This window comes from Pseudomonas fluorescens (genome assembly GCF_000968015.1).
In the GTDB taxonomy this organism is placed as follows: Bacteria; Pseudomonadota; Gammaproteobacteria; order Pseudomonadales; family Pseudomonadaceae; genus Aquipseudomonas; species Aquipseudomonas fluorescens_W.
The window spans coordinates 57,672-115,342 of record NZ_LACH01000039.1 but is presented as its reverse complement, the minus strand read 5'-3'; the positions used below and the strand labels follow the sequence as shown (position 1 = coordinate 115,342).

The 57,671-nt window shown below is 52.2% G+C and carries 53 protein-coding genes and 2 pseudogenes (2 of these 55 cut by a window edge); 38 read left to right on the top strand and 17 right to left on the bottom strand.

The genetic code is table 11. The features are described 5' to 3' along the window. From VD17_RS18295 to gfa, 5 genes are all read right to left on the bottom strand, one after another. Positions 1 to 554: the 5' portion of a bacteriophage N4 adsorption protein A gene (locus VD17_RS18295; RefSeq protein WP_046054996.1), read on the bottom strand. It extends 1,990 nt beyond the left edge of the window; only the first 554 of its 2,544 coding nucleotides appear in the window; it begins with the start codon at positions 552 to 554; its stop codon lies off the left edge, out of view. After that, positions 551 to 2,665, bottom strand: coding sequence for a glycosyl transferase family protein (locus tag VD17_RS18290; RefSeq protein WP_046054995.1), 2,115 nt, complete (start codon positions 2,663 to 2,665; stop codon positions 551 to 553). The genes VD17_RS18295 and VD17_RS18290 overlap by 4 nt, the downstream gene beginning before the upstream one ends. A 12-nt stretch (positions 2,666 to 2,677) precedes the next feature. Next, a complete protein-coding gene (locus VD17_RS18285; RefSeq protein WP_046054994.1) occupies positions 2,678 to 4,891 on the bottom strand; it encodes a membrane protein in 2,214 nt (737 codons plus the stop codon). Between the two features lie 41 nt (positions 4,892 to 4,932). After that, positions 4,933 to 6,171 (bottom strand): non-hydrolyzing UDP-N-acetylglucosamine 2-epimerase, encoded by a 1,239-nt coding sequence (wecB, locus tag VD17_RS18280; protein ID WP_080932032.1) that lies wholly within the window; start codon positions 6,169 to 6,171, stop codon positions 4,933 to 4,935. Positions 6,172 to 6,850: 679 nt separating this feature from the next. Next, complete coding sequence (gene gfa / locus VD17_RS18275; protein ID WP_046054992.1) at positions 6,851 to 7,429, bottom strand: S-(hydroxymethyl)glutathione synthase; 579 nt, start codon at positions 7,427 to 7,429, stop codon at positions 6,851 to 6,853. A gap of 304 nt (positions 7,430 to 7,733) precedes the next feature. On the opposite strand from gfa, the gene VD17_RS18270 reads away from it, so the two are divergent. The 6 genes from VD17_RS18270 to VD17_RS18245 all read left to right on the top strand — a co-directional run bounded on the left by VD17_RS18270 (position 7,734) and on the right by VD17_RS18245 (position 14,923). After that, positions 7,734 to 8,372 carry a dTMP kinase gene (locus VD17_RS18270; RefSeq protein ID WP_046054991.1) on the top strand — a complete coding sequence of 213 codons (639 nt, stop codon included), beginning with the start codon at positions 7,734 to 7,736 and terminating at the stop codon, positions 8,370 to 8,372. Between the two features lie 1,338 nt (positions 8,373 to 9,710). After that, a complete protein-coding gene (locus VD17_RS31260) occupies positions 9,711 to 11,492 on the top strand; it encodes a Mu transposase C-terminal domain-containing protein (RefSeq protein ID WP_052962715.1) in 1,782 nt (593 codons plus the stop codon). 180 nt (positions 11,493 to 11,672) lie between these two features. Next, on the top strand, positions 11,673 to 12,578 hold the full coding sequence (locus VD17_RS18260) for a TniB family NTP-binding protein (protein ID WP_259674574.1): 906 nt from the start codon (positions 11,673 to 11,675) through the stop codon (positions 12,576 to 12,578). After that, positions 12,575 to 13,384, top strand: a complete 810-nt coding sequence (locus VD17_RS18255; protein WP_046054990.1) for a hypothetical protein — start codon at positions 12,575 to 12,577, stop codon at positions 13,382 to 13,384. Before VD17_RS18260 ends, VD17_RS18255 begins: the two co-directional genes overlap by 4 nt. 4 nt (positions 13,385 to 13,388) lie before the next feature. Beyond that, complete coding sequence (locus VD17_RS32255; protein WP_185753182.1) at positions 13,389 to 14,450, top strand: hypothetical protein; 1,062 nt, start codon at positions 13,389 to 13,391, stop codon at positions 14,448 to 14,450. Then, entirely contained in the window at positions 14,450 to 14,923 is a 474-nt protein-coding gene (locus tag VD17_RS18245) for a hypothetical protein (RefSeq protein WP_046054988.1), read from the top strand. Before VD17_RS32255 ends, VD17_RS18245 begins: the two co-directional genes overlap by 1 nt. 345 nt (positions 14,924 to 15,268) lie before the next feature. On the opposite strand, the gene VD17_RS18240 is transcribed toward VD17_RS18245, so the two are convergent. Further along, positions 15,269 to 15,523: a type B 50S ribosomal protein L31 gene (locus VD17_RS18240; RefSeq protein WP_046054987.1), complete on the bottom strand. Its 255-nt coding sequence runs from the start codon at positions 15,521 to 15,523 to the stop codon at positions 15,269 to 15,271. A 304-nt stretch (positions 15,524 to 15,827) separates the two neighbouring features. Here VD17_RS18240 and VD17_RS18235 point away from each other — a divergent pair, with 304 nt between their 5' ends. Continuing rightward, positions 15,828 to 16,400 carry a hypothetical protein gene (locus tag VD17_RS18235; protein ID WP_052962714.1) on the top strand — a complete coding sequence of 191 codons (573 nt, stop codon included), beginning with the start codon at positions 15,828 to 15,830 and terminating at the stop codon, positions 16,398 to 16,400. A 332-nt stretch (positions 16,401 to 16,732) separates the two neighbouring features. Here the strand turns inward: VD17_RS18235 and VD17_RS18230 are convergent, their stop codons facing one another. Continuing rightward, positions 16,733 to 17,200 carry a hypothetical protein gene (locus VD17_RS18230; RefSeq protein WP_046054986.1) on the bottom strand — a complete coding sequence of 156 codons (468 nt, stop codon included), beginning with the start codon at positions 17,198 to 17,200 and terminating at the stop codon, positions 16,733 to 16,735. A 188-nt stretch (positions 17,201 to 17,388) separates the two neighbouring features. Between VD17_RS18230 and VD17_RS18225 the strand changes: the two genes are divergently transcribed. The 8 genes from VD17_RS18225 (at position 17,389) to VD17_RS31255 (ending at position 26,187) form a co-directional block, all read left to right on the top strand. Continuing rightward, positions 17,389 to 19,545 (top strand): AAA family ATPase, encoded by a 2,157-nt coding sequence (locus VD17_RS18225; RefSeq protein WP_046054985.1) that lies wholly within the window; start codon positions 17,389 to 17,391, stop codon positions 19,543 to 19,545. Between the two features lie 1,119 nt (positions 19,546 to 20,664). Next, positions 20,665 to 21,102, top strand: a complete 438-nt coding sequence (locus VD17_RS18220) for a hypothetical protein (RefSeq protein WP_046054984.1) — start codon at positions 20,665 to 20,667, stop codon at positions 21,100 to 21,102. A 259-nt stretch (positions 21,103 to 21,361) separates the two neighbouring features. Then, positions 21,362 to 21,820, top strand: a complete 459-nt coding sequence (locus VD17_RS18215) for a hypothetical protein (protein WP_046054983.1) — start codon at positions 21,362 to 21,364, stop codon at positions 21,818 to 21,820. Positions 21,821 to 22,291: 471 nt separating this feature from the next. Then, on the top strand, positions 22,292 to 23,104 hold the full coding sequence (gene yghU, locus VD17_RS18205) for a glutathione-dependent disulfide-bond oxidoreductase (protein WP_046054981.1): 813 nt from the start codon (positions 22,292 to 22,294) through the stop codon (positions 23,102 to 23,104). Positions 23,105 to 23,350: 246 nt separating this feature from the next. After that, positions 23,351 to 23,944 carry a hypothetical protein gene (locus VD17_RS18200; protein ID WP_185753181.1) on the top strand — a complete coding sequence of 198 codons (594 nt, stop codon included), beginning with the start codon at positions 23,351 to 23,353 and terminating at the stop codon, positions 23,942 to 23,944. Positions 23,945 to 24,126: 182 nt separating this feature from the next. Further along, the gene (locus VD17_RS18195; RefSeq protein WP_046054979.1) at positions 24,127 to 24,948 is read left to right on the top strand and encodes a GIY-YIG nuclease family protein; all 822 of its coding nucleotides are present in this window, start codon (positions 24,127 to 24,129) and stop codon (positions 24,946 to 24,948) included. A gap of 100 nt (positions 24,949 to 25,048) precedes the next feature. After that, complete coding sequence (locus VD17_RS18190; protein WP_046054978.1) at positions 25,049 to 25,600, top strand: hypothetical protein; 552 nt, start codon at positions 25,049 to 25,051, stop codon at positions 25,598 to 25,600. Next, positions 25,564 to 26,187, top strand: a complete 624-nt coding sequence (locus tag VD17_RS31255; protein ID WP_052962713.1) for a pentapeptide repeat-containing protein — start codon at positions 25,564 to 25,566, stop codon at positions 26,185 to 26,187. Before VD17_RS18190 ends, VD17_RS31255 begins: the two co-directional genes overlap by 37 nt. A 233-nt stretch (positions 26,188 to 26,420) precedes the next feature. Here the strand turns inward: VD17_RS31255 and VD17_RS18180 are convergent, their stop codons facing one another. Both VD17_RS18180 and VD17_RS18175 read right to left on the bottom strand, forming a co-directional pair. After that, the gene (locus VD17_RS18180; RefSeq protein WP_046054977.1) at positions 26,421 to 26,645 is read right to left on the bottom strand and encodes a hypothetical protein; all 225 of its coding nucleotides are present in this window, start codon (positions 26,643 to 26,645) and stop codon (positions 26,421 to 26,423) included. Between the two features lie 96 nt (positions 26,646 to 26,741). After that, positions 26,742 to 27,197 carry a helix-turn-helix domain-containing protein gene (locus VD17_RS18175; protein ID WP_046054976.1) on the bottom strand — a complete coding sequence of 152 codons (456 nt, stop codon included), beginning with the start codon at positions 27,195 to 27,197 and terminating at the stop codon, positions 26,742 to 26,744. Between the two features lie 307 nt (positions 27,198 to 27,504). Between VD17_RS18175 and VD17_RS18170 the strand changes: the two genes are divergently transcribed. From VD17_RS18170 to VD17_RS18145, 6 genes are all read left to right on the top strand, one after another. Continuing rightward, entirely contained in the window at positions 27,505 to 27,813 is a 309-nt protein-coding gene (locus tag VD17_RS18170; protein ID WP_046054975.1) for a hypothetical protein, read from the top strand. Positions 27,814 to 27,877: 64 nt separating this feature from the next. Continuing rightward, positions 27,878 to 28,375 (top strand): DUF6957 family protein, encoded by a 498-nt coding sequence (locus tag VD17_RS18165; RefSeq protein ID WP_259674573.1) that lies wholly within the window; start codon positions 27,878 to 27,880, stop codon positions 28,373 to 28,375. Positions 28,376 to 28,553: 178 nt separating this feature from the next. Then, positions 28,554 to 29,876, top strand: a complete 1,323-nt coding sequence (locus tag VD17_RS18160; RefSeq protein ID WP_046054974.1) for a type II toxin-antitoxin system HipA family toxin — start codon at positions 28,554 to 28,556, stop codon at positions 29,874 to 29,876. A 174-nt stretch (positions 29,877 to 30,050) separates the two neighbouring features. Continuing rightward, entirely contained in the window at positions 30,051 to 30,779 is a 729-nt protein-coding gene (locus VD17_RS18155; protein WP_046054973.1) for a metallophosphoesterase, read from the top strand. A 42-nt stretch (positions 30,780 to 30,821) separates the two neighbouring features. After that, positions 30,822 to 31,061, top strand: coding sequence for a type II toxin-antitoxin system PrlF family antitoxin (locus tag VD17_RS32960; protein WP_052962712.1), 240 nt, complete (start codon positions 30,822 to 30,824; stop codon positions 31,059 to 31,061). Between the two features lie 80 nt (positions 31,062 to 31,141). Beyond that, entirely contained in the window at positions 31,142 to 31,816 is a 675-nt protein-coding gene (locus VD17_RS18145) for a hypothetical protein (protein WP_052962711.1), read from the top strand. Between the two features lie 183 nt (positions 31,817 to 31,999). On the opposite strand, the gene VD17_RS18140 is transcribed toward VD17_RS18145, so the two are convergent. Then, a complete protein-coding gene (locus tag VD17_RS18140; RefSeq protein WP_046054972.1) occupies positions 32,000 to 32,905 on the bottom strand; it encodes a hypothetical protein in 906 nt (301 codons plus the stop codon). Between the two features lie 743 nt (positions 32,906 to 33,648). On the opposite strand from VD17_RS18140, the gene VD17_RS18135 reads away from it, so the two are divergent. Together VD17_RS18135 and VD17_RS18130 are read left to right on the top strand one after the other, a co-directional pair. Further along, a complete protein-coding gene (locus tag VD17_RS18135; RefSeq protein WP_046054971.1) occupies positions 33,649 to 34,089 on the top strand; it encodes a DUF4145 domain-containing protein in 441 nt (146 codons plus the stop codon). 454 nt (positions 34,090 to 34,543) lie between these two features. Next, positions 34,544 to 35,833 carry a hypothetical protein gene (locus VD17_RS18130; protein ID WP_046054970.1) on the top strand — a complete coding sequence of 430 codons (1,290 nt, stop codon included), beginning with the start codon at positions 34,544 to 34,546 and terminating at the stop codon, positions 35,831 to 35,833. A 57-nt stretch (positions 35,834 to 35,890) separates the two neighbouring features. Here VD17_RS18130 and VD17_RS18125 read toward each other — a convergent pair whose 3' ends face one another. Next, positions 35,891 to 36,112, bottom strand: a complete 222-nt coding sequence (locus VD17_RS18125) for a hypothetical protein (RefSeq protein ID WP_259674575.1) — start codon at positions 36,110 to 36,112, stop codon at positions 35,891 to 35,893. Between VD17_RS18125 and VD17_RS32660 the strand changes: the two are divergent. After that, positions 36,106 to 36,264, top strand: a pseudogene (locus tag VD17_RS32660) (LysR family transcriptional regulator); the annotation flags it as partial. The gene VD17_RS18125 and the pseudogene VD17_RS32660 sit on opposite strands and share 7 nt — an antisense overlap. A gap of 38 nt (positions 36,265 to 36,302) precedes the next feature. On the opposite strand, the gene VD17_RS32250 reads toward VD17_RS32660, so the two are convergent. Beyond that, positions 36,303 to 36,461 (bottom strand): hypothetical protein, encoded by a 159-nt coding sequence (locus VD17_RS32250; protein ID WP_185753180.1) that lies wholly within the window; start codon positions 36,459 to 36,461, stop codon positions 36,303 to 36,305. A 347-nt stretch (positions 36,462 to 36,808) separates the two neighbouring features. Further along, the gene (locus VD17_RS18120) at positions 36,809 to 37,624 is read right to left on the bottom strand and encodes a WYL domain-containing protein (protein WP_080932030.1); all 816 of its coding nucleotides are present in this window, start codon (positions 37,622 to 37,624) and stop codon (positions 36,809 to 36,811) included. A gap of 189 nt (positions 37,625 to 37,813) precedes the next feature. Between VD17_RS18120 and VD17_RS32245 the strand changes: the two genes are divergently transcribed. The 9 genes from VD17_RS32245 to parS all read left to right on the top strand — a co-directional run bounded on the left by VD17_RS32245 (position 37,814) and on the right by parS (position 48,070). After that, complete coding sequence (locus tag VD17_RS32245) at positions 37,814 to 39,289, top strand: hypothetical protein (RefSeq protein ID WP_185753179.1); 1,476 nt, start codon at positions 37,814 to 37,816, stop codon at positions 39,287 to 39,289. Between the two features lie 9 nt (positions 39,290 to 39,298). Continuing rightward, positions 39,299 to 40,009 (top strand): hypothetical protein, encoded by a 711-nt coding sequence (locus tag VD17_RS18110; RefSeq protein ID WP_046054969.1) that lies wholly within the window; start codon positions 39,299 to 39,301, stop codon positions 40,007 to 40,009. A gap of 9 nt (positions 40,010 to 40,018) precedes the next feature. After that, positions 40,019 to 44,353, top strand: coding sequence for a hypothetical protein (locus tag VD17_RS32655; RefSeq protein WP_259674572.1), 4,335 nt, complete (start codon positions 40,019 to 40,021; stop codon positions 44,351 to 44,353). Continuing rightward, on the top strand, positions 44,353 to 45,399 hold the full coding sequence (locus tag VD17_RS18100) for a Wadjet anti-phage system protein JetD domain-containing protein (RefSeq protein WP_046054968.1): 1,047 nt from the start codon (positions 44,353 to 44,355) through the stop codon (positions 45,397 to 45,399). The genes VD17_RS32655 and VD17_RS18100 overlap by 1 nt, the downstream gene beginning before the upstream one ends. A 183-nt stretch (positions 45,400 to 45,582) precedes the next feature. Beyond that, positions 45,583 to 46,095, top strand: coding sequence for a hypothetical protein (locus VD17_RS18095; RefSeq protein WP_046054967.1), 513 nt, complete (start codon positions 45,583 to 45,585; stop codon positions 46,093 to 46,095). A gap of 94 nt (positions 46,096 to 46,189) precedes the next feature. Next, positions 46,190 to 46,513, top strand: a complete 324-nt coding sequence (locus tag VD17_RS18090; RefSeq protein ID WP_046054966.1) for a hypothetical protein — start codon at positions 46,190 to 46,192, stop codon at positions 46,511 to 46,513. A 147-nt stretch (positions 46,514 to 46,660) separates the two neighbouring features. Beyond that, positions 46,661 to 47,071, top strand: a complete 411-nt coding sequence (locus VD17_RS32240; protein ID WP_185753178.1) for a hypothetical protein — start codon at positions 46,661 to 46,663, stop codon at positions 47,069 to 47,071. Continuing rightward, positions 47,058 to 47,402, top strand: coding sequence for a hypothetical protein (locus VD17_RS31245; protein ID WP_052962709.1), 345 nt, complete (start codon positions 47,058 to 47,060; stop codon positions 47,400 to 47,402). The genes VD17_RS32240 and VD17_RS31245 overlap by 14 nt, the downstream gene beginning before the upstream one ends. 218 nt (positions 47,403 to 47,620) lie before the next feature. Further along, positions 47,621 to 48,070, top strand: coding sequence for a type II RES/Xre toxin-antitoxin system antitoxin (gene parS / locus VD17_RS18080; RefSeq protein ID WP_046054965.1), 450 nt, complete (start codon positions 47,621 to 47,623; stop codon positions 48,068 to 48,070). A 203-nt stretch (positions 48,071 to 48,273) separates the two neighbouring features. Here the strand turns inward: parS and VD17_RS18075 are convergent, their stop codons facing one another. Then, the gene (locus tag VD17_RS18075; protein WP_221174440.1) at positions 48,274 to 48,837 is read right to left on the bottom strand and encodes a TetR/AcrR family transcriptional regulator; all 564 of its coding nucleotides are present in this window, start codon (positions 48,835 to 48,837) and stop codon (positions 48,274 to 48,276) included. 488 nt (positions 48,838 to 49,325) lie between these two features. Here VD17_RS18075 and VD17_RS32650 point away from each other — a divergent pair. The 4 genes and pseudogenes from VD17_RS32650 to VD17_RS18055 all read left to right on the top strand — a co-directional run bounded on the left by VD17_RS32650 (position 49,326) and on the right by VD17_RS18055 (position 52,866). Beyond that, positions 49,326 to 50,107, top strand: a pseudogene (locus VD17_RS32650) (SDR family oxidoreductase). 131 nt (positions 50,108 to 50,238) lie between these two features. After that, positions 50,239 to 50,898: a hypothetical protein gene (locus tag VD17_RS18065; protein WP_185753177.1), complete on the top strand. Its 660-nt coding sequence runs from the start codon at positions 50,239 to 50,241 to the stop codon at positions 50,896 to 50,898. A 338-nt stretch (positions 50,899 to 51,236) separates the two neighbouring features. Further along, on the top strand, positions 51,237 to 52,397 hold the full coding sequence (locus VD17_RS18060; RefSeq protein ID WP_046054962.1) for a hypothetical protein: 1,161 nt from the start codon (positions 51,237 to 51,239) through the stop codon (positions 52,395 to 52,397). Positions 52,398 to 52,518: 121 nt separating this feature from the next. After that, complete coding sequence (locus tag VD17_RS18055; RefSeq protein ID WP_046054961.1) at positions 52,519 to 52,866, top strand: hypothetical protein; 348 nt, start codon at positions 52,519 to 52,521, stop codon at positions 52,864 to 52,866. A gap of 243 nt (positions 52,867 to 53,109) precedes the next feature. Here VD17_RS18055 and VD17_RS18050 read toward each other — a convergent pair whose 3' ends face one another. The 3 genes from VD17_RS18050 to VD17_RS18040 form a co-directional block, all read right to left on the bottom strand. Then, positions 53,110 to 53,883, bottom strand: a complete 774-nt coding sequence (locus VD17_RS18050; protein ID WP_046054960.1) for a hypothetical protein — start codon at positions 53,881 to 53,883, stop codon at positions 53,110 to 53,112. After that, positions 53,880 to 54,776, bottom strand: a complete 897-nt coding sequence (locus VD17_RS18045) for a TIR domain-containing protein (RefSeq protein WP_052962707.1) — start codon at positions 54,774 to 54,776, stop codon at positions 53,880 to 53,882. Before VD17_RS18045 ends, VD17_RS18050 begins: the two co-directional genes overlap by 4 nt. Positions 54,777 to 55,099: 323 nt before the next feature. Continuing rightward, positions 55,100 to 55,780, bottom strand: coding sequence for a nitroreductase family protein (locus VD17_RS18040; protein ID WP_080932027.1), 681 nt, complete (start codon positions 55,778 to 55,780; stop codon positions 55,100 to 55,102). 267 nt (positions 55,781 to 56,047) lie between these two features. Between VD17_RS18040 and VD17_RS18035 the strand changes: the two genes are divergently transcribed. After that, positions 56,048 to 57,671, top strand: partial view of an ATP-binding protein gene (locus VD17_RS18035; RefSeq protein ID WP_185753176.1) — the 5' end (the start) only. The gene runs 2,726 nt beyond the window's last position; 1,624 of the gene's 4,350 nt are visible here — the first part of the coding sequence; the start codon lies at positions 56,048 to 56,050; its stop codon lies beyond the right edge, outside the window.

Genomic DNA, 57,671 nt, shown 5'->3' with positions numbered 1-57,671 from the left:
TCAACCGCCAGCGGGGCGGCCAATTGACGACGAATCGCTTCGCGACGCATCAGCAAGGTATCGTCGTCCGGGAACACGGCAAGCGCCTGGGTGGTGGCTTGATCCGCTTCCTGCAAGTGCTGTTGGCGCTGCAAGGACTCGATCAGCAGCAATCGATAATCCATGCGTTTGGGTGCCTGAGCGATGGCTTTGCGTGACGCCTGGGCAGCCGTGCCAAAGTCATCGCGATCGTAGGCCTTGAACGCCTGGGCCGCGGCGCCGAAGCCTGGGGCCTGACGCGACTGCGGGTAGCGTTTGGGATGATCACGCAGTTCCTTGTCGCGCTGAGCCAGCACAATCAAGGTGTTCAAGCGGGTGATGTCAGCCCGCTGACGCAAGGCTTCGCGGGCCTTGGCGATGGCCAGGTCATAATCTTTGCGCTCGTAGGCGCTGTAGGCCTCGTTGGCGGTGACATAGGCCGGGCCGGTCAACGGCAGCGGCAACGTCTCGGCATGAGCCAGCCCGGGCAACAGGCTTAGCCCCGTGGCCATGAGCGTGAGGAAGGGGCGGTTCATGCCGGAAGCTCCGCAGGGTAGTGGCTGTGCTGACGCGCCACGGCCTTTTCGATGGTGGAGCGGGGCAGCACGCTGCTGTCGACCAGATAGTCGCCGATGCGTCCGTGACGCTGCGGGCGGTACTGCAACATGGCGCGGTTGAACTCGTCGCGATTCAGCAGGCCCATTTCGATCAGCAAATCACCCAACAGTGGCGCACGGGCATCCGGTACGGCTTGGCCATCGCGCACGTTCAATTGACGCAACTGCGCGACGATTTCGCTTTCCCGGGCAATCAGCTGCACCGGTTCACTGCCCAGTACCTCGCTGACCTGTTGCAGACCATCGGCCGGCAACGGGCTGGCCACGGCAAGTTGTGCTCGGCCGTCGGCATTCAAGCCAATCGGCACCACGCGCCAGCGCAGAGCAAATTCATCGTCCAGGGTAAGGGTCGACGCCTGCGCCTTGTTGACCACATCGAACACCCGCGGCAGATCGTTCTGGAAGGCGATGGCTTCCGCCAGTGTCTCGTCGTCCAGCCAGCCATTGCTGAGCAAGATCCGCCCCAAGGGCATGTGTCGGGTTTTCTGTTCGTCGAGGGCGCTTTGCAGGTCGGTTTCGTTGATCGCCTGCCAGGACAGCAACACACTGCCCAGCTTGCGTGGTGCGAAGGCAACCAGGTCGGTGGACGGGAAGTCGTGCATGGTCTTATCCCACACCAGTTTGCGGTTCATGACCTTGCCGACGATGAACATGCGCCAGGCGCGTGATGCGGCCATGAAGTTGACAAAGTTGCCCACTACCATGCGCGGAAGTGACAGCAAACCATGCTGCCAGCCGTACAGCACGGTGGTGAAATAGCAGCGGTGCGCGATACGCCAGGCCAGCGCGATACCGTTGGCCAGCAGCAGGTATTTGATGAAGCCGTTGGTTTCAAACGGCGTCGGGAAACTCACATCCCACAGGCCACTCTGGCGAAGGACGATCAGGCCCAACAGCTGCGCCAGAATCACATAGGCAATGATGCTGACAAACGCCGTCACCACGCCCTTGCGGTCGCGAAACAGCAGATAACGGTTGGCCAGAGAACCGCTCCAGCCCATTTGCTCCCAGCCTTGCAGGCCGATGCCCAGCGTCCAGCGAGCTTTCTGGCGGAATGCGGTACGGAAGGTATCGGGAAAGAATTCGCGCACGCACAACGGCATCTTCAAGGTCGATTCGTAAGGCTTGCGGAACCAGGATTTGCGCAACACGCGAAACTGCACCGGGAAGCACACGAAGATCGCGTTCATGCCGACCTTGGCCAGGCGTGCGCCTACGTCGTAGTCCTCGGTGAGGCTGTCCGTGTTGAACGGCTGGTTCTCGGTTTCCCCGGCCAGCACGCGCAACGCACGGTGCGAGAAGCACGTGCCGACGCCGGCAGACGGCACGGTGTCGGTCATGCTTTCACGCACCACCAAATCCTTGCCATGCCATTCGGCGAATTCGTCCATGTAGGTGCCGGCCACCCATTCGTACCAGTTGCGCTCCAGCGAAACCACGGGCAACTGGATCATGTCCTTGCGCGGCAGCAAGTAGTTGAACAGGCGCAATTCCATCGGGTGCAGAACGTCTTCGCTGTCGTGCAATACGACACCGGCGAAGGTCATGCCGTGGGTTTTCTCGTGCAGGAAGATCGCCTGGATCACCCAGTTCAGGCAGTCGGCCTTGCAGGTCGGCCCGGCGTGCGGGACTTCCACGCGATGCAGCTGCTTATAGCGCCGACGCATGCGTTCCACTTCATCGATGGTGCGCTGGTCATTGATGTAGGTGCCGACGAAGACGACATAGTTCTGGTAATCCAGGGTCGACACCATGTTCTCGATCATCGGTGCGATGACGTCATATTCCAGCCAGGCCGGGACCATGATCGCCAACGGCTGCTCATCCCTGGCCATCAGTTGCTCGGCGGTCAGCGGCCGGTATTTGCGATCCACGGTGAACTTGCGAAACAGGCGGCGAGACCAGTACCACAGGTCAATGAACAAATCGTCCAGGCTGGAGATCAGGATCAGCACCGCGATCACGATGGTCGAGATTTCCAGGAAGCTGTAGTAGTGGGCCAGCCAATAGGGCCAATAAAGCGACGTCATCGAAAGGTTCCGTTACTGGCGATTGCGACGGGCGTTACGGCCGGCCAGCAACAGGATGAGGACCAACAGGATGCCACCCGGAATCAGCCACAACAGCGACGGCTTGCGCCAGGCGTCGAGGCCCTTGGGTGCTTCGTTGTCGATCAATTGGCTGCCGCTTGGGTCCTGGGTGTCGAAGGTGGTCAGTGCACCGTTGTCACCGAGGATGGCCACGTCGCCGCGGGTCAGCAGAATCTGCTTGGCGAAACGTGGGGCGTCATTGCCCAAGGTGCGATAGACCAGACCGTGCTGGCCGCTGGCATCCACCACTTGCAACGAGGCCAGGTGGTTGAGGGGATGCACGTCCAGCAACATCTGATCCTTGTGATTGATGCGCAGGCGACCCTGTTCATCAACCTGCACCGATTCTTTGCTGTCCTTGATCGGCAGCTCGAAGGCGAGGAAGGCTTTGTCCGGTGTGACCGAGGCTTTCGGGTCGGCACTGACCTTCAGTTGCGCCCGCAGCGGCGAAACACCGGCGCCGTCAGCCACCGAAATCACCTGCGGCAAACTGCTCGCCGGATGCTCGAGGTAGGCCTGTGGCACGAGGATTTGCGTGTCCATGGCAAAGCGCGCGGCCATGCCGGAGAAGTCATCACCCAGGGCAGTTTTATCCAGCACGATGTGGCTGGTCGGCAGCACCGAGACCGGGAACGCCTGTGGCGTTTCCAGGCAACGATCGCTGACCGGCTGACGTTGGAACGACACGCGCAAAACGTTCTTCGAACCCAGGGCGTAACGCGGGATACGAGCTTCGATGCGTTGCTGTTCACCGTTGGCCACGAGCTGTTGCGCGCCAATCAGGTAATCGTTGAGAAACAGCGAGGCCACCGGCGCGGTGTCCGATGCGCCGGGTGCGGCAGACACATCGACTACCGCTTTCACTGGCAGGCGCCCGTCGTAGGCCACGCTGCCCAGAGGGAACGAAGTGCTCCAGTCGGACTTGGCCAGCACGTCGATGGCGCCGGGGTTACCGCCCAGGCGCGACAAGGCCACACGACCGTCGGCGCTCAATGGCATTTGTGCTTCGCTGATCGTCAATTGGCGGCTGCGTGCCAGTGCGTTCCAGGCCGTGCTGAACAGGGCCAGCGCCTTACCGGTTGCTTGCGGCGCGATCATCAGCACCGGGCGGGTGCCCAGCAATGCCAGGCGCACGTTGTCAGTACCGGTGGCGGCCAGACCTGCATTGATATGCCGCTCACGCCATTGTGCGAAGGCGCTGGCGGCTGTGGCATCGAGGCCTTGAATCTGGCTCAACAGCGCGTCCAGCGATTCGTTGACGGCTTTAAGCAGTTGCGGGTCGTTGATGGCCAGATCCGCCTGGACGTTCGCTGTCTGCCCCAACATCAGCAATGCGCCGATTTCCGCCGGGTTGGCGAGAACGTGCGGACCTTTGCCGTTGAGGCTGGCGAACGCTGGAATGCCTTGCAGTTCGGCCGGGATGCGCAGGCCGTTCAGGTCAACGCTGTCTTGTACGGCAGGGAAGGGCAGGATCTGGCTGTGTTTGCCAATCCGCTCCAGTGCCACACCAAGACGCCAGGCCGCATCGTAGCTGTCGGCGGACAAGGTGCCCGGCGCGACCATGATTCCCGGTTTGCCAGGCAGCGCCGTCCAGGCAGCGCCGACGTCCTGCAACTGGCTGGCGTCGTAGCTGTAAGTGAGGCGGGTGTCCGGTTCGATTCGCAAGACGTTGCCGATGGCGCGTTCGTCTTCGCACAACACACGGGACACGATCGACGACCAGGCAATGCCCAGGCGCAGCGAGCCGCTGTCCCGCGCTTTCTTGTCCACGCCCAGCGTGGCGCTGGCGTCACCCTTTGGTTCGCTGAGTCCCTGAGCGCTCACCGGATAGCCGTCGAGCGACAGCAGCAAGGTGTTGCGTCCACCTTCACCATTGAGGTAGCTGGCGTCGAAATTCAGCGTCGCATCCGTCAGCGGCACGCCCGCCGGCACGGGAAGATACAGCTCGCGCCGGGCGTCGGTGGAGCCGAGGATGATCGGTGCATCGATCCCCAGATCGCTCAAGCGGATCTCACGCTCTTGTCGCGTGTCGGCGTTGAGTCGGTTGATCGCCTGGGTGAGCGGGCTGTCCGCGGCCAGAGCAAAAGTCGGCATGAGCGCGAGCAGGCTCACACCACAGGCAAGGGCGCTAAGCGTGCCCGTATGGATGGCAACGGAAGACTTCATTCAGGTAGATCTCGAGCTGATAAGGGGAGGAGCGGTTTGGTTTATAGAGAGGTGAAAGCCGGGAGACTTTTTTCGGGTACAGGTAGCCCTGACAGGTAGTGCTGGAACTTGGGCAATCGCCCCCCCGTCACGACGAAATCATCGACCGGACGGCCCATCAGGGCATCGACGATGCGCGCACTGGCCTTGCCATCGCCGTAAGGGTTGGCAGTTTGGGAGCATCGGCGCCACAGCAGGTCGTCATCGAACAGTGCGTTGACGCCAGCGATGATCGAGTCCGGCGAGGTGCCGACCAGACGCACGGTGCCCGCTGCGACAGCTTCGGGGCGTTCAGTCACATCGCGCATCACCAGCACCGGTTTGCCCAGCGACGGCGCTTCTTCCTGCACGCCACCAGAGTCGGTGAGGATCACATGCGCACGTTGCATCAGGCGCACGAAGGCCAGGTAGTCCAGCGGCTTGATCAGGTGCACGTTGGGCAGATCGCCCAGCTGCTCGGTGACCGGGCCCATGACATTGGGATTCAAGTGCACCGGATAGACGATCTGGATATCTGTGCGCCGCGCCAGATGGCTCAAGGCCTTGCAGATATCCAGGAAGCCTTCGCCAAAGTTTTCCCGGCGATGCCCGGTCACCAGCAGAACCTTGCGGCCGGTTTGCAAGAACGAGAACTGTTGGTCCAGGCTTGCCCGCAGGTCAGCGTCTTGCTCAATGCGCCGCGCCGTCATCTGCAAAGCGTCAATCACCGTGTTGCCGGTCACGAAGGTGCGACCTTGAAGGCGTTCGCCGAGCAGGTTTTGGCGCGATTCTTGGGTCGGCGCAAACAGCATGTCTGCACTGAGGTCGATGCAGCGGCGGTTCATTTCTTCTGGCCACGGGCTGTAGATATCGCCGGTTCGCAGCCCGGCTTCGACATGACCGACCGGGATGCGTCGATGGAACGCAGCCATCGAGGCAACCATGGCTGACGTGGTGTCGCCGTGTACCAGCACCCGGTCCGGGCGGGTCATTTCCAGCACGGGGTCAATCGCCCCGTAAAGCGCTGCGGTCAACGAGTTGAGCGATTGGTGCGGCGTCATCACATCAAGGGTGTAATCGGCCTTGAGGTCGAACAGATCCAGCACCTGTTTAAGCATGCTTTGATGTTGGCCAGTGATGCATATCTGCGAATGAATGCCAGGTTCCGCAGCGAGGGCTTTGACCAAAGGCGCCATCTTGATGGCTTCTGGACGGGTACCGAAGATCGAAAGGATTTTAATCCTTGAATGATGGCGAGCGATGATGTCTTCCTTGCGCAGTTTTAGTGCGCAGCACAACAACGGCCCAGGTTTTATTGATACCTGAACACGTCATCGTTATTTGAATTTAGTAAGACCGGGGTAATCAGCGTGAGTCTAATGTTCACTTCATACGAGGTGGCACATCGCCTAAGAACCCGGAACCGGCCGGATTATTAGCATTGATGGTAAATGTTTTAAAGCGTTATACGTGCAATTTATTTTAATAATTAAAGTTTGAAACTTTTGTGGTTGCGGTCGGTCTTTTTTAGGTTTTGATGATTTTCAAAAGTTTTAGACAGGTTATTTTTACACCGACAACTCATTGTTTTTTAACGAAATTATTTATTTCATATCCATTCGTCAGCTTGAATGAATTATTCAATCATTATAACGGTCGTGAACTATGCGTTTACGGCCTGGCTTTCTAGCGTGAGGGTTATGATAGTCACTGAACTGACGCCTGTATATTGTCATGACGAAATAAGTGTTTATTTCGAAGTAATAAATGAACTTTCCCTCCGCCTTCATTTATTGATAAGCCCTCCGCCTATATTGGTTAGGCTGGTGACTGGAAGAAGGGGATCTTTGAGTCATCCATAACAGTGAAGCAACACTCCATGTACCACCGTTAGAAATGGCGCCGCCGCGGTCCGACGAAGACACCGCGGCGGCCGATCGATCAGGCGGCGGGGAGCAAGCCTTTCTGTTTGGCGACATGAGTCGCCAGTGCGTCCATCAAGTCCGGGGACAGGCAGTCGTAGGGCTCCAGGCCGATCTCGCGCAGGCGCTCACGAATGGCCTTCATTTGCGCTGGCGGTGTGCCGGTTTCGATGATCGAGGACACGAACGCCGCGAAGCCCGGCGCAGCCCATCCGCTCTGGGGAGAAAGTTCTGTGTGGACGAAGTCCAGACCATAAAATGCATGGTTCTTGTTCTCGATGCGCCCGAAGAGATGGGCGTGGCATTGCTTGCAGGCGTGCCGCTGGATGGTGGCGGTTTCGTCGACAATTTCCAGTTTTTCGCCGTGGGCAATGACGCTGACCTTATCCCGAGGTACTACGGCAATCACGGCGAATGTCGCGTGTTGCGGTTTCCAGCATTTGCTGCAGCCGCACGCGTGGTTATGAAGGGTTTGTGCGTCGATCTTGACCTCGACCTTGTCGGTCGCACACAGGCATTGCAGGGTGCCGCCTGTGAAATTCGCGGCGGCGGGTTGGATACCGTTGTCCAGTGCGGGGTGAAGTTTCAAGGTGCTCACGTTGGCTTCTCCATTTCAGGGTGTTAGACGAACGTGCCTGGGGGCGAGCTGTTGCCTCCGGGTAGGCCTGAGAAAATCATAGTTCAAAGGCGCACTAAAAACTGAGTAGACGCAGAGCTATCAAGTACCGATGTTCATAAGCGGCTGTAACCCTGGATTTTGGGACCCGTTAGCCAAAAACCGGGTTAGAGTGTTCATCAATGTCTGTTCATAAGGACCCTCCACTCGATTTGCGTAGTCGCGCCCAGCGGCTCCAGCGAATGAACAGGGCAAAAAAAACCGTATATCAACCGTTATGTGAAGAATGAATCGTTCGCTGTTTGTTTCTCTAGATGGGCCCAAGGGAGCCGGCAAAACCACACTGTTGGAGGCTATTACGAAAGTACTGAGGGCGGACAACAAAAAGGTGATCCGACTTTGCGAGAGAAAAAGCGATCCCTACAGGGGTGAAACAATGACCCTCGTGAACAAACTCGTCAGAAATCCCACGCGGGATTTGGAGATGCGGATTTGTGAACGCTTTGCTGATAGCCGGACCTGGATTTCCCGGCACGTGCTGGCTAAACAGCCACCAGACAGCATCATCCTGATCGATCGCTGGTATCCGTCTGATGCCGCGTTTCGCCGGATAGTCCCGTTTGCAGAGATACTACAGTTGAACATTGATCGAAACGTGCGAGTGCCAGACCTGCATGTCGGGGTTGTCACCGCGCCTGATATTTCATGGGCGAGGGCATCGGCACGACAGCGTGGGCTGGGCAGTACTGTGATCCATAAGCTGGAAGAACATGTCGCTTGTACCAAGGCGTTCGAGCAAGCGATTGCAGATCACGGCTGGGTTTTATGCCGTAATGAAGGAACGATCGAAGACGCAACAATGCAGGTAGTTTCTGAGATTTATAGAGTCCTTCGATGCGCCGTAGGTGCTCCAATCGCGAAATGACCGGACATTCCTAAGTGTATGATTTTGTTGATTAAACATATTTGTTGTGATCAATCAGCGGACTTTTTCCGGGAATTTCCGCTGAAGAAAGCAAATGTTACGGGAATGTCCGTAGATTAATTTTCGTGTTTTCGGGAATGTCCGCTGATTAATTCAGAGGGTTCATTGGCTAAGCTAAGGGCCAATAAACCCTTTACTGCAGGATGGATAAGCGCTCCACCCTCGGCCAACTGGCTAGATCGCGAGGATAGCCAGATGATCCTGGCGGTGAACATTAAGGCCCTCGGCATGGTGGTAACTACTGCCTGTACCTCGCGGCAATGTACCGAGCGCTAATGAAAGAAAGAGCCGCACTACAGTACAGCTGGCAGACATGATTCAACCTGGCAGGATCGGCTGGTGAGCGGCTGAAGGCCTGCACGAAAGGCTAATACGCGATCCGACGGGCAAACCAGTCCGGATCGATATTCTCGTGATGGTAAATACCCAAGACGACCCGGTGCATCCTCCCGGTGGGGTCGAAGCAATCCATCAGTCCCTTCGGTGAGGTCATCCACCCTCATCGCAAAAAAACGAAGGCGGGCTTCCTTGAAACGAGGGAGCAACGACAGCCTAACTCGTCCTACTGGATTCATGCAGAGTGAGTTGAACGTGCAGCCGTACTGAGCGAAGAGTGGGCTAGGAAACATCGTCTTTTCGGCGGCAAAGCCGTCGCCTGCTCTTTGACTCCAAATCAAGCTTTCAGCAGGTAAACAGCCTCAGTTCGGTGGCAAGCCAGAGAGGGTGTCTGAGATGAGGATGGATAACTTCATCAGATGCGCATCAATATAACTATAATTCGACTCATTATAACCATTGCAACCATCAATATATATTATCCAAGCATCTTGCTCGGCAAGTTCGATTTCAAAATGAAATTTCAAGTTTTTTGATCGAAAATATTGATTGTTTCAAGTCAAGTTTGCATTGAATGCTTCGATTGGACAAATCGGAAGTTGCAATCGTAAGCGATTAAGCCAAAAATTGAAGCGTGAATAAAATTAAAAATATAGTGTTCTCGAATTTCTAGAGGCCGCGATCTAGACGGCTTTCCATTTAAAATTAATCTAATTTCAAATCAAATTTACTATTTATTTCTCCGGCTCTTAGTGCTCTTGGCCGGCCAGTTGCGAACTTCGTTCAGATGAGATTAACTGATTTTGCTTCGACGCAATCGAAGCCTGTAACTACCGCTCTTTAAAAAACTAATGCAATAGATCGAAGGCCATCATCGCGGCGTCAGTGTGCGCAATAAACGCACTGCGCCAGAAGGACTTCATTCTGTATGGGCAATGATCAATGAAAAAAGTAACCAAGGAATGCATCTCACGAGCCAAGACTGCATTGAGCTCAAAGAGTACCGCTAGCGAAGTAGGGCGACACAAGTTGGCCGCAACACGGTATGCCATTTTAAGGGACTACAAAGATGGTCATCTGAAAGCCGACAAAGCAATGAGCATGCTTGGTTTACAGAAAACAGTGTTTTACGAGCTGGTTAAACGCATGGAAGGCGCTACCAGCTACCGGACAATCGTAACGGATAGCCCGGGACGCAAAGACGGTCTCATGGTGACAAATTCAGAGGTGCTAAAGCTCATCGAAGAGATGTTTCTTGAGCACTATCCGGATTCGAAGAAGATCTCAGTCGTTTGGAAAGCGTGTCAGGCACAAGCAGACAACAGAAGGATGCTGCGACCCAGCTATCACACGGTCAAACGTTGGATTAATTCCAAAGGCGAGCGGTTGCTTCACGCCATGACACACTCCAGTGACCAGACCAAGCAAAAGTATGAGGCAAGGGCAGGGTACAAGGTCACTACAAGGCCTCTGGAATGGGTGCAGTTCGACCATACCGTCGTTGATCTACTCGTCGTGGATGAAAACGATCGTAACGTCATCATCGGGCGACCTTGGATCAGCCTCGCTGTGGATCTACACACCCGTGTGGTTCTGGGGTTTTACCTGTCGTTCCTGCCGCCAAGTGCCGTCTCGGTGGCCATGCTGATGGAAAGCTGCGTTTTGCCCAAGGACCCGTTTCTCGCGAAACTTGGACTCCCTGGGTATTTGCTGCCGATGCATGGCTTACCCGAGGTGATTCACACCGACAACGCAAAGGAGTTCATCTCCGATGTCTTTGTGCTGAACGCCAAGGATTTTGGTATCGATGTACAGCACAGGGACATCCCCCAAAAGCACCAAGGGGGTCACATTGAAAGTCTGATTGGCAAGTTGATGCTCAACACGGTTCACGGGCTACCTGGCAGTACGGGATCGAACACTGTCCAGCGCAAGCATCTGAGAAGCGCGAAGCGTGCAGGCATTACGTTGACAGGCCTGCGGGAAATCCTTTGCTATCACTTCCATGCCTATCACGACTCCAAGCATTCTGCCCTGGGCAAATCACCCGAGGAGGCATGGAACGAGCATTACGCGAAATACCCGGGACCTAAGATGCTCGATGCGGCGCAGCACGAAGACTTCAAGTACCGGTTTTATCCCGAGATCCATGATAAGCAGATCGTTCCTGAGGGCATTGAGCTGTTTCGCAGGTTTTACTTCGATTCAGCGATCAAGAATAGAGTCCGAGAAAAAGTGCTGGTTAAGTACGATCCGTACGATCTCAGTTTTATTTTTGTAAACCTGGATGGTACTTGGAAGAAAATTCCGTGTAAGAGGAACAACTTTAATAAAAGCGCTGATTTTGAAACGTACCGTTGGCAACGCCAACAAAAAGGGGCTCGAGACGGCACGATGGGCAAGGCAGGGGCGCAGTCATTCAGTGAAGCGCACAAGGTTAAAAAGGCCGAGGTGAAATTAACCACTCAGGAGAAACGCAAAAGGAAAGCGGAAAAGGGTAAGGAGGACTACAAAGAACAAGCGTCTACTCATAAAAAAGCTCCCATTCACAAAGACATCAATACGTCCTTGAAACCAGGAGCGACCACAACGACAAAATCAAACCCGAAAGGCCAGAAAAAAGAGGCGTCCAACGTGTACAACATTAGTAAATTGTTTCAATCCGAAACCATTGTTGATTTCGATGATGCTCCAGTGGTCATCTATGACAGTAACACCCGTTAGTCGCATTATTCGCCTTTCATCCATCAAGCGATGGGGCGGCATCCTCTCATTCGATCTGTTGCATGAATCTAATTAGCATTCGATACACGCGGTACATCACGCATTTGTATATATGTTTGCATGGATTGCAAACCCTGTTCATCTGAACAGATTCTTAACGTTAAAACATGAGGCATTTTTATGTCAAAGTACCCGCACGTCCACATTTCGGCATTACAACACTTCGACAAGTCTAATGAAGATAGGCTTTTGGCGTGTGCCAATGATTTTTGGGTCCATCATCCGAATGCACAAAAGATCCTCTTGAGGGTGCAGATGGCAATGAAAACAAGGAACAAGATTAATGCGCCAAGTATGTTGATCATTGCGCCTCCAGGAGGAGGCAAATCGGCGCTGATCGATAAAATGAAAATGGATAATCAAACTTCCGAAAACAAGATGATATTCGTCACCATGCACCAAAGCCCAAATGGGTACTCGCTTCGCGATCTCATCCTGAGTGAGATGGGGCTTGGCGTCGGGCGAAGGGCCCGACAAGGCGACAACATCACCCCTGAGATGCAGTACAAAATTCGTACTGAGAACATCAGAGGTATTGTGATCGACGAAGTCCATGATGCGCTGACACTGACTGAAGTCCAGCAGCGAATCAACTTGTCGCTTCTGAAAAATCTTTCGGGCTCGACCTACGGCTTATCAGTTTTTGCCTTTGGGATTCCGGATGCTGCAAAGGTGCTTCGCCGCGATCTTCAATTGGAGCGGCGTTATCCGGTGGTGTCGCTGTCCGGCTGGGACAACGGCCCCGAGTTTCGCAGTTTTGTGGCGACTTATATCCATCATTTGCCGTTGAAGAAACCGACGAATTTCAAAGATCAAGTGCTGTTTTTGAAGATCATGGAAAAGGGTGATGGCCTCATGGACAATGTCGTCAAGATTATCCAGGCCTCCGCTATGGCCAGCATCCTGGATGGCTCGGAACACATCAATCATCGCCATCTCGACAACATCGAAGAGATCATGGCCAATTTCAACTACGCGCTTTCGATCTCTGATCCTGAAGCCGCAGACGAGGCTGGCGCAGCGTGAATCTGGATGCACGTCGCGATATCGCTCGCAGCGTACTGGAAGGCCGTCATGGCTTCCAGTTTCGCTGGGACTCATGGAACCAAGCGCATGACGCGCTTGATTCCATCTCTAAATCAACAGCAAGCGCTGTCGTCATGGTGCGAGGACCGGCCGGCGCAGGCATCACCAGCTTGTTGGACGCGTTTGTCGCCAATCATTCAACGACGGTGATTGTTGTTCGGCACGACATATTCTTAAGCCGTGTGAGTCTGGTAGATCGAGTTCAACAGATGGTTTTCCCTACCAGCGAGTTTGGATGGCTTAAACAGGTTCCGAAGAGTCTGGTTGAATTCGTAAAACTGACCAACCGCAGGACAATTGTGATTGATGACGCAGAAATCATCATTAACGAAAGGGATTCAGTGGGAAATATAATTGACGACATGCTCAAATTCGCTATGAGTGCCGCAGGGATGCAGGTGATATTTTCAACACGCCGCGTTCCATTACAAAACGAATTCTGCAAAATCAAAACGGTTCAAACATCAGATATTTCACTAAGTGGCGCGCTGACGGGTCAAAACTGGTCTGATCTGAAGGCTCAGTTTTGTCACTGGTCCAACTCTCGATACGGTTTGAATATTCGAGTGCAGGACCGGGATCAATTTGCGACAACGGCGGACGAGCTTGAAATTGACCGAGCTATGTCATTGCTCGAAGTGCTCTATTGCACAGAGCTTCTTCACGATCAACTGCCAACTGCGATGTCAGGGGCGAGGGCAACGGAAGATCTGAAATGGGAGGTGCAGCGTGTCTTGTTCGGGTGAATCGATGCAAGATGGTGAAGCAGCGATCCTGCTCCAAGGTTTGCGACGTCTGGAACAGTTGGGGATCAGCAAGCCCGTTGTTGGAGAATGCCTGTCGTCCTGGAGTTATCGGATTAATCTACAAATCAATGGGCCCATTTTCGATCATCCAAAGTATGTTTCGGATGCTCGCGGAATTGTACAAAGTGACGCCCCTGATTCATCCGGGATCAGATTCGTTGACCCCGACGGGGTGGCATCCAACGATTGGGTAGACAACTGCGTCCAAACCCTAGACATTCCTCGCCAATGGTTCGAATGTCAGTTTCCTTTTTTTGAGCGTCCCTACACGCCTTTGCGGTATCGACGAGCCTTCTGTTACCAATGCCTTGCGCAGAGCATGCAAGCGACGGGATTGCCTGCATGGAAGTCAGACTGGCGGCATCTTGCGCAACCCATGTGTAGCGTGCATGCCGTTCCTCTTCTGGACGCTCCTGTTTCGTTTGCCTTGACACTTGATCACCCAGCGCGTGCATTTACTTGGTACTGGGATTCGTTGCATGCCAAAGAGCACCATGAGCGTATTTGTAACGCTTGGCCGCTTCGAAACGCATTCGCTTTCGATGTGCAACGTCGCATTGATGCTCTTCGTGAAAAGGCAACAGATCATGTGGAGCGAGCTCAGATTGAAGGATTCATACTGTCTCTAATGCGAGCGGTCATGATGCCTTGCTTGCACTATGCTTTTCCTAAAGTTGTGTTTTCAGATTGGGGCGGACCTAACGTCTATCGCCGTGATGCTTTCTATCTCAATTTTTACCAAGAGATTTATCGCGCATCGTCTATTGCAAGAGTAAGCGCGCTTTATCTGTGTGGACTGCTTTTGGGGTGGATCACAGAAGAAGAGGGGAACTCGACCAACTCAGAAGGTTATTTTACGCCAGCTCGAGCATGGGTTATCTGGGAACTAATGGAGGAGCATTTTAACCTGTTGACGTTGCTCGGCGACGAGCTTCGTCATTACGAAAGTATAAGTCTTAACATTTCACTGCTTGCCGACATTCCTCGCTGCTGGAGGCCAACATAATGAAGTATGTGTTTGCGTGGTACTGGCGCCCGGCATTTCGTGTCCATTTACCCGGCGAATATGCGAGCTATGCCATGATCGTGTGTTTGCAAGTGAACGGAGTCACCGGTGAAATATTGTCCTACTCGATTACCTTCGGAGATCAGATCACAAATGTCCATCGGATACCGTTCGTGAAACATGACAGTGGCGAGCTATTCGCCAAGACCAATGCGTTACGGATGGACTACAAGAAACATCTTTTGAAGCTTGAAACTGACTCCCTCAGAAATTCGTTAGGCCCTGTTCGTTTCAGCAGGACGGATTTTAATGGGGATTTTGAAAGGAGATGGTTGCGAATGTTCTATGATTGGCAGCGACATGAACTGGAGCAGGTGGCTGATCCCTATAACATCATGCTGGGTACGCTGAAGCAGATGTTGGAATGCGCTATTCGTCGAATAAATAGTGAGACGCTAGCCCAGGCCCTTTAGGGCTTTTCATCAATGCCAAATGAGCATTGAACATTCCTGCTGCATGGTGAAGAACAACCACCGCTAAGTGTGTTTTCGGCTAACGGAATCAACCGAAAGTCGGGCGACTCTGGCGGCTCACTTTGTATCAGCGCCATCAACGACCTTGAGCCAGGCGATTGGCTGCTTCAATGTCTTTAAAATTGGTTTCAAGGATCCTGCACAACTGAACATCCCAGCAGGATCCCAGCGTGGAATCCGCTATTGGCCTCAAGCGCTGTCGACGGTCAAAAAAAACAGCCCCTTGAATCAAAGGGCTGCTAGAGATTGCTGATTGGCGGTTGATGAAAGTCATCCATAAGGGCCCTAGCGTGCGCTAAAGCCTGCGAAGCGTTTGTTGAAGCCAGCAATTCGCCCCTCGTTGGTCGCTTTGCGTTGCTGATGCGTATACACGGGATGCGAAGCACTCGACACATCCAACGCGACATAGGGGTAGGTGTTGCCATCGCTGTGCTTTTGCGTGCTGCTGGTGTGTGCGGTAGAGCTGATGAGAAAAAATGCATCCGCAGCGGTGTCGTGGAACAGCACTGGACGATAGTTCGGATGGGTAGCTGCTTTCATGGTGTTCTCCGTTCTCAAGTGACAATGACAGTTTGACGAAGATATCGGCACTGCCCTGGAGAGCGTTCGCCGACTGCTTGATAGCAATCATCGTGCAATTTGGACCGCAAGTAGAATCGTTTTAGATGATAATACCAATCTTAGCGACCGATGTTGTTTTCCTTCACATCGCTCGCCAGCATGCGATGCTAACGCGCGTTGCGTTATGAGATTTCAAGGCGTCGCCTGTACGGGTATGCATCCTATAGTGCAAAGCTTTTTTCCCATTCCTGGGATCAACCATGACGAACTCAAGGAGCAAGCTATGTCAATCGGCGATGGCCAAAACCTGCAACCTGATGGACTGGAAGAATTCTCTGACGAGATGATACTGCTGGGCCTGGCGATGCTGGGCGCACAAAAGTTTGAATTCGCTTTGTATGGCATGGCATCACATCTGAAGGCGCACGATCGTAGATTCAAAGACCTGACAGCTGAAGAGTTTCTACGGGGCGATGGCACAAAAACTAAACAGACTTTGGGGGCTATTGCTCAGACCTACGGGGCTCAGTTTCAGTTTGATGGTGATGAATTGATGCGATTCGTGATTGATCGGAACCTGATTGCTCACGATTACTGGCGGCTGACTCGAGCTAAGATCAACGGTGGCAGAACACTACCTAATCCCAAGGAATTTCTTCTCAACTTTATTAAACGCTGCGACACGTGGACTCGCCTGTGCCAAGGCTGGATTACCCTAGCCAAGACCGCTGCAGCAGAGCTTTCAGGTCGACTCGACGAAATCAATGAGACTCCCGAGTCAATACAGAAGATGTTGGAGTACCTCATTCATGTTCTGGAGCGTCCAGCCGCTGAAAAGCCAGCAGAGGAAAGCTGACTCTCGCACCGCCCAGGAGATGTATCGACAGCTTAAGCGTTAACCTAGGTACTGAGCTCCGAGATGGCCGCGTCTTTCTTATGCGCCGGGGGCCCAAGCCCGCGGCGACACCTGCCTTCACTTCCTCAATCCTGCGGGCCAATTCGATGCAAAAAAAGCCGCGAATGGTCATGACGGCGACATGTCACAAATCATCCTCGGTGTCCATATTGCTGGCTTGCGGTTGCTCAGAAGTGGCTTTGCAGCGTTCGTAGTTAACCGTGACTGAGATACGACGCATGGATGCGATGCGTTGCGTTGCTTCAAATAACTGGGGCAATGAGGAAATCAGGTTAGAACTCGATCGAGATTTTGACCTGGCTAGTTTCAACTCCATACGTCCATGCCAACCGAGTAGCAGCGTCCTTGGCCGTCAATGACTCGAATGGCTTCTCTACGTTTGACGTAAGGAGATTTCCAACCTGGAACAGCGCCTCAACGTCCAGCAGTTCAATCTTAGCGTGCTGAAGCCATTTGTCTCGAATGATTTTCGAGACCTCAAGCCAGCCTTCCGATAGAGAAGCGATACGACCTAACGAGGCAGTTATGGTCTTTGGATAATCGCCAGATGTGATGACGAAACGGCTGATTTGTGCGACCCAGTGAGGAATCCCACGGTCATTTACGATCAATACGTATTCGCCAAGCATCAGGTCTTCAATAGACGATTCACCCTCCACAATAGTCAAACTGATTTCTCGTTTCGACCGTAGCTCGATGGATCGTGCGTGGGTGTAATTAACCGTTATTATTTTTTTCATTTTGCCCCCTGAATTAATAAAGCCGCTAGGAGTATCTGCTGTGCTTGTGCAGTGCGGCATTCACAAAGCCCCAGCATAAACGCTCCGGCGATTCGTGATGGCACATTCTCATCACCGGCGCTGTTCAAACAGGAAAACGCGAATTAACATGATGCCTTGTAACTAATCCGCCTCGCAGGGACAGCACAATGATCAAGAATATTGTTCTGCGCAACGTTTCAAGCTACGACCCCAACGTAGACACGTCCATTGGCCCGCTGACTCGAGTCAACATCTTCTACGGACAGAATGGAACGGGCAAAACCACCATCAGCAATTTTCTGCAAAATCCGAGCTCATCGGATCACACGTCGTGCCGTATCGACCCTGTCGACGCCGAACGGGAAATACTGGTCTACAACCACACATTCATGGAGCAAAACTTTCACGCTAGTGTCCAGCCGGGTGTTTTCACCTTGAATGAAGGCAACATTGAGGCGGAAGCTGCGTTGAAGGCAGCAGAGGACGCGATCAAAGTCCTTAGCGAGGAGCAGCAGACGGAAATTGCTGACGGGAAGGAATTGAAAACGGCGCAGGAAGCGCTTTCCGCTGCGCTTAAAGACCAGATGTGGCTGCAAAAAAAGCCGTATGACAGTGGCCCGCTGAGCTACTGCCTTGGCGGAATCAATACCAAGGATCGGTTACACGATAAACTCGTGCCGCTGAAGTTCAAGTCGACGGCCGATACTGCTGAATCATTGGCAGCAGAAGCCTCTGAGCTGCAGTCCGCCAGTGATACGGAGCTTGAGGGCATTGCTTCTTTCGCATTCCCTGCAGGCGACATAGAAACGAAGCCTATTTTCCAAGAGACCATTGCGGGCTCTGGCGACTCTTATCTGTCGGCTCTGATTCAGGAATTGGGCAACTCGGACTGGATCAAGCAATCCTTCAAGTTTGTCGACAAAAATGACGAGCATTGCCCATTCTGCCAGCAAGCACTGCCGAATGACTTCTACGCGCAGCTTGAAAAGGTATTCGATAAGACGTACGAGCTTCGCATCGCGGAGCTGGCAGCGCTGGAAACCCGCTATAAAAGCGGTGTTGATCAGCTGCTTCTTCAGCTTGATAAACCTCAATACCAGGGCAAGTCGTTTATCGCGCACGTGGTCACTTTGAAATCTGCACTGCTGCAGAATATTCAGCGTATTGAAGCCAAAATGGCTAGCCCTTCGGCCCCCGTCAGCCTCACGGTGACCGTCACATTGATCGCCGATCTAAACGCTGCCGTCCAGGTCGAGCAGGACAAAATCGATGCCATAAACCTGAAGATCAGGGACAAGAAAACTCACCTTGAGCAGATCAAGGAGCGTTTTTGGAATGTTTTGCGTGGCAGCTGCGATGCCATGATCATTAAAGCTACCAAGGAGCATCGTGAATACGATGACAAATTGGCCGCGAAGCGAGATGCAGTAAGGCTGATACTGGGCAAAATCAAGACGCATCAGGAAACGATCGTCGAAAGCCGAGCCAAAATCACGAATATCGACCAGGCAATTGGGAGTATCAACCGATGGCTCGGCGTGCTGGGTCTGAAGGGCTTTGAGCTACTGAGGGAGGAGGGTGAGGTTCCACAGTATCGACTACACCGACCTGACCAAAAAGATGACGTGTTCAAGACACTGAGCGAAGGTGAGAAAACGCTGATTTCGTTTTTGTATTTTTTGGAGGTTTGCAACGGCGACCTGGATGACAAAACCAGCAAGCTCAAAAGCAATCGGATTATCGTGATCGATGACCCAATCTCCAGCCTGTCCCACAACTACATCTACGACATTGCCTCGCTGATCAGACGACAGGTCTTGACCCCCAAAACGAGATTCAAACAAGTCATCATTCTCACGCATAACCTGTTTTTCTTTCACGAAATGATCAAGCTGATGCCGGCAGCCAAGAATGAGGAACCGCCTTTCGCATTGTTCAGGATCACCAAGTCGCAGTTCAGCTCGGTCACCACCATGCTGGAGAAGGAAGTGCAGAACGACTATCAATCGTTCTGGCAGGCCATCAAGGACGCTTTGGCCGGGCGCACATCCACCAACGTGATCCCGAACATGATGAGAAATATCCTGGAGTATTATTTCTCGTTTGTGCACCGTCAGGATTCACTTGGAGCGGCACTCGCAGACCTGGCCGATGAGAATCCGGAGTTCCGAGCGCTGTACCGGTATATCAGTCGCCAATCCCATTCGGATGCTGTCAACCTGACCGATTTCGGTGAAATTGATCCCGCACAATACGTTGCGCGCTTCAGGGACGTGTTTGTGAAAACGAATTTCGAGTCGCATTTCGACAAAATGATGAGTTGACTGGCAACCTACGAAGCCCGGAAGCGCATGCTCTCCGGGCTTTTTTTCGTGTTCGGATTTCTTGATTCAAGGCGGTTTTTCAATTCTTTTTTGGGTCGCAACCGGCGGTGAAGGATAACCCTGGAAAAGCTCGACAACCCTTGGTAGCATTGCCGCCGCAGCTACCACCGAAGCACTCTCCCTCTCGCCCGCGCTCATTGGCTCGCTTTGCTCATGAAGTGCAAAGGCTGTCAGCGGCCCGCTGAGATCAGATGGAGAAAATGCCATGAAAGATGGAAAAGTTGTTCTGGTTCGCCAGTATGACCGTTTCCGGCTTGGGCAATGGGAGACCGTGTGCCAGCACACGCGCTCCCTACCGCGCCGGTAAATGATGTGCCGATGTGGTAGCTGCACTTTCACCTATCTTCGTTTCAAATGCCGCCGCATTGTTTGGCGAGCCCCCCCTCCGAATCTCGTCAAAAGACGTTATCAACGTTTCCAGCTCACGAACAATTATCCCTAGAAGCAAAGTCCCGATTTGCAGGACAGGTACCGTTTACTCCGGGTAACGACGCGTCTTCAGCGCGCAAGAATCGTGGTTCAGAGCGCAGATAATGCCGAGCTGTCATGATCGCCTTGTGAGGCCAACACGGTGTGTCGTATCACCGTTGCTTTTCACTGACGTAGTGGCGAGGGGGAATACCATAAGCGCTCTGGAATGCTTCTTGACGAGAGTTACTTGTCATTTTTGCTTGAGCTTCGGAAAAAGTGAAGACTTACCCTCATTGAAAAGAGGCAGTTTGGAAAACGACTCCCGCATTGTCTTTCTGATTGACACCCACTCGATAGCGGACTTCACAGCCACGATGTTGTTTCAACGACTGCTCTAATCTAAATGATTTGGCACACTGTGGAACATATGAGTCACAATATTGCTTGCGCTCAGGGTGATAACGAGGGTGTGTCGCTAGCTTAGCACTTAAATTACATCAATGACTGTAACAATGATTTTAGGTCATTATTGTTTAGGTACACGATCTTTTATACGTCAAAACAGAACAGCGTCAATCGCAAATAGTTTGCATTGCTTGGATGGCGAGTATTATATTGATATAACAATTACAATAAAAAGAGACGCCTATGAACACCTTTACTATGGATGCCATTGTTACGTCCACGCCTAATGGAACGAAGCTTGAAGTTTCACACTCACCACACAAAAAAGAGTCGGCGGACGTTTCAGCATTTCAAGTCATCGGCTTGTTATACCGCATGTCGGACGCGCTTGTTGAGCAGCAACCACAACTCGCTCAGGTCGTCACTGATTACTTCACGTCTCGTCTGCGCCTTTTCGGCTTTCTAGAAGAAACTGTCCAAATACTGCTGAACGCGGACACCTGGAATCTCAGGATACGTTGTGCATGGTACATCTTGGACAACGCTCACAAGACCAAAGCCCAAGAGCTTGACTACGAAATTTACCAGAATTATTGGCCTACCGATAAATTCTGTAATCCCGAGTGGCAAGAGAAAGTTGAAAGGTGGATTCTCGGCGATGACATCGATGAAGATTTTTAATCTTACCCAGCATTGACCTGCTGAAAGCCAGACCGACAGAGCTGGAGCAATCTATAGCCTGTCGGTCGCAAACAGATAAAATCACATAAATTGCTGAGAGGCGTACGCCGACGCCTTCAGCGTGGTTATTGCGCGAAATCGAAGAAGTAAGGTCGTATTCCTACCTTTAAAGGCATTGCTGTCAAGCGCAAATAGTTTGCATCAAATGATCTGCAGTCATTAAATTGACTCCAATAATAAAAACAATTGAGGATTCACTTTGAAAGACTTCAGTATCAACGTCAACGTAACGCCTTCTCTTAGAGGGCCAACGCTTAAGGTTGCACATGTTACGCAGAAGAAAGAATCTGCCAATATTTGCATATTCCAAGGTGTCGGGCTGCTGTATCAACTGGTTGACGAACTTGTATATCAACAGCCGCAATATGGCCAGGTTGCCGCTGTTTTTTTCATCTCCCGTCTGCCCATGCTCGGCTTTCAAGAAGAAACCGGTCAGATATTATTGAGTGCGCACAACTGGGGCACCAGGATGCGCTCCGCATGGTATCTCTTGAATAAAAACCATCAGACCATCGCCCAAGAACTTGACTATAAAAGCTATCAAAACTTCTGGACAACCCTTGAGTTCTGCAAGCCTGGATGGTCAGCCGAGGTTGAAAAATGGATGCTCGACGATGATTCAACTGAAGTCCACGTGGAATTTATGAGAGCCAACTGAAGGTCAAGCAGGTCGAAGACTGGATCGAGTTGAAGACTCAGTTTCATGGCGCTGGCTCACGAACCGATTACAGCCATCTGCCAATAGGCCGGGCATGGCACTGTGTTCCTCTAATGTCTTGGAAAACGTGGAGGAGAGCAATACGGCGGTTGTCCTCCTGTCATTTGGCTATTCGGGCATCGCCGTCGCGAAGGGCGGGTTCATTGTGATCAGAACCTGCCACCTGCTCATTAGCAATGCCGCTTTTGAGGGAATGGGATCAACAATCCGATATTGACGATCATCCTCCTGCAAGGTGGTCAAGGTGGGTACCTGACCAATGAGTCGGCTGCAAGGTTGATTAGATTGGTTTTGTCATCTATAAAATCTCCTGTGTTTGATTACCTCTCGGCTTGTCCCGGGCGATCTCAGCCCGATCCGTGTTGCGCACCGGATAGACGCTAGCTGCGTATCCATGAATAGGAGTAGGCGATGAACGAGTCCAATCCATACGTCCCACCAGCAGTTTGGGTATGGGATCAGCCCAATGGCGGCACCTTCGCAAACATCAACAAGCCGACAGCGGGCGCTACGCACGAGAAACCGCTGCCCCGTGGTAAGCATCCACTTCAGCTCTACTCTATGGGGACAGGAAACGGGCGCAAGATAACGATCATGCTTGAAGAGCTCCTGGCAGCTGGCGAGCATGATGCCGAGTACGACGCCTGGATGATCGACATCTTCGCAGGCGATCAGTTTGGCTCTGGATTCGTTGAGTTGAACCCGAACTCCAAGATTGCTGCCATGATCGACTACAGCGGTGCGCAGCCCATCAAGCTCTTCGAAGCGGGCGCCATTCTGTTGCACCTGGCGGAAAAATTCGGTCGATTTATTCCACAGGATCCGGTTGGGCGCGCTCAGTGCCTGTCTTGGCTTTTCTGGCAGGTTGGCAGCACACCCTATCTCCCGGGAGGCCTGGCTCATTTCTACAAATACGCCCCGGTAAAAATTGAATATGCGATCAACCGCTATGCGATGGAGGTGAAACGGCAGCTCGATGTGTTGAATCAACGCCTTGAGGGGCGAACCTTCATCCTTGGCGAAGACTACTCGATTGCGGACATTGCCATTTTTCCTTGGTACGGCGGGGTGTTTCTCGATTGGGGTTATGGCCACGCTGAATTCCTAAACAACTCCGAGTACCCCAATGTCGAGCGCTGGGCCAAAGCGATTGAGCAACGCCCTGCGGTGCAGCGTGGCATCCGAGTCAACCGCACAAGCGATGATGTGCCTGGGCTCATTTGAGAACGTCACTCCAAGGAAGACCTGGACTAAATGCTGCGAGCCGATAGGTCAAAAGCGAAGCTATTTAAGGCTCTGAAAGCGCGCTTCGATGTGCGAATATCACATTGAACGTTACACGTCAGGCGCCGCTGATACAGGGCGCTTCCAGGGGCCTTGGCAGGAAGACCTCAATGGTGCAAGGAACAGCAATGATATTGGAGTCACCTATCTGGGTTGAAGGACAGGCCACTGAGGTGCTGGGTGAGCTTGGAGCCGAATCAATCGCGGTTTATCGTTTCCTCAGTGACCGTTTTGCTGTTGAAGATCCCGCGCAAGACAGGCTGTTTCAAATTCGTATATAGGTCATTTTATCGGTTGGACAGTGCAGGCCTGAGCGCTGAATTCAAGGAGCGTTATTTTGAGCTCATGAGCATCGCGAAATCGGCCGGCACCGTCGATCTATGTGAGATCGCAAGAGAGCTGGGAGACTTTCCAAATTTCAAAGGTCAGTCCTCTCTCCAGTTTTCATTTGCCACCAAAATGGCGGCGACCGTCTGCCCCCACAAACCGATCTACGATACTGAGGTTGCCTCGATCTTCGGCTTCCAAAGGCCGCCTCCCTACAAACCTTTTGAGGTCCGATTAGAGATGTATCTTCTCTTCTATTCAGGTCTGCAGAAGCTCTATGATCAGATCATAGAGGAGGGCACATTCAAGCAAGTCAGAGTTCAGTTCCGATCAAAATTTCGAGACACTGAGGGATACGTTTCCGACCATAAGGCCCTCGATTTTATATTTTGGGCAGCAGGACGCTACAAACGGCGGCAAGCAGAGGTCTTCCATGACCTTGCAGTGGAATGAGCGCGCTACCCGCTGTTGTCACGAATGCTGGATTCACCCCACGAAGTTGTTCATTCAATCAACTCCGCCTCCATCTGGTTCTCTCGGAGCACCTCGGCACTTAGTGCACATTTGGATTAGGTGAGACAGCGACGCCGTATGCTCGCGCGCACGTTCTTTCCAAGCTGCATAAGAGAGCAAAAATGCTGCTATTCGATCTACTCAAAATGTGGGAGCCCACGTTCACTCCCACAACCGCGAAGGTCCATCTCGCGAGGCACAACGGCGAGGAACATCCATTGGACGTGTTCCTTGAAGGCCGGTTTGATCGGTGGCAATCCTGGCAAGCCAATCAAAACTTCAAAAAAGAATTTGTGGTGTCGCTCATTCAGGCAGGACGCCCAAATAGCTGGCTTTTCGCAGGGCTTTTCCGAAAGGTGAGCTGCACCAAGCACAGCACACCACGCAAGCATTACATCTACGAGCTGCAACGTATTGACGCGGCAGAGGAGTGGGTGGGCAGACTTTATCTCACCAGCGCGTACAAGAAGCGACATTCGTACCCGCTGGGCACAACAATGGCCGCAGATCTCGTTGTGAGGGAGTTACTACCTAAGCGTTTGAGTGTCGGCGACTTTCCAGGCTACAAAGCCGTGAACCTGACCAAGGAACACTTGGATATTGTGGTTCGTCACGACGTAAAAAGTTGGCGCGCGGCGCTCGCTAACGTGAAGGGGGTCTATCTGATCACTGACAGTGCCACAGGCAAGCTTTATGTGGGCAAGGCCGATGGTGAGGAGGGTATCTGGGGGCGATGGCGAACCTACGCTGCGACCGGGCACGGCGGTAACGTTGCACTGAAAAAGGAATTCGGCATCGAGGCATCGCCTGATCGTAAATACGACCTGCGATTTTCCATCCTGGAAATTGCCGATATTCATGCAATGAAAAGCGAAATTTCAGCTCGTGAAAGCCATTGGAAAGCAGTGCTGCTCACCAGGATTAACGGCTACAACCTAAATTAGCTGAGCGAGATGTCAAGCAACGTCTGTCAGTTCTGTTGACGCGATCGGCCCCTAGGCACAGATCGCAGATGAAGCGCAGTTTCCAATTCAAGAGCTAGTAATGGATCTACGAAAAAAACAATATTGTGACGATACCTGTTGCACCTGTGACAGCTCCAATCCAATGATAGATTTAAAGGCCAAATTACCCAGTGGTGAGTTGGTGAGGCCGGTAGGAATTGGTGACAGGTTTTATGGGACTTCGCTAATCGATCCTGCTGAAGCTTTCAGCGCCGGAATCCCGCTCAAAGGCACCTGCATTGATCTTCTAAGGCACGCAAGCCGAGGACGGGGCACGCGCTTTCGCGGCACCACGCTAACCTCGGTGGTGTCTCACCCCATGGGGCAAGGCGCTATCTATTGGGCCGAAGCGGGTGGCTGGGTTTATGAGTTGGGTGAAATGATCGGCTGGGATCTGGAGCGCCTTTTGGAGGGGCGCGTTTCGACGATCAATGGTTATACGGGGACACCTTATCCCGGTGAACTCGAGTGCTCAGTCGATGCAAGAATATTGCCCTCGATGATTCGCAGGGGAGCCCGAGTGAAGAAGGGCAGACGCTTTTTGGAGTTGGAAGAATGGCAGAAGAACAAAAACTATCAGTTCAAGAGATAGCTGAGCTTCGAGATCGGTGGAAAACCGAGGCCGGTTTGCGCGTAAAGAAGCAGCTTTTACTGGCCCTGCGTAATGCAGACGACAGTTGGCCCAATCTGCTTTCGCAGCTGCCCAACGTTGGGGTTGCCGCTCCATATCCCGAAGCTTTGGACGACTTGCGAGGATTGGATTTGTGCGAGGAGCGCCTGGAACGGGTTTCGTTGACGCATTCCGATCTCAGCTTTGCCAGTTTTCATTTGTGTAATTTGACGAAAGCCAGATTTCAGGGTTCCAAATTGAGTTGGGCGCAATTTAGCCGGAGCAACCTGACAAGCGCGGACTTGCTTCAAGTGACAGCTGATCATGGACGCTTTGATGGCTGCTCACTCCGGGGAGCGATGATGATGACTAGCAATTTTCGTCACGGGTCGTTCAAGGGAGCAGATTTACGAAGCAGCGTGCTCAACGGATGTGATTTCAGCGACTGTGATTTGGCAGACATCAAGCTTAAGGGGGCTGAGGCCTACAGCGTGAAAGTACCCCCTTCATTCGATCTGGAGAGTCATCTGATCGGCGCCATTGAACCAGGACACCGTGACCCACGGTGATCATCAAAGCGGCTCATGTTTTCGTCCCAATGACACAGGTCATGGCGAGAAAATGAAGAGCCTGGGTAGGCCAACGGTCAGGTGTTCGGGTCTTAGTCCTAACAGCCACGGCTCTGTCGCCTAGTGAGCAGTGCCCAACAGGGGAGGGAGCTGGTCGGTAGGTTACACAGGGACGCGCCACACAGTTGCAGAGTACGGCTTCGTTCGAGCGACAAAGCCACAGGAAAAAAAGCTTAATATTCAGAAGTGCCCGCAGCTCCCCTCAATCGGGCGATGCCCTGCTTGATATGTCCAGCATTTTCACCGATATTTTCAAGCGCTCCTCGAGCGTTTTCACACGCCTCTGAAGACCCGCGCTGCTCCTCCAGGAGCACAAGCTCCATGAGTGCGGCTTCGACCGCAAGCTGGTTCTCGTACATTCTTGCCAGCACATCAGGAAGGGAATATTGCTCAGCCATGACTCGACTCCGTTCGAATGGAGAACCAAGCATAGCAGTGCCGTTGCTGGCGACCTTGAGCGATTGGTGGAAATACTCAAACCCTGCGAGCCAACCTTAACTTACACGGTGCCAATGACGTCGAACCGTTGATTCCGCCATCCCCAACTCCCGCGCGATGTCAGCTTGCGAATAACCCTGATCTTTCAACGCTTGGACTTGCTCTCGTGCTAGCGCTGCTGCTGCAACGCGAGGATGCGGCTTTTCTTCGGATTCCAGTGCAATGGTAATCCCGAGCAGCGATTGTGACTGAAGGTCTTCTTTTGCGAGCTCCAGGATATCGCCGGGAGTCAGTTCTTCATGCGCTGCACAAACAAGAGCCATCAGCGCAACAGGATGCAGCTGCAGTGCATTGCTCAGGTCGATGATTGCCTCAAGGCTGGGCGATGTCTTTCCACTTTCAATTTGGCTCACGTGCGATTGAGTGAGGCTTGCACTCAGATCCTGTTGCTTAAGACCGCGTCCTGTTCTCAGAAGCTTCAGCGCCGCGGCGAATGCGATTCGCACAGACATTTTTCCGTTCCGTAAAAACAGAGTTGTATGCCGCGTTTGCTATCCGTCACTCAAATCTATATATTAATGTGAGTGGCGGCCATGGCGCGTTTGTAGAATTCACAACGCACATAAATCCAGTTTCGCCCATGTGTGCGCTCTTTCAATTTAGAAGTAAATCGAAATCGAGACAGAGACGACGCTGAGTGCTTACCACTGCGTTGTGAGCGTGACTGTTGGCGTTTGAATTTGATGAATGCGGGGAATTTCATGAAGCATCGAGAAAGGCGTTTTTTGACTCTGGTTCACTCCTCAGGTGCATCGCGACATGGGTGAAGAAAAGCTAGCTCCGTCCGTACCTGCAGCTGTTGCCGCGGCAATGGAAGTGGATTTCGGTATGCCAGTGACTGCCTATTTGCTGGCGGCTGTTGACAGCCCCCCAATACTCATGGGGACGGTGTATGGCGATACCACTGGCCGTTTCAGAGAAGGTGCGAGTATCAGAACATCAAGTATTCTGAAGGTGTTTTTCATCGACGGGTACTCTTTGTTCCGCACTGTCGGCGGGAGTCTTTACGTCGTGGTGAGCTGGATTCCGCCCGGCAGCAATATTTATATGAATCGCATTTATCACTGACTTACCCGGGAATGGTGAGCGTGCAACGAAGAAAGCTCACTGGAACTTTCGAGTTGTCATCGTAATGGACATCGTGAAGACGGCTCCTTACATGGCGATCACGGGGGGAAAGCAGGTTTGGGTAGCAATGAAAAAATCGAACGTTACTGACACCGAGTTACTTGGCGATTTGTTTTACGGGGCAGCACACATAGTGGGAGGCTCAAGGCTCGCCGATGATGAACTGATCAGCGTCGCCAGCGATACGTTCAAGGAAAGGCATTTTTGCGTCGTTCGACATTGGATGTTGCTGGATGTGCTGCCTCCGCCATCCATAGAGCAAGACATCAAAGCGCAGGGTCTTGAGACAACCATCCTGTTTGCCCAGTTGATGGTGTTCGATAGCCAGAATAAGCACCGCCCTGGCGAAAGCGTGTTAAGTGGCTACCAACGGGATCTTGATGGATGCATTTTTGAAAGCAAAGACACGCTGTACATCCTGGCCGGCCGTGGCGCGAGAAAGCACGTAAGTGTGCCTGCTGTTGCAGCGCTACACGAATATTTGTTAGGGCTCGTCAAGTAGTGCGAGATTGGAAAAAGCTCCCTGCTTGGGCGGAACGCCTTGCTCGCGATTGGAGTGATTCGGCGACGCTGATCGAGAAACTATTCCCCGCTGTTCAGGGGGACCGTCAGCCCCCCAAAAGCCCGGCGGACTGATATTGATCAAGGCACAGTGAGGCTTCGGCAATTGGCCGAGACGTATGGAATCCATCACGCTTCAAATTCACTCGGATGGCTGTTGGCGCGATGCACTGGTGGTCAGCTTCGATTCACCTAGAGAGAGCCTGCGAAGCCGGTGCACGATCAACTACCAGCCCGAATATCTTGTGGATCAGCACATTCAACTGGGTACGGTTAAAGCGCCGGCCGTCAGTGCGAACCTCCCTCTGGAATGGGATATTTGGCGTGAATCTGCCCCAGCTTTTCTGCGCGATATCATCCCGGCCGGTGCCGGACGTCGGCACTTGTTGTCGAGAGTGGTAGTACCACCAGGGATGTCGATTGATCTCTTTCTGCTGCAGCAATTCGCTGCTGCTCCCATTGGGCATATGCGTATAAAAAGTGCGGCCGGAGCGCTGTGTTCCGCACAGAAATTAACTGGTGGGTTTAATCGAGACGAGGTTGTTCAGGAAGGTACGGGCTTTCTCGACCAGGCCAGGGAATCGGGAATGGCGATAAGCGGTGCCCTTGGCGCTGGCGGCGAAGCTCCAAAAATGCTGCTGGTCGAAGATGCTTGGGGGCAGCTTTATCCTGAGGGGGCGCTACGCGACGCTGATGTGTGCCGACATTGGTTTGTTAAGTTCCCGCGTAACACCGCCACTCAATTAGACCGCGACATCCTGCATAGCGAATATTGCTTTTACCGCGCGCTGGGCGAGCTGGGGATCGACACGATCGCCGCCGATGGTCTGACCCACGAAGCAGCGAAGATGCCTAGCATTTGGATGCAAAGATTCGATCGGAAGGTCTCTCTGGGGGGAGTGGAGCGCATCGCAGTCGAATCCATGTATTCATTATGTGGCGTCAGCAATCGAGGTGGTTGTTTGAATCATTTCGATGTCGTGGATCGGCTAGCGGAAACATGGATTGCTGCCGGCCAAGAATCTGAAATACCTGACATGGTTAGCGAATACTTGCGACGGGATTTGATTAATCAGATTGCCGGGAACACCGACAACCATGGCGGAAATCTCTCGATCCTTCGGGGCAAGGAGCGAGTGAGCTTTGCACCCATCTACGATGTTGCGCCCATGGTGATGGATATCGAGGGCATTGTGCGGATCACACGGTGGCCAACAAATATTGAACGATTAGGTTCAGTCGATTGGGGGGCTGTGTGTACTAACTTCGCGCATAGGGCAGACCCGGAATGGTTGTTCGAACGCTTACAGGCAGATGCTCGGTTGCTGCTGGCGATGCCGGATTTGTTACAGGATCTAAGACTGCCCCAGGGAGCCTGGCGCTCGCCGATGATTCCGCTCAGGCGTCTCGAAGATGCGTTTCGCCGGTGGAAGTTGATGTGATTGTTCCGCTCAACAGTTGCTTTTTTGAAAGTAAAAACAAGCTGTACGTCCTGGCCGGCCAAGGCTCGAGAACGCACGCATCTTGGCCGGTTATCAAGTCGTTGAGAGCCGCTAGCCAAAGCTGATGCTGTGTACTGCTTGCTACTTCTGATCACCCTGAAATGGTATTTCTTAATGAAAGTTAGAATCTATTCTGATCTGCATCTCGAGTTTGCGTCGTTTGATCCCGGTCCGGCTGATGCCGACATCGTCATTCTTGCCGGTGATATTCACACGAAAGCACGCGGGGTGGATTGGGCCAATGACGCATTCGATTGCCCCGTGCTTTACGTGTGCGGGAACCATGAATTCTACAGAGGCCACCTGGAGCTCACCCTGATAAAAATGAAGGGAAGTGCTCGGTCGCACGTTCATGTGCTGAACAATGAGGCATTCGTGTTCAATCAGACGCGCTTTTTGTGCGCCACCGCCTGGACTGACTTTTCACTTATGGGCGATGTGTTCGCTGCAAAAAAAGCGGCATTGGAATGCATGAACGACTATGCCGTCATTCGCACGGCGAACAACTTTAGACGCCTCAGGCCCGATGATCTGGTTAGTGAATCAACGACGACGTACGCCTGGTTATCAGCGGAACTCGAAAAACCATTCGATGGGAAAACGGTGGTCATCACTCATCATGCTCCGACCCCGTCAGGGCTTTCCGAAAAGCTCGGCATGCACCTGGAGGCGGCGTATGCGAATGACTGGCCTGAATTGGTGAGTCAGGCGGATGTGTGGGTATATGGCCATACCCACGCCTCTGCTGACTTCATTGAAAATGGCTGCCGGTTGATTTCGAACCCAAGAGGTTATCCAGGTGAACAAACAGGATTCAGGGCTGATTTGGTCATCGAGATTTGAAGGCTTAGGTGCTCAAGGTTCGGAGCAGAAGACGCCTGAGCGATGGTAGATCTCATACCCATTAACCCAAGCTTGCCTCTTACTGACAGGGAGGAGGACGGCGAGCCGACAGGTGTCGAGGAATCCGTTTTAAGCCGGTTTCTGGATTTTCTTGAACATGACATTGCGGTCTGCCCAAACCGACTGGAAGTGATATCCCCAGCGCTCATTTCTCGGATCGATGGGCTAGTCAAAGGTGTTGAGATAGACATCGATTCACCGCTGTTGTCTGATGATGATTGAACGCCTTGGTATTCGATATCGAGAAAGCAGTTACAGGCTATTGGATATCCCCCTGAATCTGAACGTTAGGAGCCTCTGGAATGAGCAATGACCACCCTCTACCGAGCGAGCACGTCGAAGCACTGTTACAGGCGCTCGATCAAGACAGCGACGCATTACTCAAATTGGGCATGCAGGTTGTCGGTCCCAATGGCAGCCCGATGTTCCCACTTGACTGGATGGTGTTTGCGGCCATTAAAAGGAGCGTTAGTACAGCGAGTGCGGTCACTGCGATGGTCCGAGCATGGAACATGGTCTGTGCACGATCGTTGCTTCGAATGCATATTGACACTGCGCTACGATTCTCGGCAGCGTGGCTAGTCTCAGAACCGCACGCCTTTGCCACAAGCGTGTTAGAGGGCGTCCGCATCGATAAGTTGAAAGACAGAAATGGCAATAGACTCATGGACGCATACCTTGTTGAAACGCACAAGGAAGACCATCCTTGGCTTCCTGATGTTTATGCGAACCTCTCTGGTTATGTTCATTTTTCTGGCTCACATATCAGCGATGCAATTTCTAACTTCGAGGAAGAAGACCGTACCATTGAATTCCATATATCTGCGTCTGATTTGAAGTTTCCTGAGTTCAGTTGGGTGGAAATTTTGGATTGTTTCAGAGAAGCGACGTCCATTCTTTCTAGGTATATACAAGGCTATGCCCAGACGAAGAGGCTTGCTCCAGAGGAGTTGGAGGCTCTGCGGAGCAGCACCTAATTTCTGATTCTACTCGCTCGCTTCATGCGGGCAAGCCTAATAGTAAATTGTGAAAATTCACTCGAACGAGAAAATCACTGTGCACGATAGACGGCTATCTGCGAAAAGCATCCGGCCACGATTAGCCGAAATTGGCCAATCGTGACTGGCAACTCACACCCGCACAAAATTCTACGTAGGATGTCATAAGAAGGTTAAGTATCTTTCCTTATCATCTAGCCGATCATTAGGCTTGGGTTTTCTGCCTAGATATACAAATTGCATTGTGGCATTAAATTCGTTGGTTTCAGCCGTGTCGCCGTTGACGAAGCCTTTGCTCTTGAAAAGTTCCATAGCACTTTCGAAGTCATTATAAAGCAAGCCGTTTTTTGAAATAGTTAACGCAACCTTATCAATTCGATCCATGCAACAATCAAACATATTGGGCGCTTTGAGCTTGTTTTCTAGCGCAAATGCTTGTCCGTATTTATTTTTTATGTCTTCAATGTTTTGTTCAGTGAGGGTCGACATTGCAACTAATTCTTCTTTTCGCTCTATAATCCAAGCCTTTGCTTCGTGTTCATCGAAAGCCTTAAGAATAGCCAGCGTGTATTTATCTATTACATTGAGATTTTTCGGGTCCAACTCGTATAGATTTTTTAGTGTTTTGTATCGAATAATCGGAGGCAAAATAGAGAACGAGGACAATATTTCTCCATTTTGCCCAAATCTATGCTTGGTAAAAAAATTCACAAACAAATAAGCATAAAGATCGAATAGGCAATCAAATATATTCGATACGTCTTCATCTGTAATAGGTCCTAGTTCTTGAGTGTGAGTGCATTTATTGCCAAGGACTCTAATATTTTCAACTGCACTTAATAACAATTCATTATTATTGCTTATCGCTTTCAGAGCTGAGCTGACATCACTTTTACCCAAGGTCATGCTTGCATTAGGTTCTAGATCCAGAATTCTTCGCACGACAACTTCAGTGTATTGTCGCACGGTTGATATTATGCCTCTGTTTGATCTGCCTTCCAAATAAACAGCATCATTTAGTAGCTCCGTTATCAAGCTGTCGTAAGCCTGGTTACCAAATTTTATCATATGGACGTCTCCATCATAGTTGCGAGGCTGATTGTTGTTTAAAAATCTGATATCAGTAATTTCAATTTTGACTATATACAATTACCGCATGATAGCAAAGTGGCATCTACTATGTGTTTTGGGCTGAAGCTGAATAAGTAGGGGGCATCAAGGCGGCTAAAAACACAGCGGATAGACGCCTGTCTGCGGGAAATCAGCATCCTAGCCGATAACATTGGCCGGATGTGTAATGCGCAACGATTGCGCCAACTGAAAATTACTCCCTCGACTCAACGCTGCATATTGGTGCGGATAATAATTGATCAATTCTACCTGCTGTCACGGTCGGCTTTGGAGCGCTTGCGGCCTTTTGCGGCGGACTGCGATCGGCGAAAAAGGCAGGCCATAGACACGCTGCTAATGGCCTCGTAATCTGCGTGCGGGCGTTGTCACGTTTCTCATCTCATTGGCTCATGTTGGATTTCTGGCGCGACATTCCAATCATTCAGGGATCTACGTGGACAAGGGCCTTATGCAACGCAAACGACGATAGCGTTACTCCGCTTAGGTCGCCTACTAATCGTTCAGTGTCCCAAAACAACATGATCATCCAATGCACAGAATGCCGGCAGTACGTTGACGCCGAAGAGACCGGCGGATACGGGCGCCAATTTGATGGCAAAGAACCCTCTTGCCGCTACACGCTGCTGTCATGCACGGCTTGCAGCTCTCCCATACTGGTACGACAGACAAATGTCGGAAACATGGCTGAAGGCGATAAATGGGATACCCCATTTGTGGTCTTCCCCCAAACCGATGTCCGAGTCAATCCAAATGCCCCCAAGGAGATTCGCGCCGCCTTCGAAGAAGCCTGCGCATGCTATCGGTCTCAGGCCTATACAGCATCCGCAATCATGTGCCGCAAGACTATTGAAGGTGTATGCGCAGAGCATGGCGTTGCGGAGCGAAACCTCAGCCTCTCGTTGAAGAAAATGAAAGAGGTTGGCCTCATCGACGAGCGTCTATTCGAATGGTCTGATGCGCTGCGAATTGTTGGCAATGAAGCTGCTCATGGCGTTGGCGTTTCCATCGCACAGCCAGATGCCAGGGACACCATTGAGTTCACGAACGCGATCCTCGATTACATGTTCTCGTACAGGGATCGTTTTGAACAATTCAAGAAGCGGCGGGCCGGTGACGCCTAACCCTTTCATCGAAAGGGCTAGCCACGGCAAGTCGAGTCAAGTTACTCATGCCAAACGCTAACGTCTGCTAAGGGTGTTTATCGACGCGATCAGTTGAAGAGTCGAACTCCTTGAACATCAGCGAACCGTCCGGGTTCGTAGTGTAGGTGCAGAAATGAGGTAGGAAATCACACTCAATGATGTGGCGCCGCTTAAGTATGGAAATCATGACGAAGCGTCTTTAGGGCCATACTTCCGTGAGTTATGTCCATGAAAAAGGGGCGTCAATGAATACTCTGAAACAAGTCACGAATCGTTGTCCGCGCTCACTACCAGTTCGATAGTGTTGAATCAAGGGGAGGGCGGCTGAGATGACAATCTTGGTCTGCAATCGCCTCGGATCGTCATGACGCTTAGGCTAGTATGATGTAGCTGTAGCTGATTTCAACGATCACTTTCATCGAAGCGATTATCCATGGAAGACACGCCGGACGCTCCCGTTCCAGCCGATGACTCGTCCGAAGACGTCGTGACAAGAGAGTCACTGTTCGAACAAGCTTGGTCGACGCCAATGACCAAAATCGGAGAACGATATGGTGTCTCCTCCAGTTATTTGGCTCGGGTCTATACAAGCTTGAATATCCCTCGACCGCCAGTGGGGTACTGGGCTCAAGTTGCGGCGGGAAAAGCAAAAGTTCGCCCGGCTCTGCCAGTAGCGCTACCAGGCGCCCTGATCGTCTGGAGTCGTAATGGTGCCCCTATCAAGGTTTCACAGACATTGCCTAAGGCGCCACAGAAATTGGGCCGCCAACCAGCAAACACCAATGCAACATTGCCTCGAAGACACCCATTGTTGCTGGGTATCGAAGAGCATTTTGGAAAAGCTCGGGAAGGCGAAAACGGTTATTTGCGACCGACAAAACGCGCCATGGCAGATCTCATCGTGAGCCGCACCGGACTCGCCCACGCCGTGGATTTTGCCAACCAGTTGTACTTGGCACTGATGAAAAAAGGCTTTTCCGTAACGCTCGCTGATTCCACCACGCACATGAGTCGTGCGCCTGTGGATCACCGTGAAAAGGAGTCCAAGAGGTACTTTCATCCTGCACTCTGGCATCCGCAGCGCCCCACCGTGGTTTACATGGGAAGCGTCAAACTCGGATTAACAGTCTACGAGATCAGTGAGTATGTGCCTGTGAAGAGTGTTGGCAAGCAATACGTTCGACTCAACTTACTTCCTGCCAGTCAACGGCGATCTCCGTTTCATGATGGCTGGGTAATGAGCGATGACATGCCCACCGGACGCCTTTGTCTACAAGCTTACTCTCCCTACTACCGCGCAGAATGGATACAGCGTTGGATCGAGGATAAGCCTGGCGACTTGGTCAGTAAAATTTCCGGCATCATTAAGCTGCTGATTACCGAGGCACCGGTGCTGGCCAATAAAGTCGAAATCGAGCGTGAGCGGAGCGAGCGCGAGCATCAACAGTTTTTATTAGCGTGTGAGGAGAGGCGCAGACAAGACGAGGAAAAGCGCCGATTCAAGGTGATTCAGGATAGCCGAGATCGGCTTGAGTCTGTGATTCAGACTTGGGCGAAAGTGAACAGTATTCGCGCGTTCTTTGACGACATCGAGCAATCTGCACAGAGCCTCAGTGATGTGGAACGAAACGCTGTCTTGGAGCGATTGGCCCAGGCGAAAGAGTTGATTGGTGAGTTGAATGCGCTGAAACAATTTGAAGGTTGGGAACCGCCAATCTTCTGAAGCATGCCCTCGAGAAGGGCGCTGGTGAAGTCTGTCCTCCAGCGGCAATCCAGGTGACTAAGGGAGCACGCGCTTTCTCTTCAAGCTGTCCAGTGCCTCGAACAGCGAAGCTTTTGAGTCGACCCTTTCGGTGAAACCGTATAGGTAGATCTTGTTCAGATCCGAAATGATGTCCGTCTCAACATGAAAGATGGCATCCCCGAACCCCCAGCCGACCAGCTTTGCCAGATCAGGCTGGACCAAATTGTGGCGCTCAGCAATTTCCCGCCAAAGTTGCATCAGGAGCACTGGTGCTAGTACTGCAAGCTTTCAACCCTGGGGACACAGATCCCATCCACGCTGTGTTTCTTGGCAATGGTGCGCAGCCGGTTCGTGTTCGCGTTTTCCTCGATTTTCTGGTTGGGACTGTGGAGCTCAAGCGGCTGGAGTAATTTGCATTGCACGTGGTTGCTTCAGTGTGTGGCGATATTTAATCCGAGTGAAGATGCTGAATCAATGCCTCTCGAAGAGCCTCTAGAGCAGCCTGCAAGCGTCGTTTTTCCCGCGGGTCATCATCCGTAGGCACATAGCTTTCGCAATGCCTCAAAAGCGCTTCTGCATCGTTTGTATTCAAATCAAGTTCAATCATGAAATCCACCTTTCCTGTGTGCGGCAAGGTGCTCCATCTCTCGCATCCACAGCCGTAAAAAACGCCGCCAATCGCTCGCGTAGCTACCCTCGTGCAATCGAGTGGATCCTGCGCTCGCAGCTTCAAACCTCATCCGCCAAGGTTGAGGGATGTGTTGGTCCAACACGATGACGAAAGGGTAGCCATCGCTTCCTTGAAACGGTGTCTCTGGGACGAGTTCGCGCAACTGATCAATCGTCAATAGCTTTTACCGGCGAGCCTTAAGGTGATTAGTCCGAGGTCAACGCTGTCGATTGATTATCCAAACGAGAAAACCATCGCCAGTGCCACCTACCATCCATTCAAAATTAGCGCGCGTCAGGTGCGACATAACCAGGGGCAAGGATCGCGTTCTTGACGCCGTACAGTGCCAAGGGGTCGGACAACCACAACCTAAATTCTGGACCCCTGAGGCTGTGATCTGGTGAACAGTCCACACTCCACTTGCGTAGGGTGTAGCCCGCCGTAGCCGCCCGAAGTTTCAGCGACAGCATTCCATCAACCATTGCGTAATCCATGAGCGTGACTTCCGGTCGCAGTTGATCTGGGTGAGGGATAAGTGTCAGTTCAACGATTCTCGTCCACTGGATGTCTCGATCGCTCGTCTCGTGAACAGCAACGGGATCATCGGGAAGAGGGCTCGCCTTGCGGATCCGGGTGATGACGAAATCTCGGAACTCTCCCGACTTCCTGTCAAACCCACGAACATGCCAGCGAAGTCCATTGTCGATCAGAGAAAAAGGCACGATGACGCGTTGGCTGGAACCGTTCAACGACTCGTAATCAATCTGCAGTGGGCATTTCTGATGAATTGCCTGGGTGACGTGAGCCAGGATATCGAGTTTCGGCCACGACAGTTGATCAGGAAAATCGACCGTGATCCCAGGTGTGGTGTTTCGGGGTTCCCCATCGCCTAACCCTTTGGTGACCCAAATTAGCGCTTGTTCCGCGGTGGAATCGAACAGGCTCTCGAAGGACTCACTGGCTTTGTAGATACGCGAACTCGCGTCATACACCAGGTTGTGCGAACGGAGCGTTTTGTACAGCGCGATGTCCCGACTAGCAGCCGCTTCCTGAATTTCAAAGCGCTCGATTAAATGCTGACGTTTGAGCTCACCTAGCATACGCAGTCTGAGATCTATGAAGGCGAGGCGGTCTCGTTGTGGCTGACTGAGGTGTTCAAGCATGGTCGAACTTTTTGTGATGAAGGGGATTGTCATGTTACACGATCATCAATAGAATTCTGGCATTGCTATCAAAATGATGAGCATTAGGAATAATATTGATCTCATTGCTGAGCAGATTAGAACTCCATGCCAAACGAACAGCTGCCCGATGCATCCGATTCGCTGGGCGAGCCCAAGAGCGAGTTGATCGACTTATCGCCTCAGCTGCGAAATCAGCGGTTGCTGGAACCAATGAATCAGCTTCATGCGACTCGTAATTTCCATCAAGACGAGGATGGAGAGCCTCTGTTTGATGGGCTGGACACCCACTACCTGTGCATGGCCACCCTCAATTTCATGATGGAGGGATCTGCTGTCGGCGCGGGGTACAGCATGGCGGATGTGCACACCTATGTGAATTCACTGATCTGTCGGATCCGGCCAGAAAAATCCAGCTCAGCGTGTGCAAAGGCAGCCGATGTCGTGATTGGCTGTTTGAGCAATAAAGCGGAGAACTACAAAGAATTCGAATTCACCTACTTTCACGCGCCCACACTGCAAACCCTCGTGTACCGCTTTCGCCTGGTGACTCTTGAGCCGGATCTTGATGATGTCTATCGGTATCGCCCCTCACCAGAGGGTTATCTGCTTCTGATCGGCATGCTGAATGTGGATGTTGAAGATCAGCAGATTCTTATGGAAAAGATGATGCAGATCCTGATCGAAAGGGGGCGTTTTGAGCAGGCCGCGGAGTTCGCCAGGCGCGCCATGGTGCTGTCCATTGAGCATCGGCAACACATTCATGGGCAAATCGTTCAGGCAATCCGCGCGCCGGGAACGGTGAGGTGGAGTACGGACATCAAGCCTCAGTTAGACGACTCTCGCCAACACGTCAAAGCCCGTCAAGAAGAAGAGGGGCGGTTGCTCATGGCGATTCGCAACAAGATGGGTGAAGTCGAAAACATCAAGAGCAAGCAAGAGCTTTCAAGCCTGCATGACTTGTTGTCGAAGGCCGGCACCGTAAGAGCCCGGCTGCAGCTTGAAGTTAGCAGCGCCGAAGGGCGTTTCATCGAGGCTCAGACAGCCGCGTTTCGAGCCCGAAAATCTTCCGGCATTCCTGATCTTGAGACACATCTTCTTCCGCAAGCAATGATCCGCCCAGGAGCGCAGTTGGCTCAGGCGGCCGAAGATCTCATTGTCAGTTTGTTCCCGGCCGTGTTTCCCAAAACACCTGATTTATCGAACCTGCTCAGCATCCTGATGGAGCGACGTCAGTTAACCAAAGACGCAAATGATGACGAGGATGACGAGGATGACGACGAGTTCGAGCCGTTCCAGATCTGGCCAGATCCGTTTCCAGATCAGTTGGTCGTCAAAATTTCTCAATGGCTATCCGCAAAATTTGAAGAAAACCGCTCTTGGCGGATTGATGAACTGATCGATGCGGGAACACACGAAGGCTTCAGTGCGATTGAACAACAGTGCATTGCGTTCTGCCTTTATCGCAGCTTCCCCGACAGCGAATCAGAATTTGAAAACCACCATGCCGTGCTCGATGGTGAATATGAAACCCGGGTGGTCCGAGGCGATAACCTCAGGTTCGACGTCAAGACAAAGGTCTAGGAGGTTCAATTGGATAACCAGAACAGCGCCGCTGCACGTCTGATTTATCGGGCACTCAATCTAAGTGCGACCCCGGCCAATGACGTGGAGTATCGCGAGCTATTGGCTCGGTACCGCGCCAGCCCAGAACTGCAGCAGGTCCTCGCGGAAATTGCTGAAGGAATGGAATTGATGGTGCTGGATGTCAGCGAGCGAGGCTTGATCATCGCCCCGGCACGTAAGGAAAGCCGCTTTTCCATACGACTTGGCGATCTTCGCAAAATCCTGTCTGAAGACCAACGCGTGGCGCTGGCGCTGAGCTTCTTGGCCATCTGCGCGGTGTTTTATCCAACGACCGCTCTGATTGAAGATGACAGTCGGTTTCCAATGCCGGCGACGCTGGCCATGTTCAGGGACACCTTGACGGGTTTGTCCGGGCGCATGAGTGCACTCGAAGATTCCAATGATTATTCCCGAGAGGAGCTGCGACCAGGCTGGAGCTACATTCACAGCCTGCCGGTTTCGATCCCCCAAGCCGATCGCGCGTCACCCAACTCGATTGAAGGACTGGTGCGCATGGCACTCAACTACCTGATTGAGTACGGGCTGGTGAATAACGTGGGGGCTCAGGATGAGGGCGAAGCGGTTGAATTTACCGCCACCCATCGACTGCGTATTCAGTTGCGTGAACGGACGCTACCGCGACTATTTGACTATGTGCGTTCCGGCGCAACGGCCTGAGGATTTTGTATGCAAAAAATCACCCGAATGCATGTTTGCCGCTACGGTACCGCCACGGCCTGGTACGACCAGACCTTGCTCGACTTCACTGCGCCGGATACGCACGAGGCGGTTAATGCCATCGTCAACCTGGAGAACACCGGCGGCAAAACCTCATTACTGTCGTACGTGTTCAGCATTTTTGAGCCGCGGCGGGATCTGTTCATTCAGCACATGCAGAACCCCAACCATCAGTTCAATGATTATTTCTACAAAGACGGCAAGCCATCTTTCATCATCATCGAGTGGTCAATGCCATCACGTTTGCCGGGGGGCAAGGACTACAAGTTGGTTATTGGTCAAGCTGTTGCAACGCGCGATGTCATTGAACGTGGTAACGACATCGATCGGGTATTTTTCGCGTTCGAATCCCACCACGGCATCACCTTTGAAGATATCCCGGCACCCGGCATCAACACGCTGGGTGTGCCGGGGGTGAGCACGATGGCGGAGCTCAACCAATGGCTGACTCAAATGTACAGGAAGTGTCCTGAAGACTTTTACCACACTCGCCATCAACACGATTGGACCACCCATCTTGCCACCACACGACTGCTGGATCTCGATCTTCTGGTCATGCAGCGTCAATTCAATGGGCAGGAGGGTGGCCTGGAAAGCGGCTTCCTGACTTTCAAGGATGAAGAGGATCTGGTTCGTAAGCTCATGGCACTTACGATGGATCCCGAGCGCGCTCAAACGGTGCGCAACACCGTGGTGAATGTGGCGGACAAATACCAGAATAAGCCTCGCCTTGAGGCGCGGCTTGTACAGTTGGCCAGAATCCTGTCGTCCATGAAGCCCCTGGGTGAATCTTCTAAAGCTTTTGAGCTTGCACTTGAAGCGCGAACCGGGTTATTACGCCGTGCCTCGGGACTGGCCGCCGCCATGGAGCTGGTTCGTTTAAGTGAAGAAAAGCAGGTCACTAATTTTGGTGACTTGATCGACACCCTCAACTCACGCATTTTGGAAAACCAGGCGCAACTGGTACATCAGCGCGCGTCCACGCTTTCAATGCGTGCTTTGCAGCACACGCGCCGTGTGGATCGCACTGCAGCGGCGTTTGAAGAGGCCACGGCTGGTAAGGACGCGGCTCAATTGCGTCTGAGGCATCTCAATGGTGCCATTTCGTACAAGAAGATCACCAGCGCTCATGAGCAGGTTCTCATTGAGGAGCGGTCGCTGGCAGAAGAAGTTGAGGGCTTGCGCCCTATCAAAGAAGCACTCGAAAGACAGGGCGCGCTGCTTCGTGGCGCTATCGATATTTTACTGAAGCAGAACGACGACAAACGCTTGGCGGAGAAAAATGTTGAGCTGGCGGCTGCTGAGGCAGTAACGCAAGCCAAGGCCCACATTAAAACGTTGAGCTTATCCATCAGGGCGCTTCAGCAAGAGGAGGCAAAAGTCGGGGCCGGCATCGATAATGCCGAGATACAACGCACCAGCTTGCTGGACGACGGGGTACTTGGTGCGTTCGATCATGATGCCGCTGCTGCGATCGAAAGAATCACGGCGGCCATTGCCCAGGCGCAAAATCGCCTCGACACCTTGCGCGCTGAACGAACGGGCTACCTACAACACGTCGACCTTCTTCGTGACCAGGCGACGCAGCATGGATTGCGGGCTCAAGCGGAAGCGCACATCCGAGAAAATCTGAACAGAGAAGTCGGTGATGTCAGAACCCTTCAAGAAGACCTTCAGCAAAATCGGTTGCTGTGTTCGGTGGTCGAAGCTGAGCTATGTGACCCTGATTCCCTGACTCTGCTGGGCACCGTTTACGAATTTATCCAATCCATGGACCGTGAAGTGCTGGAGCGGGACATTCGCCTAGCCAACCTCGAGCGCGCTAAGCAGTCCATCGAAGAATCCGAACTTGCGGGCCAAAGTGATGACGTCGATCAAGTTGTCCGGTTACTTCGGACTGCCGGCATTCATTCTGCGCGAGCAACCAATTCCTACATTGCCAATGTTGTCCCCGATGCTGAAGAGGCCCGTCGACTGGTCGACTCCGACCCCGCCCGGTTTCTCGGCGTCTGCGTGGGCTCCGAAGAGTGGGAGAAATCATGCAAGATTGTTGCGGGTGCTGACTTCTCCCTGAGTGCCCCGGTAACTGTCGCCCTCGCCACCGTTGATGCGGCCGTCGCGGCATTCGATCGGGTCGTGATATCGGCGGAAGACGACTCTGCCTATAACCAGGAGGCCGCGGCTGCCGCGCTGATCGGTTTTGAACGACGAATCGCTGAAATCTCAGGTACGCGCGACGCACACATTCAGCGCCGCAACGACGCTCGTGATGCGGCCAACAAACTCAAGGACTATCAAGAGCGCTTCGGCGCCGTGCGAATCGCGGAGCTTGAGCGAAGCATTCAGACTCACTACGAGGAAGAACAGGCGTTCACGAGAATGCAGGCAGGGTGCCTGGAAGAAGCTGCTGAAGTGCTAGAGCGTGCGAAGGGACTTGAGAAAGAGATAGATCCAATTCCAAGTGAAATCGCCAACCAGGCCAGCAGGGTCCAGCGACTGGAGCGTTATTTGCGCGAGTATGAACAGCCGCTTGCGCAATGGAAGCAACAGTTGGCATCAGTGCAAGCGTCTCTGGAAGAAGCGGATACAGAAAATGAAGGCCTTGAGCAACTGATCGATTCGAAAGCAAAGATCATCGCCCACTCGAGGCAATTGCAGTTCGATCTTGCGGGAAGCGCCCAGCAGTTGCTGAATCGCAAAGACCTCACCGAGATTTTCGATCCCAGCTTCGATTATCGAACAGCTCTTGAATCTGGTTTCGATCTGCAGGCATTGATCAAGACTTACGATTCCGACAAAGCCGTATTTGATACTGAGGAATCTCAGCGATTGGGCGTTCGCCGGATAGCCCTTGAGCAGTTGCGTAAAGCGGAAGCCACGTCCCGCGAGGAGTACAGGTTTGAATTTTCCGATCTGCGCGAAGAGGCCGTGATCAACCTGCTAAGCCTCGATCTGGCACATGAACGCACGGCCCAGATAACGCAAGTCGGTTTGTACGAACAGGCATTTGTATCATCATCGAATGCACATGCGGTGGCCAGCAGCGACAGAGATGCCTTCTTCGCCAAGGTTGAACCCCCTCAACCCTCTGACGATGTCCTATCACTCAGCGATGATGAACTTGCGCATCACATCGTGATGGTCCAGGACAATACGGATCAGCTTGAGAAAACTCTGGTTTCCGATCAGCAAGAAGCCGAGAGAGCATCGCAGGGGCGTGCTCAAAGCAAGAAGAACGTCGATGTGCTGAACAAGCATAAGAAAATGCTCACTTCTGCGGTTCCTCATGAAGCTGCCGCTCCTGACTTTATTGAGCTTGAAGGTGACGGTGAAGCGCAAGTGATGGCGGTGCTCGACCGCTATAAGCAGCAAAGCGTCGGTCTGGAAGAAGCCCGAAAATTGGCTCAGTCGCACTTCGATGGGTTTACGGATGTGGTGAAGTCAAAGGCGGTGCAGGACGTTGATCCGGGTCTTGCGCACGAGCTGTCGAGCAACTCCTTTGAAACCACCTGCAGCGATTTTGAGCGACTGATGCTGCTCATAGTTGAGCGTACGGAAGCCTCTCAGTCTGAGCTGGACGGCATGCTGCCTGATTTTGAAAATTGCGTGGGCGAAGTGCATCAGTTGGTAGAAGAGGGCATGAGTGTCCTGAAGAAAGCTTGCGAGGTCATGGTGCCAAAAGGTGCCCCCTATGTCGGTGGAAAAGTCATCATGAAGATGCGCCACCCGATTACAGGTGTTTCGACGGAAATTGGGAAGGCTTCTATTCGGCATTACTTGAACACGCTGATCGAGACTAAGGTCATTCCTGAACATGGCGCGGATTTGGTCGCGGCTGGCATGATCAATCTTTCCCCACAACGCGCGTTCGGCTTGCAATTACTGCAAATGGAACAGAATGCCGATCACCAGTACCAGGATGCCGGGCGGCTGAAAAAGTCCGGCGGCCAAGGGGTGGTCATCGCCATGTTCATGTACCTGATGATGAGCCAGTTGCGACGTACCCATCAGGCCGTCACTAAACGCGGAGGCGGTTGTCCCCTCATTCTTGATAACCCGTTTGCCAAGGTACAGACTCGGGCGTTGATTGATGTCCAGATCATGCTGGCCGAGGCCATTGGTGTGCAGTTGATTTTTTTCACAGCCATGAAAGATGTGAATATTCTTGCCGGTTTTCAGCGGGTGATCCGACTGCGCAAGGAGGGCGTGAAAAGTGGCCGGTCTCACATTCAGATGGCGACTGCAACCTTTAACACGGCGGTGCAAAGAGCAGGTACAAATTGATGAACATTGCTTTTTTTGAAGCGCTGCGCGGTAGCCGTAAGAAGCGCATAGAGCTGCTGAAATTAAGGAGCCTCTGGATAGAACACCATCCAGAACTCCAACAGCATCCCAATCGCGATAGGTTACTCATGGAGGCCCTTAGGGCTGGCGATGAGCAAGGCATCCTGAGACTTCCTTCTCCCCGCAGTTTCGAGCGTATTGGCAATCCGGCCATGCCCATGTTTATCACCGTCATCGTTGAAACGATCTCGGTGATGAAGCCAAACTGGACAGCCGTTTCCTGGATGCCGGTACTGGGGTTCTGGATGCAACTGACGGAAAGCGAAAAGGTCACTGCCAAGGTCATCAACGAATGGCTCATCCGCCGCAAGGGGCGCTTTATGATGGTGCCGTTGCGCGAGCGATCGCTTGAGATGTTTGGGGATGAGAAATACCTCGATGGCAGGGTGCGATCCAATTCACTTTTTGGCGGCAGGCTTGCTTTGTCAGCAATTGGTGCCAGAGGGGTGGACCTTCCCTTGCCCTACCGACAGCAGCCTGGTAAACCTGGGCGGCCGGTGTTGGTCGTAGAGAACCATCACACATTCTTCAGCCTTGGCGAATGGAACGACACCGCACATCGTTACGCGGCCGTCGTATATGGCGCGGGTAGCGCCATCACGTCGACTGGAACCGCGCTGGATGAAGTCATCAGGGAGGTTGACGGTGACGGAGCGGAATACTTCGGAGATCTGGACCCCGAGGGTGTTTCAATACCGCTGCGTTACAACTCGAAGCATAAGACCCAGCTGTACCCGGCGATCTGGCTCTACCGAAAGCTGCTAACTATCGGTCGCCACAGGCCATTGCCGATCCTTTACGCAGGTGACAACCAGGCGGTGACTTCGTGGTTACCTGAACTCCACCAGGAAGTCCACGATCTGTGGAATGAGGGCAACTGTCTGCCACAAGAAGGCGTAGGGCTTGAGCAACTCTTGCCCCAGCCTCATGAACAAGGCTTAAACAAAGGCTCCATCGATAACCTATCTGCAGCTGCTCAGTCGTAGGCTAGTAACTAAGTGATCGTTGTGCTGGCTGCGGACAATAGGCATTGAATATCGAAGGCTTCGCGCAGTCATCATTGATCTTGTCTAGGAATGTCGCATCATTGATGTACCAGACCTTCATGATGAGGGGCGGGGCGGGGCCTGATGTTGTGTATAGATTGATCTAAAATAAAGGATAATTTCGTGAGTAACAAAACAACCGGGAACGGGACAGTCAATTATTTTAATAAGCTTCGGAGTGATTACTTGGTAGAACGCAAATCTCACCTTGAGACCATTCTGATGACCCTCTACGGATTATGGAGCCGACTAATACGAAGCAAGAAATATTTGTCGGGTATCATTATGGCCGAACAAGTAATGATTAATAAATATTCCAGCATCGTAAAAAACGATTTTGATGCTAAAGTTATATCTAAAACCGATATAAAAAAATACAAGGCGGCGCTAAAGGGCGCAAATGTGAAATACAAGCAGAGAAGTGATTTTCTCGTAATCATGGTTAGCATAATCTCACTGTTGGGGCTGACTACATTTAGTGATAAAGCGCCATTTTATATGGATAAGCCCATCCCGTTTTTCGCAGTGGTGTTGTTTTTGTTAATGGTAATAATGGCTGCTATCGAGCGAATTAATATGAATTCGGTCGTCGCGGAAAATGAGGAGCTCATTAATATTTTTGATTCGGCATTTTGAATTCGAGTAAGCTTCTATCAAGGGCATGCTTGCAATGGAGTACTTACTGTGGAGAAGGCTCCATCCAACTGCCGTAATGAGGAGTTAAAAAAGAATGACTACACAGTTGAGTGAAGAGGAGATGCGTCGGGCGCTCTTCGGAGCAACGAATACTATTCAAATCTCTACGCCGTCGGGCCACCCTGATCCTACCGCTGTACCCAAGGTGAATCCCGAACGCAAGCCTGCGGCCTCTGCAAAAGCTGTATCTTCGAAGCTGCGGGTTACCCTGCATGTGTCGAATGTATTTGAGGGCGATTATGAAGTCGTCCACTACGACACCAGTAGCCTCAGCAAAATCGTCGCAGAAATGGATGCCAAAAAGACCTTTAAGAAGAAGTACAAATACATCACGGTGGAGTCAGTAACCCCGATCTGATGCATCCGATTGCGTGTAGGTAAGCTATTTTCGGTTTTTTCGGCGAACGACCTGAGGTACCTGGATGGCTTTAAAGGTAAAAATTTACCCCAATGGGGCTAGCCTTAAGGGCGTTGCCGCGTAATTGATTATCTGTGAGGGTGAACAGTGGCGTACGCAAAAAACATAAGTTTGGAGGAGATCCGGGACTCAATTGCCGCCTCTCTTCACAGCGTTAAAGCGTACGACCTACCCGCGCTATGCGCCAAGCTTGGTCTTGAGTCTGGCACCGAGGAAGAGGCCTATCGTAGTAAGCGGACATGCGTTCGCTCTCGTTTACGAGATCACAGCCTCAATGACCTGATCGCTGTGGCAAAAAATGTCCTGGCTGAAATCGGTGACGCCGACTTGCAGGACTTTGTCAGCGAGCTGATGACTCCTGAAGATCATCGCATCTCTGATATCACCAGACGTGCAATTCTCGGAGCCCTGGACTCGGTAAATCCGCTTTTTGGCGAGATTCCACCTTTGGATGGGCTTGAAATACTGCGTCCAAATTGGGGGCATGTCCGGGCCTGAAGGCCACTTCTTCAACACGCTTTACCGCGACGTTGAGCAACATTTCGTTCGGAACAACGACTACGCAAACTCCACCGTACTCAAGCACTGTGGGGCAATGATGTGCTCACGACAGCGCTTCATCGACCTGATTGCCTACGTCCTTTCTCCCGAGTGTCGAACCGACGTCGAGCAGAAGACCCTGGTGCCGGTGCTGACTGATCTGCTCGCGGTAGACGGTTTTACATTGATGGTGATCAAAGAAATCTCACGCCGGGCTATCTACGGCATTTGTCGTCTTTCTTCAGGGGTATGTGTGTTCGTGTGCGTCCTGTCAGTTCCAGTTCATTGAGCATGATTTTCAGTGCCTTTATTGGATGCCTTCTTCTTTGGTTGAGAGCTGCAAACAATGAAGTCTATATCACCAGGATCAAAGTGAATCCACGCGCAGTCCGGCATAGGGCTCGCTAGCCATCAGACTGGGCCAGACGAGGCATTTGCTTGATACTCCTATCGAGTGTCCAGCTACTAGGTCGTTGTGTTTGCAATTGGACCGATAAGGAGACGTAGGTGCTTTCATCAATTAGAGATTACCAACCTGGATCGCAAACATCTGAAGACATTTGGACAAGCCTCAAGCTGCCCTCTCGGGGCACCGAATTGTTTGCCCACATTCACCGCGGGCTACCGTTCACAATTCTCGACCGGATAGCGAATGAGCTCCAGGTGGATAGCGAGAGTGTGACAAAAGCAATCCAGGTATCGACGGCAAAGTTGCGTAACCGAGCGAAAGCTGGCCGTTTTAACGCCTCGGAAAGCGATCGATTGATTGCATTGGTCATCGTCTATCAGGAGGCCATTGCCTTATTCGAGGACGACGCCGAAGCGGCCAACAAATGGATGGATTCACTGGTGCCAGGGCTTGATTCGAAACGTCCTCTTGAGATGTTGGGGACGAGAGTCGAAACAGCAGCAGTCCTGGATTTAATCGGTCGATTGGAGAGAGGGGTCCTCGCTTAGGCTTCGAAGGTTGTTGAGGTTGGTTGCAGCCATCGTTCCTTCGGGCTTATGCCCGGCTTGACCGCGCCCTCAACTGTACAGGGCCGACAAAAGGAGAGAACCAGCAAAAAAACCTTGTTTTGGAGCCTATAGAGGTAAGCAAAGGGCAGGTTGAACACCCGCACTGGCAGGATCGCGATCTGATACCCCAAGCGCTAAACCGATCATGCTGCCTTTGCTTTGACACGTTTGATTTTAGGACCTGATGACAGTTCAAGTAGACGTGTCTTTGTCGATTCAAGGATGAGATTGGAAAGCTCCGGATCATCGACAATTCGCGACATTGTGACGGCCCCAATCATGGACGAAAGCGTAAAAATCGCATCAGCCTTTGCCGACTCAGGATCTTTGTAACGGCTACGTTTAGCCATGAGTTCGATCAAACCCTCAAACCCCGATGACGCGGCGCGACGAGTATCTGCGTCTGCGCGTGCCAGTTCGCTACCCATGGCAACCAAAGGGCAACCGCCCAAACGATCGTCACGATATTCCGCAGAAAGAAAGTCTTGGATGTGCTGCAAGAACGTCTCATCGCCGCCATCAACGGCGATTTCCGCGGCACCCACCAGTTCTTCCATACTCACAGCACAGGCTTCGGCAACGAGTTGCTCTTTCGACTCAAAATGGCGATAAAAACCGCCATGCGTCAGTCCTGCTGCGGCCATTATTTCTGACACACCGGTGGCATTGATGCCGTTGCATTTGAACACTTGGGACGCGACGTTCACGATCCGCTTCCGTGTTTCTGCCGTCTCTGCTTTCGATTTCCTCATTTCAACAGTCTCTCCTATCAACCTGGCGCTGCGGCTCCGCGCGGCAGCAACAGACCATAATGATTAAAGCTTATCAAATTAATCTAATCCACACACTTAAAACGGACATTCGGTCTCATCTCATCATCTATATGCGTTTTGTCGGATCTCCGATGACCAGCAAGACTGAGTGCCGATAGCGCTTGCACTGCCATTCGACACGATTCGCTGCTACCACCTCTAGCTTGATCACCTATGCGCGGCTGTCGAGAGCTACGACGCGATTGTCATTTAATCGATTTTCGGGAAGGTGTAACCCGTGCTTGCCGGATTATCCAAATCCCTTGCCGCAAGAATGATTTCCCCACAGCAACATCGCTGCTCCGCTTCTAGCAGATTTGGAAGGCGATGATTGCAACATTGGGCGCGCATCCGTGCGTTGGTTACTCGACAGGAGATACGAAATGAAACTGAAAAACAAAGTGGCTTTCATCACGGGTGTTACATCGGGTATCGGTTTGGAAACGGCCAAGCTTTTTCGAGCTGAAGGCGCAGAGGTGGTGATCGTCCGCTCTAACGCTGATCGACTGGAGGCAGCAGGTCGTGAACTGGATGGCCAAGCAACGCTTATCCAGGCTGATGTGCGCAAAGTGGCGGACATTGAACGTGCAGTCGAAGAAGCGCGTTTAAAATTCGGCCATATCGATATCGTATTTGCCAATGCGGCGCCAGCACAGTTGCTCCGTTGGAGGCGATTACTCCAGAGTACGTCGAAGACAACCTGGCTTTAAATTTCAACGGCACTTTTTTCACGATCCAAAAAACCGCTCCGCTCATTCCTGCTGGCGGCAGCATCATCGTAACCACGTCCTTCCTGAACACCATAGGCATGCCCGGGTTGTCGATTCTCGCCGCTACAAAAGCGGCAGCACGTTCACTGGTACGTACCCTGGGTGCCGAACTCGCTCCTCGTGGTATTCGCGTCAATGCAATCAGCCCGGGTGCGATCGCCACGCCGTTTTACGGCAAGATGGGATTGAGCGAGGAACAACTGGGTGACGTTGCTGCTGGCTTGCAACAAAAGATCGCGCTGAAGCGGTTTGGTGAAGCGTCAGAACTGGCTAAAAGCGCGTTGTATCATATGCTGTGTCTGGCCATGCGACGGAGCACTTTGGGGGAGGGGTCTCCCAGCGAGACGAGACGGCAGATTTTGACTTCGGCGGGTTGGTCGTTCCAGGAGTTATGAACCAGGGCGCGTTTCTACCGAATTGGCCCGAACAGAAGGTTGGGATGGCCCGCTTTAGGCCTCCATTTTTTGAAATCAGATGATATTGGTTGTGTATTGAGGGGTGTATGAGAAGGCGGAAAGAACAATCGTTGATTGATGCTTTTTTCAACTATTTGAACAGGGTGGCTGTCGACAATGGGCGAGCGGTAACCCGATGTTCGATGGACGGTCAGGACTCAATTCTTGGTGCAGATTACATTTTCACCAATAGCACGAGATTTGTTCTGGTCGAATTTAAGTATGAAAAAATCCACCTGAAGGACGAGTGCAAAAAGAATCGACGCCTGCATTTGTGCCAAGCGCTGGACACGGCGGAGCTGTGGCGCCAATTGAGTTTGGAATGCCATTTTGTCGCCTGGTCGGAAATGCACGAGCAAAGGATTTTGAACTTCAATCAGTATTATCCAGAAATCTGTAATTGTGAGATTTTTGGCATGAGCAGTGGGCTTCATTGGGACGTTCCGGACCTTGAAACACGGGTAAGGGCGGAGTTGTTAGCTAAAGCATTTCTACAAGGGACAGTAGGTGCAGAGTTCGACGCTTTCGAGCAGTACACCAACTGGCTGCTTGAACTTGAAGGACAGGAGGGCGGTGATATCGAACTGCTGATCGATAACCCAGATAGCAATACGTTAGAGTTTTTAGAATTCCAGTCGGTAGGAGGGCTGAAACAATGGTTGGATCACACAACGCTTGCCCCACCACCGCCTCGGCCTAAGCCGAAGCCTTATAGAGGCTTTGGCCCGTGATCAACTGACCAGTCCGTTGAATTGCGGATAGTTTGATGTGTGCCCCTGGAGTCCGAAGGTGAGAAATTCAATGGCATGAACACATGGTGAGTCTGGGGGTGTTCGATAACGTCGCGATTGATCAAGAACAGTCGACAGTGTGGCGTACAGCTTCCCGCATGAACGCTGTCGGCACGATTGCTTCACCGGACGCAAGCGCGCCCGAGAGCCTACCCACACCGGCTTGACGTTCAACTGCATCATCATTCGTTTCCGGCGTGGGTCGTCATGTTTTCAATCAACAGGGACTTGGCCCTGTTTCTCCACTAAGTCTTCCCTTTACACCGACGGGGTTATTCGTGCCAATCACTGCATTCTCAGCGTCACGCGAAATCGAACTGGATGTTAACCAATTGTTGGAAGACCTGGCACAGCGTACACAGCAACCAACTCCAGGCAAGTCCACACCCATTCCGGATGATTGGAAAACCTTCATTTGGGATGATATTGAATGCCCCGCGTGTTTTTGCCGCGGCGCTGAGGTGGTGAGAGCCTCAAATTCCAAAGAGACAGGTCAGGAGATCCGCCAAGCCTATTTTCGTTTTCAAAAAAGCAGCGGTGCTGATGGCCACCACCCATTTTGCGACTTTGCCGGCAACGTTCCTGCGGACCACATACCAGAAAACCTGGTTCAGTTTTCGTCAGCTAAAGACGGTGTCTCCAAGGCGATCCGCGAACTAGTTTGTCGAGGGATTCAGCTGGGCGTTTTAGGGCAGCGTGACATTCGTGCGATGCGAGAGTGGTATTTCCAAAGGAAAGTGACCTCGCGCTTTGTTGTCATCCTGGATCCTCGTGCTCCCAAATGGATCGAATCACTTCAAAGAATGCGCGCGGGCCCCTGGAATAAAGCTTCCGAAGCCATCGTTTTGAGCAAGGCAATCATCGAAATTCCTGGATTCGATCTAGCCACTACAGCGCGAGAAGCGGTAACGCGTCGACATCATGCACTGTTGGATGCGCTTCTGGAAAAGCGTGTCTGGATGCATGGAACCGCGCCAAGAATTGAGAAACTGGCGGTTGAGTATCAAGGTAAGGCAGTTTTCGATCCGTCATCGTTACAGCATGAATATCAACGCGCCCAAGTCTTGGCGACGTTCATCTGCAGGAATTACGCTCCAGTAGCTTCGGCCACATCGAAAAGCGATGCAGGCGTATCCGTGAAGGGGGCTCGACCGCTCCTGGCATTCTCATCGCTGCTTCTATTTATTTCAGAATGGGATTTGAACCGGGCGAGCAACCTGTTTGCCAAGATTGCGTCAGACGTGTCCGCTGTGGATTTGAGTTTAGGCAACGTAATCGGCCTGAACCCCTTTCACGATTTCGAGGCATGGTCTGCGCTCAAGCTTCTCCAAGGACTGATGCCATTTGACTCGGAAATATTTGACGCAAAAGCTGAGGTTGAACGCTGGATAGGGGAAACGAAAAGTACGTACGGTGCTCTTAGTCAAGATTCAAACTGATGCCGATTCGTCTCGTGCTGTTTGAACGATCAGGTTAAGCAAGGCAAGCCCACGTGAATTCATTTCCGTCTGGCGATAGCCCATTTGCGGTCGCGACTGGACGCAGGCGATTGGGGTGAAAATGCGCAGTGAACTCGAGTTTCAAGTCTGGCGATTGGTACAAAAACTCTTCGATGCGCCTGCATTCGAGCGGTTGATTCAAGAGGCAGTCGACAGCTACAAGAGTGCACCTGGCCTGGATCCTCTCGTGCGGCTGCATGCTTCGCATATAGGGTTACTGGGCGCCCAGATTTTACGAAAAGTGCTGCGTCATCACGACGCCGACGTGGGACTCACTGACAATTACGTGGAAATAAGATCTCGTTTGAAAACGCACATTGCTTACCATCTGCAGTGGCACCTTATGAAAAACGGTCATGCCATTGATGAAATGAAAGAGGACCACTTGAGTAAGGATCTGGGTCTTTGATCACAATCACTTGAAGCAGGGCGAGCATTGAGCGGTTTCCACGCATGGCGTTCGACAACATGGACGGCCAACTTCAAACCCGAGCAATCATTCGAATCGCTCCTGAATATCAGGAGCGATTTGGGCCCGGTCATTTCAACGGGTCGTATGTGATCAATGTCTTCGGTTCCAGAAAAGCACTCATGCCCCATTTGCCCATTTCGCGCCCAAGGCCTGAGTGCTCGATCCGGCACAGCGATGTAATTAACGCTCCGATACCGAAAATCCAGTCAGCTTCGGAGGCAAATTATTTAATTTTGAGAAGGAAATAGTACCCACTTTCCCAGTAGGCCAACCGTCCCGCATTTTCTGTGAAACATGAACCGCATTGACCCCTGAACTCAGCTTGGTCGCCTCCCAAACGCAGGTGCCAATCGCTTTTGCCTGCATGAAGTCGCGCGTACCTACCAGTGTGACAATTGCGTGGCTCATCGAAAGACCAGCCCCAATGTTTAGCGCAGGCAGCCTGAATCGGTTGCTCAACAGTTCGTTGACGATGCCGCGAGAAGTGGTCACGCAATCCGAAGCAGCTCGGTAGGCATCCTTGACAGTTTGTCCGCGATCGTCGGTGTCCACCTTGAATAAGATCAAGGCGCCATCGCCAAGGTATTCGGTCACATGGCCTCCCTTAAGCAGTGCAGTTGTCGCGAGCGCTGGGAGGAGGGCAGAGGTTTCGTAGTACACCCGCTGAAAGCCATCTTCTATGCCCTCAAAGCGCTGAAGATTCTGCAGTCTGTCTGTGGAGTTACGCATGTCGACAACCATGGCCACGAACTCCGTAGCCTCGGGTTTGCCATAATCGACGAAGGGATGCCCAGGGATGTTGCTCGCTGTGGCCGAGTCCATCACAGGAATGCCCCGGCTCTCCATGCCGTAGTTCTCCAACATCACCTGCCTAACCTTGCCCCAAGTCTTGATAGCTTGATCAAGTCCGGCGATTGCCGCGTCACGCACTTTTTTCTGTTCGTCGGCATTCATTGAATCAACGTCCTGAAATGACTTTTGATTTGCTCCCAAATAGCGAGTTCTTCAGGTTTCGTCATCTCACTCGGGTAGTAAATGATCGTTAGGCCGCCAAGGTCACTGGGGAGCTTTACATTCTTGCCTTTCGGCACCATCAAAATTGTTCGTTTGCGTCCCAGGCGTCCCATGAACAGGCCCAATTCAAAAAGGACATTGTCTCTCGGCACCATGGCTTGCTGGTCTCGCGAGTGCACGATGTCATCAGCCTGAGCAATCGCAATAGCAAAGTCGGCGCGTTCCAACTCATCTTCGAGGTCATCCAGGGGGTAGCTTGAGATCTGGAAGACATCAGCAGAAGGCCAGGGCGCATACTCAAACTGGTTGTCGTGAAGAAAGTAAGCCGTCCCACCCAACGCGACCTTGAGTGCCTCTGCCGACGAGATGGCGAAAATACGATGCTTAGGATTCGGCTTGGCAATATTGGCGTTGCGTATCACCAATCGTTTGGCCAGCTCTTGAGCCAGGGCGTTGGCGGCGGTCGGAAAGTCTCTTAAGAACTGCTTGAAGATGGATTTGGTGATCTTTAACGCGACTACGTCATCCAGGGCCGTGACGGTTGTCGATCGGTTGGTGACCTGGAGCGCTGCCAGTTCGCCGATATGATTTCCGGCCGCATACGATTCCACAATGACGCGCTTACCGATGCTGATTCTTACCTTGCCGGTGAGCAGGAAATAGACGTCGGTTGCGGTATCTCCGAGCGTGATCAGGTCGTTGCCAGGCGAGAAATGTTCAAGTACGCCATTGGTTTGCAGAAACGTTGCCCGATCAAGTTCTCTTTCAACCAAGGCTTGGGTGAGGAGCAAGTCGACGACCTCAGAGTCGTCTGATTTTAGCCTTTCAAACATGTTTTTCATCCTTGTACGATTTCATCGCCTGATGGTCAGTCACAAAAAGCATTGGATCATGAGCGTGGTACCTCGTCATTCCAAGCTAATGTTTGAAGCGCTGTGTTGATGCCCCGTTTGGTGCTGTCGCACCTAATCTCCTGGTGGTTCTTCATCCGGTACCCGCCCACCACCTGCAGCCCAGTACCTTTTTCTCGACACGATATTGCTCAAACAGTAACGACTTACATCGAGCCTTTCCTATTCGAGAGCGGCTAGTCGTTGAGTTGAATCTGATAGGGGGCAGTGTGCGCTGGGAGGTTACGGGCGGTACCTCAACGTATTCACATACTTGTCCAAAAACCTGCTCCGATACCCACTTCACTTGGGCTTTCGGCTACTTCAGACGCCGCTTTGGTGACTGAAAATCCGTCTCTGAAAATGAATTCAGATTTTGGGATTGCGCTAGGTTTTGGCCAGGGCGCCTTGGTGCCTTTGCCAACCACGAGCAAAATGGAGATCAGGTTATCTTCCGGCAAGCTGATGATTTTGGCCACTTCGTCCGCATCAAAGCCGATCAGTACGCAGGAGTCATAGCCCATCGCCGTGGACGCGAGCAGCAGCGTTTGAGCAAGGAAAGTTGCAGAGCGAATCGCCTCATCGCGTTGCAGTTGCTCACGTCCTTCATAGAAGGATCTCGTCATTGGAACTATGACATCCCGAACGTTGGCAGGTGCTTTTTCCCAGTATCGGGACGGGTCTTTATCCCACGCTTTGATGTCTGCGCAGATGACGTAGAGCAGCGATGCATCTGTCACCTGCTCTTGGTCAAAAGCTGCGACACGGATTTTTGCGCGAATGGCTGGGTCTTTCACATCCACCAAGCGCCAATGCTGTGCGTTGAAGGATGATGGTGATTCGAGTGCCAGATCGATCAACAGATTCCCTTCTTCGGGAGAGAGGCGGTGTGTTGGATCATAGTGCTTGACTGAACGGCGTTCGCGAATCGTTTGAAACGTATCCATGACGGGCTCCTGGAGGGACAATATTGGCATCCGCGTATTGGCTTGCGGCATCCATATGGCTTAAACTAGTCATCTATAATCTTGCAAATGGATGTTGCCGATGACGCTTCGGAGCCTAATCCGGAGAGGGCCTGAGGCGCGCGACGCTTACACCGCATAGCTAAGAGAATGGGAAGTGCCTGAGGCTGTAATAACGCCTACAACTTTGCAGACACCGCTTGAAAAATGGATTACAAAAGCGCTACTTCGTCCCTCGGCGCTTTCCTCATGAGCTCAACCACCACGCGATCCTCACGCATCAAACGCTCCTTTGGCCCCCTCTCTCAAGAAAAAGCCTTAGATCTTGAGAGTCTGATGGAGCGCGACCAGCTTGGCTTTGCTTCAGCCATCGACTGGAATGAGCTGCTGAAGTCGATGCGTGTTTTGATTGTCTCTGAGGCCGGAACAGGCAAAACGTTCGAGTGCCAGGCTCAACATCGGCTGCTCTGGGAGCGAGGCGAGCCGGCGTTTTTCCTGGAATTATCAGTTCTGGCGGTGTCACCGTTTGTGGATCTCCTGTCCCGCGAAGAAGAAACCCGACTTCATGCTTGGCAGACCAGCCAGTCGGACGTCGCGACATTTTTTTTGGACTCGATTGACGAGCTTCAGCTCACGCTGGGTACTTTCAAGCAGGCATTGAACAAGCTGAGCAAAGAGTTCCAAGGGAATCTGGAGAGGGTACGTGTCGTCGTTACGACTCGGCCGATTCCCGTGGATCAGCATCTCATCCGTCAATATTTCCCGTACCAGGGCAGCCCCGAAGTGGCGGATGCGCCAAGCGCCGAACGATTTGCTGAGATCGCATCAGGCCAAGGTAAGCAGACAGAGTCGACAGATGAAGAAGAGAGCGCAGCAGAGCTTCTCGTCGTCAGGTTACTACCACTTTCTGACTCGCAAATTCGAGAGATGGCCGCCACTCGGCACGTGACGGATATCGATAATTTTGTCGCTTCAATTCGCAATAAAAATGCTCAGGATTTTGCCAGGCGTCCGCAAGACCTGATCGAGCTCTGCGCTGACTGGCGGGCCTCAAAAAGCATCCGAACCCACCGGGAGCAGGTTCAGCAGAACGTCGAGGTGAAACTAAAAGCACGCACGGGTCGTTCTGAACTTGGTGAAATATCGCCTGAGCGTGCATTGGAGGGCGCTAGCCGACTTGCTCTCGCAGCGCTCCTGGCTCGTAAGTTGACGATTCGTCACAACACGGAATCCGATTTAGAGGCCAACCCGCAGTCAATTGCATTAGACCCTGGGCGCGTACTGAGCGACTGGAGCGCCAAAGAAATTCAGACACTTTTGGAGCGCAGCATTTTTGGGTTTGCGAGCTATGGCCGCGTTCGGTTTCACCACCGATCAGTGGTTGAGTACCTGGCGGCTTATCGTCTCGCAGATCGCTTATCCAAAGGCATGTCGATCAAGGCCGTGAAGCGCCTGTTGTTCGCTGAGACAGCGCAGACGATCAAAATTATCAAACCATCCATGCGACCAATAGCCGGGTGGTTAGCACATTCAAGCTCCAGCATTTTCGAAGAAGTCCGAAATCGAGAGCCGGAAGTTCTGCTCTCTGAGGGTGATCCAGAATCTCTAAGCCCGAGACAGCGAGTTGAGGCGCTTCGAGCATTTGTCTCTCGGTTCGGCGATGGGGGCTGGCGCGGGCTGAAAATACCGTCGCTACAGATCAGCCGTTTCGCTTCGCTAGATTTATCTTCAACCGTCAAGGAGATGCTGGAACGGAGGATTGAGAATCCGGAAGTTCGGCAGTTGCTACTTCAGCTCGTTGCGTACGCAGGTATGCATGAGTGCAGTGACCACGTGTTTGCGATCGCCATGGATCCTTCTGTTGAAGACGACG

Excerpts from the sequence above, each read along its gene's own strand:
- VD17_RS18100 (WP_046054968.1), top strand. The coding sequence starts at position 44,353 with ATGAACATTGCTTTTTTTGAAGCGCTGCGCGGTAGCCGTAAGAAGCGC.
- VD17_RS18190 (WP_046054978.1), top strand. The coding sequence starts at position 25,049 with ATGGATCTACGAAAAAAACAATATTGTGACGATACCTGTTGCACCTGT.
- VD17_RS18140 (WP_046054972.1), bottom strand. The coding sequence starts at position 32,905 with ATGATAAAATTTGGTAACCAGGCTTACGACAGCTTGATAACGGAGCTA.
- VD17_RS32655 (WP_259674572.1), top strand. The coding sequence starts at position 40,019 with ATGCAAAAAATCACCCGAATGCATGTTTGCCGCTACGGTACCGCCACG.
- VD17_RS18090 (WP_046054966.1), top strand. The coding sequence starts at position 46,190 with ATGACTACACAGTTGAGTGAAGAGGAGATGCGTCGGGCGCTCTTCGGA.
- VD17_RS31245 (WP_052962709.1), top strand. The coding sequence starts at position 47,058 with ATGTCCGGGCCTGAAGGCCACTTCTTCAACACGCTTTACCGCGACGTT.
- VD17_RS18235 (WP_052962714.1), top strand. The coding sequence starts at position 15,828 with ATGTCAATCGGCGATGGCCAAAACCTGCAACCTGATGGACTGGAAGAA.
- VD17_RS32245 (WP_185753179.1), top strand. The coding sequence starts at position 37,814 with ATGCCAAACGAACAGCTGCCCGATGCATCCGATTCGCTGGGCGAGCCC.
- VD17_RS18245 (WP_046054988.1), top strand. The coding sequence starts at position 14,450 with ATGAAGTATGTGTTTGCGTGGTACTGGCGCCCGGCATTTCGTGTCCAT.
- VD17_RS18180 (WP_046054977.1), bottom strand. The coding sequence starts at position 26,645 with ATGGCTGAGCAATATTCCCTTCCTGATGTGCTGGCAAGAATGTACGAG.
- VD17_RS18050 (WP_046054960.1), bottom strand. The coding sequence starts at position 53,883 with ATGAATGCCGACGAACAGAAAAAAGTGCGTGACGCGGCAATCGCCGGA.
- VD17_RS31260 (WP_052962715.1), top strand. The coding sequence starts at position 9,711 with ATGAAAAAAGTAACCAAGGAATGCATCTCACGAGCCAAGACTGCATTG.
- VD17_RS32255 (WP_185753182.1), top strand. The coding sequence starts at position 13,389 with ATGCAAGATGGTGAAGCAGCGATCCTGCTCCAAGGTTTGCGACGTCTG.
- VD17_RS18155 (WP_046054973.1), top strand. The coding sequence starts at position 30,051 with ATGAAAGTTAGAATCTATTCTGATCTGCATCTCGAGTTTGCGTCGTTT.
- VD17_RS32960 (WP_052962712.1), top strand. The coding sequence starts at position 30,822 with ATGGTAGATCTCATACCCATTAACCCAAGCTTGCCTCTTACTGACAGG.
- VD17_RS31255 (WP_052962713.1), top strand. The coding sequence starts at position 25,564 with ATGGCAGAAGAACAAAAACTATCAGTTCAAGAGATAGCTGAGCTTCGA.
- VD17_RS18160 (WP_046054974.1), top strand. The coding sequence starts at position 28,554 with ATGGAATCCATCACGCTTCAAATTCACTCGGATGGCTGTTGGCGCGAT.
- VD17_RS18055 (WP_046054961.1), top strand. The coding sequence starts at position 52,519 with ATGCGCAGTGAACTCGAGTTTCAAGTCTGGCGATTGGTACAAAAACTC.
- VD17_RS18240 (WP_046054987.1), bottom strand. The coding sequence starts at position 15,523 with ATGAAAGCAGCTACCCATCCGAACTATCGTCCAGTGCTGTTCCACGAC.
- VD17_RS32250 (WP_185753180.1), bottom strand. The coding sequence starts at position 36,461 with ATGATTGAACTTGATTTGAATACAAACGATGCAGAAGCGCTTTTGAGG.
- VD17_RS18165 (WP_259674573.1), top strand. The coding sequence starts at position 27,878 with ATGGACATCGTGAAGACGGCTCCTTACATGGCGATCACGGGGGGAAAG.
- yghU (WP_046054981.1), top strand. The coding sequence starts at position 22,292 with ATGAACGAGTCCAATCCATACGTCCCACCAGCAGTTTGGGTATGGGAT.
- VD17_RS18040 (WP_080932027.1), bottom strand. The coding sequence starts at position 55,780 with ATGGATACGTTTCAAACGATTCGCGAACGCCGTTCAGTCAAGCACTAT.
- VD17_RS18175 (WP_046054976.1), bottom strand. The coding sequence starts at position 27,197 with ATGTCTGTGCGAATCGCATTCGCCGCGGCGCTGAAGCTTCTGAGAACA.
- VD17_RS18130 (WP_046054970.1), top strand. The coding sequence starts at position 34,544 with ATGGAAGACACGCCGGACGCTCCCGTTCCAGCCGATGACTCGTCCGAA.
- VD17_RS18145 (WP_052962711.1), top strand. The coding sequence starts at position 31,142 with ATGAGCAATGACCACCCTCTACCGAGCGAGCACGTCGAAGCACTGTTA.
- VD17_RS18225 (WP_046054985.1), top strand. The coding sequence starts at position 17,389 with ATGATCAAGAATATTGTTCTGCGCAACGTTTCAAGCTACGACCCCAAC.
- VD17_RS18170 (WP_046054975.1), top strand. The coding sequence starts at position 27,505 with ATGGGTGAAGAAAAGCTAGCTCCGTCCGTACCTGCAGCTGTTGCCGCG.
- VD17_RS18135 (WP_046054971.1), top strand. The coding sequence starts at position 33,649 with ATGGCTGAAGGCGATAAATGGGATACCCCATTTGTGGTCTTCCCCCAA.
- VD17_RS18045 (WP_052962707.1), bottom strand. The coding sequence starts at position 54,776 with ATGTTTGAAAGGCTAAAATCAGACGACTCTGAGGTCGTCGACTTGCTC.
- VD17_RS18230 (WP_046054986.1), bottom strand. The coding sequence starts at position 17,200 with ATGAAAAAAATAATAACGGTTAATTACACCCACGCACGATCCATCGAG.
- VD17_RS18195 (WP_046054979.1), top strand. The coding sequence starts at position 24,127 with ATGCTGCTATTCGATCTACTCAAAATGTGGGAGCCCACGTTCACTCCC.
- VD17_RS18125 (WP_259674575.1), bottom strand. The coding sequence starts at position 36,112 with ATGCAACTTTGGCGGGAAATTGCTGAGCGCCACAATTTGGTCCAGCCT.
- VD17_RS18285 (WP_046054994.1), bottom strand. The coding sequence starts at position 4,891 with ATGAAGTCTTCCGTTGCCATCCATACGGGCACGCTTAGCGCCCTTGCC.
- VD17_RS18270 (WP_046054991.1), top strand. The coding sequence starts at position 7,734 with ATGAATCGTTCGCTGTTTGTTTCTCTAGATGGGCCCAAGGGAGCCGGC.
- VD17_RS18120 (WP_080932030.1), bottom strand. The coding sequence starts at position 37,624 with ATGCTAGGTGAGCTCAAACGTCAGCATTTAATCGAGCGCTTTGAAATT.
- VD17_RS18260 (WP_259674574.1), top strand. The coding sequence starts at position 11,673 with ATGTCAAAGTACCCGCACGTCCACATTTCGGCATTACAACACTTCGAC.
- VD17_RS18290 (WP_046054995.1), bottom strand. The coding sequence starts at position 2,665 with ATGACGTCGCTTTATTGGCCCTATTGGCTGGCCCACTACTACAGCTTC.
- VD17_RS18220 (WP_046054984.1), top strand. The coding sequence starts at position 20,665 with ATGAACACCTTTACTATGGATGCCATTGTTACGTCCACGCCTAATGGA.